This is a genomic window from Larkinella sp. C7 (assembly GCF_006149005.1).
Classification (GTDB): Bacteria; Bacteroidota; Bacteroidia; order Cytophagales; family Spirosomataceae; genus Larkinella.
On the sequence record NZ_VBSL01000013.1, the window covers coordinates 115,343 to 169,845 of the forward strand.

A 54,503-nucleotide genomic window follows, 5' to 3' on the forward strand; every position below is an offset into this window, starting at 1 on the left:
GCATACCGCGCGGGTTCCTGCTGTTTGAATTGGTTTTCGTCAATCTTCTTGCTACTCAGGTATTCTTCAAAAGTCATGGTGGAGCTGAAAGAGGTTAGAAATGAGATCTTAGACAAAACCGGGTAGACTGACAATTTGACGCACATCCGTGCTTACCCGGAATTGGTACAGGGTTTGAAAGTTGCATTTACAACTAAATTAATCCAGCCATGCAATTACAACGCATATCCGATACCGGATCAGCCTCGATCCCCGGAGACATCACCGAACAGGATGCTCCGCTGCTCGATGCCTACTCCAATACAGTGGTAAATGTAGCAAAAAAAGTAAGTCAGTCGGTGGTTCAGATCAAAGTAAGCGGTCGGGCCAAAGAAGGGTCGCAACCTGTTCGGGGACGTGGCCAAGCGGATGGTGGAACGGGTTCGGGTTTCCTCATTTCGTCGGATGGTTACGTCATTACCAATAATCACGTAGTAGCCGGGGCGTCCAAAATTGAAGTGGCCCTGCCCGATGGCCGGGATTTTGAAGCCACCCTCATCGGCCGCGACCCGGCCACCGACATTGCGGTTATCAAAATTTACGGCGAAGGTCTTAAAGCCATTCGCTTCGCCGATTCCAAACAGGTGCAGGTGGGGCAAATTGCCATTGCGGTCGGCAATCCATACGGTTTTCAGTATTCGGTTACGGCGGGCGTTGTCAGCGCGCTGGGCCGGACGCTCCGGTCGGAATCCGGTCGGTTGATCGATGACGTGATTCAGACCGACGCGGCCCTGAATCCGGGCAACTCGGGCGGTCCGCTGGTCAATTCTCAGGGCGACGTCATCGGCGTCAATACCGCCGTGATTCTGCCCGCGCAGGGCATCTGCTTTGCGGTTTCGTCCAATCTAACCGCCCTGGTGGCCGGGAAACTGATCATGCACGGGCGGGTTCGTCGCGGGTACCTCGGCATTTCCGGGCAACTCATCAACCTCACCGAACGCATCAAACAATACAACCACCTGAATGCCAAAACCGGCGTGATTGTCGTAAACACCGAAGCCGACGGCGTTTCGTACAACAGCGAATTGCAGCAGGGCGACATTATTGTTGAATTCAACCGGCAGGCCGTTACTTCCGTCGATGATCTGCATAAATTGCTCACCGAAGAAACGATCGGACAGCGCATTTCAATGGCGGTTTTGCGGGAGAACCTCCGCCAGAGCGTTACGGTGATTCCGGGCGAAATCAAGTAATGTTTCCATCAAAAAAAACGGTCCGGAAGCCCGACCAGCGACAACGCTCAACAGGCTTCCGGACCGGTTTTTTGATGATGGGCTATTTCTTTTTAAGTTGCTCGAAAACGTGAACGCCTTTTTTGTTGCCCACGGCAATGTCCGGCAATCGGTCACCGTTCATATCTTCCACGACAACGTGTAGACCCGCGCCGGAATTGTTGTCAATTTCGTGCGGAATCCAGGCGGGGTTTTTACCGGGTTTAAACTCAAACCAGTACAAAACCGCCGGTTCTTCCCGACCCGGATCACTGTCCGTTTTATTGTGGGCATAATACCGTTTTCCGGTTACCAAGTCGGGCTTTTTGTCGCCATTCATATCGACCAGGGCCAGATTATGGGTTTGGGAAATCGTTTTGTGAATCTCATGCGTCGTCCAGGTGGGGTTTCCTTCTGAATCTTTCCCCTGTTCGTGCCACCAGATGCCGTATTTGTGGGCTGAGGAACTGATGACATCGTTCAAACCGTCGCCGTTCACGTCCGTGATGTACATCTGCGCGCACTCTTCACCCAGTTTAGCGGGATGGAACGTCCAGTTGGAACGCTTCGGATCGGTCTGTCCTTCCCACCAACCGGTATGAATCACGACGTCCATTTTTTTGTCGCCATTGACGTCGCCAAAGCCCAACCCGTGGGTGTACATGTGCGTTCCGGGCGTATTTTCGCCCTTGCTGATCACAAACCGCTCCCACTCATCCGTAAAATTGTTGTCGGGTGAGCGCAGCCAGATGATTTCCTTGGCCGTCGGGTCGTTGCAAATGATGTCGGCCCGGCCATTGCCATCGACGTCTACAAACAGGGGCGACTCGTTGCCCACCGAGGAGTGGATGGGATGAACCTTCCAGAGACCGGGCTGGTTTTTCGGATTTTCGTGCCAAACGGCTGATTTACCGGGGAAATCGATTCGAATCATGTCCACCCAACCGTCCTTGTTAACATCCAGCGCGAAGTTCAGAAAGGAGTTGCTGTAGCCCGTGCTGTACGAGAATTTTTCCGGCTTGGCCAGTTCGTGGGGTGTCCAGTTGGGGGCTTCAAACCAGTAGGCACCGGCCATGACATCTTTTTTCCCATCTTTGTTGACATCTCCGATGGTGGCGCCTTCGGCAATGAAATCGCTGGTCAGCACACTTTTTTTGAACTGAAGCTCGGTTCCTTTCTGGGCGTGGCCGGTCAGAATGCCCAGCGCCAGACAACTGGTCAGAAGCCAGCCTTTCCGGGTAAACGACGCCGGGATAATCGCTAAACTCTTCATTTTATATCGCGGTTGAAATACGATGCTCTACTACCGTAGTAAACAAACAAGCGGTTTTTTGTTCAATTCTACTCGGTTTCTTCGCCTGAACGGCAAATCCTAGCCCCAAAAACCCAGCCCAAACCGGTGAAAGCTCCTGCCTACTTTTCGTTGAAAAAAATCTCCAAACCGTCTTTGCCGGCAACAACAATGTCTAAACGTCCGGTGCCGCGCAGGTCGGCGAGGGCGAAGTAAATGCCGGTTCCCTTGCCTTTGCCCGGCTGCCCGTAGGCAATGGTATGCTTTATAAATTCCTTGCCGTTCCAGGTGAAGTAATAAAGTCCCACGTCATCGTAAGCACCCGCATCCCCATCATTGTGGGCGCGGTAGCGTTTGCCGGTAATAAGTTCCGGTTTTTTATCGCCGTCGAGGTCAGCCCATTCCAGAACGTGGTATTGCGATGCTTTTTCGTCGATGCTGTGCTTTTTCCAGCCGCGTTTGCCGCCTTCCAGCGTTTGTTCGTACCAGTGCAAGCCGTAGCCGTGTGCCTGCCCCACAATCAGATCGTTGCGTTTGTCGCCGTTGACGTCGACCACCAGAATCGGAACGCTGGCCTGTTTGCCCAGGTCAAATTCGGGATGGAGCGTCCAGGGGCCTTTTTCTCGGTCGGCGGGGGCTTCGAGCCAGCCTTTGCTCACGATAAAATCGCTGCGACCGTCGCCGTTCACATCACCCAGGCCCAGGCCGTGATCCTGCGTCGGAGCCACGTCGACCTGCCTGAACGTTCCTCCTTTTTCCAGTTTGAAATATTTCAGCGGATGCTTCGGGTTGTTGGGGACGATTTCGATGACGCCATCGCCGTCGACATCCCAGGCGCGGGTGGTTTCCACATTGCCAACTTTGCCGATGTCGTGAACCGCCCACAAATCCTTTTTACCAATACCGGGGTTTTCGAGCCATTTCAGATTCTCACCAAACCAGCCGCCGGTTACAATGTCGGCATGGCCGTCGCCGTTGACATCCAGCGGAATGGTCGAAAAGTCATCATAATATTGGTCGAACCGTTTCTGGTTGCCAATCAGATAGCGCTTGCGAAAAAGTGCCTTCGGATCAGCGGAGTTCTCATACCAGAAATCTCCCGAAACCAAATCCGGGCGACCATCCTTGTTAATATCGACAACACCAACGGTTTCGTAGCTTTCGGCTGCCACAAAATAGCGGCTAAACTGAATCTCTTTGGAGTCGGTTGCCAGCGAAACCCAACCTGCCAGGGCGATGGATAGGATACTTATCTTCATGCCTGCAAGTTTATAAATAATCTTGGTTTGTTACTCAACCCACAAAACCAATCCTTTCAAATAACCGCCTTCCGGGTGAAATAAATTGACCGGATGGTCGGCGGGTTGGCTCAAGTGGTGCAAAACCCGCACCTGCCGCCCGGCTTCGATGGCAGCCGCCACCACGGTATTGTAGAACAACTCCCGGTCAATGACCTGCGAACACGAAAACGTAAAGAGAATCCCCCCTTTTGCCACCCGGCGCAACCCTTCGGCATTCAGCCGTTTGTAGCCCTGAACGGCCCGATGCCGCGCCGACAGACTCTTGGCGTAGGCGGGCGGGTCCAACACGACCACATCGTATTGATCGTCGTGGGCGTGGAGGTATTTCATCACGTCATCCGCATACGCTTCGTGCCGGTTTGCCACCTCGGTTTCGCCAAAATTCAGGTTTACGTTGCGGTTGGTCAGGTCAATGGCTTTCTGGGAAGCATCGACGGAATGCACCAGGGTTGCCCCGGCCTTTAGCGCATAGACGGAAAAACCGCCCGAATAACAAAAGGCGTTCAACACCTTTTTTCCGGCGGAATAATGCGCCACGAGTTTTCGGTTATCGCGTTGATCGAGGAAAAAACCGGTTTTTTGCCCGGTGATCCAATCGACCAGAAACCGGTGTCCATTTTCCATTACCTCATGCGGCACGTCCGCCCGGCCAAACCGGTAGGCATTCTGGATCGTGGCCGCATAGTCGTCGGGCAGCGTTTCGGCACTTTTGTCATACACGGCAAGAAGTTGATCTCCGAACACATTTTTCAGTGCTTCCGTAATCAGGTTTCGCTCGCGGTGCATCCCGATGGAGTGGGCCTGCAAAACCGCAACTCCGTTGTAGATGTCAATAATCAGACCCGTACAACCGTCACCCTCGCCGTGAACCAGCCGATAACAATTGGTATCCGGTGGCAAAATGGCCGTTCGAATGCTTCGGATGGCAGTCAGCTTGGTAGTCCAGTACGCTGCATCGGGAATAATGGGCTGAAAAGAGAAAATGCGGACCAGAATGCTGCCGTTGTGAAAATGGCCGGTTGCCAGGTAAGTCCCTTTTTTGTCCAGCACTTCCACCACGTCACCGTCCTGGGGTTCGCCTTCGGTCCTAACCACGGCTCCGGAAAACACCCAGGGATGAAACCGCCGGATGGCTTCCTCACGCCCGGGACGCAGGTATATTTTGGGTAAATTCATTTTTGTTGACTCGTTGAACGGGCGAAACTACAAAATTCACGGCCCATTGACATTACGTCCCTCCGGACTTTCGTCAGCATCGGCCCCGAATCTGGCTTACTCTTCCGGTCGGACATTCAACAGGCGTTTCCACCAGCTCTGTTTTTCTTCGGTCTCCTCCTCTGAGTCAATCGCCGATGGAGCAGTCTTTGCCAGTTTTTCCAGATCGGGTTGCCCGGCATCTACCCAGCAGGTATACCAGAAATCACCAACCATTTTAACCGATGCCCGCATCTGCCGCTCCACCTGGCCGCGCAGTCGCTCGTGGTATTTCCGGGAAAAATCGTCGGTGTATACCTTCACAGTCTGGCCATTGCGCTCTTCAAAACCGTACTTCCGGGTGTCGCCTACCTGTTCGGTAAGTTCTATTTCAAACCGCAAGACCGAGTCCAGCGCGGCATGGGCGTCGAAAACCGCCCGCCAGGCCGCTTTCTGGGGTGAGGGCACATAGGTGGCCGAACCGGTAAAAAAGTCATACTCTGTACTGAACAATTCCGGTAGTCTCGACTCCCAGAAACCGTGAATACCCTGCTGCCCCGACAGTTGGCCGTTGTAGTTGCGGGTGGTATGCAATGGCACATTCGCATCGGCAATGTAATGGCCCAGGTCGGCCGAAATTTTCAGGATGCGTTTGGCGTCACGGGCCTTAAAAGCTTCGGTTAATTGAAATTTGGCCAGTTGAATGTGCCACGGCACAATCCCATGCAGGGCGAGGGTATCTTCTCCGTAGCGTTCCGTCGCCTGTTTCCACGAACGCGGCAAGATCGCCTTCGTGGTATCGGGATACGCATCCAGGTCGATGAAATGCCGGGGGGCTTCCCCGGCGACGGCATACCGCCTTTTGTCGGGATTGACGGCATTCTCGGTCAGGTAGTCGATGTGCTTCTTATAAAAGGCCAGCATCTCCGGCGGTAAGGTAAACACCGCCAGCCGGTTAATGCGCTTGTGGGCGTAGAAGCCCCACTGCGGCTTTCCAACCGGCCGTGAATGGGCCACCATTGCGAAAAAAAACAGCAGAAAAACTTGATTCGAAATATTTATACGATACCTTTGTTCAAACATAGCACTTTAACAAGAAAAGTTTCTACTTTATTTATAAAAGACTGTGTTGTTCAGAATAATATTTGGAATAACATCAATTTCACAATCATCATGAAACGCAAATCCATTGGCTACAGCCTAATTCTTTTCTTCTTCGGAGTTTTCGGCCTTGTTATCTACGGTGCCTACTCACCTGCCAGAAAAGCCCAAAAACAGCAAATTGTCTGCTTTAAATTCAAAGAAGGCACTAAAAATGAAGCGATTGAGCAACATATGCGTGAGTTTGCCGCTTTAAAGCATGAAATTCCTCAGATCATTTCTTACACCTCCGGGAAGACCTTAAACGGGGTTAGCGGTAGTTCTTCCGAGTATGATGTGATGCACTACCTCACTTTCCAGAGCGAAGCTGACATTGAGACGTTCAACAAGAACCAAAAGCAACAGGAGTTCGTAAAAAATAATAAGGCAAGCTGGGATAAGGTATTCACCATCAATTCGGATATCCGCCAGTAAGCCTCCGGAATCACTCCCGTGATTCAACATTAATTTGCATAGTTTCTCGTAAATCCCTACTTTTGCGGATATTTCTGAGAAACTGTATACTGTACTAATAAGCAATGGCAAATCATAAGTCGGCATTGAAGCGGGTCCGGGCAAACGAAAAGAAACGTTTGTTGAACCGTTTCCAACACAAAACGACCCGTTCACTGATCAAGCGTTTGCGGCTGACAACCGACAAGGTGGCTGCAACTGAATTGTATAAAACGGTGTCATCGCTGCTGGACAAACTGGCAAAGCGGAATATTATTCACAAAAACAAAGCGTCTAACAACAAGTCGAAACTGGCGAAACTCGTCAACGGACTGGCTGTTGCTGCTTAATTCATTTCGTATTGGAAAACCGCCCGGGCGGTTTTCCAATACGCTCAAAAACGTTAGGAAAACCTTATCTGATTTCGTTCAGGTAAGGTTTTTTTTTGGCCCATCCACACCCACCCAACCATGACTTACGAAAGTTCCCGCAAAATACGGAGCTGGGCGGAAGAAGACCGCCCCCGCGAAAAACTGATGCTCAAAGGCCGGGCCGCGCTCTCCGACGCCGAACTCATTGCCATCCTCATCGGTTCCGGCACCCGCGATCTGTCCGCCGTCGACGTAGCGAAGGTAATTCTGCAAAGTGTGGGCCATAACCTCAACGATCTGGCCCGGCTGAGTGTCAAGGATTTGTCGAAGTTCAAAGGCATTGGCGAGGCCAAAGCCATCAGCATCGTTGCGGCACTCGAACTGGGCCGAAGGCGAAAAGAACAGGACCGTCCGCTTCGGCTGCGCATCACCAGTTCCCGGGATGCCTATGAAGAAATAAAACCGCATTTGCTGGACAAGCAACACGAAGAGTTCTGGATTTTACTGCTGAATCGCGCGAACGAAGTGATCCGGCCCGTTCAGATCAGCTCCGGTGGCGTATCCGGCACGGTGGCTGATCCGAAGCTGATTTTCAAACATGCGCTCGAGCAACTGGCCAGCGCCCTGATTCTGGTTCACAACCACCCGTCCGGCCAACTGGCAGCTTCACAAGCAGACAGGGATCTGACCAAAAAACTGAAAGACGCTGGGCGCTTACTCGATATTCCCATCCTCGATCATCTGATTTTTACGGATCAGTCGTATTTAAGTTTTGCCGACCAGGGAATATTATAAGGCCGCTGTGATATTAGATAGCAAAAAAAAGACCGGTACGATTTATAAAATCATACCGGTCACCGTCTAACTATTCGATCCTATCAGGTTATTTTTTCAAGTTGACCGTAATCACGGCTTCTTTGGGGGTGCCATCCGGTTTGGTTCCCGGAAATGGCTGGACCTCCGACAACGTTACTTCATAGCTTTCGGCCCCCAACTGAACCGTCATCACATCGCGGTTTTTCAACTGGGTTCCGCACTGCCCGATGCACAATTCGCCCGATTGGGACTGCGTTTCGCTTTTCAGCGTAAACTTCACCTGCGCGTTCCCGAGCCACACACAATTGGCATTATACGGGCAACGGCTGTCGGAAATACTATCGACATTCAGGGTTACATCCTGTCTAACCCGGGCCAGCTGGTTCACTTTCACCGTTACGGCCTGAGTGTCTTCGGTAGGCGTTACTTTATTCTCTTTCTCGCAACCGACTGCCAGCAAGCCCACCAGCAGGAATCCATACAAACTTTTAAATGGTGTCATTTGTTGTTATCGTTTGTCTGAATGACCCCATTCCAGGAAAGACGGTTGGAACCTTTTTGATTTTTTTACGCCTTTTTTTTACCTGCCCCAATTTTTGGAAAAACCGTGAATCTGTCGCTCTGGTCAATAAAAAAGGGCCTGATCAGGCCCTTTTTAACAATGAAATATGAATGATGCTGCCAACCGATCCCGAGACGGGTCAGGCCTGCAGCAAACGGTTGCGAACTGAGTCTTAGTACTTCCGCTCTTTGTTTTCCAGCCAGCGACCCGCAATGAATGCCGCAGTTAATAAAACAATATAAAAAACGATGGTTACGATAGTCATGAACATAGTAGTACCGGTTTATGAATTGTTGACGCAAAAATAGTAAAAACTGAACGGGAAGCGCACACGCTAAGCGATTAATCCACCACTTTATTACAAATAATCGTTTCCACCCGGTTACAGTACCCCCTTGGTGCTTGGTAGGGTATCCAGTTCTTTCAGATCGCGTTTGACGGCCATCTTGATCGATTTGGCAAAAGCTTTAAAGATCGATTCAATTTTGTGGTGCTCATTCTCCCCTTCCACTTTGATGTTCAGATTGCAGAGTGCCGCGTCGGAAAACGACTTGAAGAAATGAAAGAACATCTCCGTTGGCATTTCGCCAATTTTCTCCCTTTTGAAATCAGCTTCCCACACCAGCCACGGTCGCCCTGAGAAATCGATTCCCACCTGGGCCAGGGCTTCATCCATCGGCAGCAAAAAACCGTACCGGCTTATACCCCGCTTGTCACCCAGGGCTTTGCGATACGCTTCGCCCAACGCCAGAGCGGTGTCTTCAATCGTGTGGTGTTCGTCAATATGGAGGTCACCTTTCACCCGAATCACCAGATCGGAACCGGAGTGACGGGCCACCTGGTCGAGCATGTGATCGAAAAACCCAATACCGGTTTCGATGGTGGCCCGACCCCGCCCGTCCAGATTCAGTTCAACGTGGATTTGGGTTTCGTTGGTATGGCGGTCCACGACAGCCGTCCGGGCCGGTAACTTCAGCAATTCATAAATCAGGTCCCAGTTGTCGGTCGACAGCGCCAAGGCCTTCTGCATGTCGTCGGTCATGCCTTCCGTGGGGTCCTGCGGAGCAATCAGAATGGCTTTGGCACCCAGATTGACCGCCATTTGAATATCCGTCAGCCGGTCACCGATCACGTAGCTTTCCGGCAGGTTATAAGCCTCCGTCAGGTATTCCGTCAACATACCGATTCCGGGTTTGCGGGTCGACGCGCCTTCGTGGGGGTACGTCTTGTCAATATGAACGGCTTTGAAATGGATATTTTCCCCTTCCAGGGTTTTCATCATTTTGTTGTGGGCAGGCCAGAACGTATCTTCCGGAAAAACCGCCGTTCCCAAACCGTCCTGATTGGTAACCATCACCAAGTCGAAGTCGGTTTCTTCGGCAATTTTGCGCAGATTGGAAAGTACTTTCGGAATGTATTCCAGTTTTTCCAGCGAATCTACCTGCTGGTCGGGCTGAGGTTCGAAGATGATGGTACCATCCCGGTCGATGAACAGAACTTTCTTCATAAGGCTTTTTAGTGGAATGCAAAGGTAGCGAATGCATCAACTGGAACGGCATTTCTGTATTTTTTTACTACTATTGTACCCAAATAGACTCCCCTACCTATTTTATCTGTTAAATAAATATTAAAAATAGATACGTAACTAACACACTTACAGGTTAGTACATAAATAGAATGCACGATACTTGCAAGCCAGGTCCTGCCTTTTTATCCAGATCGTAGTTTTATATCGTTTATTTTTTCCATTCCATAAAAAAAAATGCACCCAGAAAAATCTTCCAAACTAACCCGTATTGCAGTAATTTATGATGGCAACTATTTTCTTCACGTAAGCAATTATTACAATTACTCCCACGAAAGACGGAGCCGTATCAGCATATCGGGTTTACATGAATTTATACGGGCGCAGGTTGCCCAGGAAGAAGAGACGGATTTTCGCCTGTGTCAAATCGTCGATGCCCACTATTTCCGGGGTCGTCTGAACGCCCACGAAGCCAGCCAACGCGGCAATCAGCTCTTCTATGACCGGCTGTTCGATGACATTCTGATGTCTGAAGGGGTCGTTACACACTATCTTCCGGTCAAAACCTTTCAGGGCTCGCGGCAGGAAAAAGGCATCGACGTCTGGCTTGCCCTCGAAACGTTCGAACTGACGATTTCCAAAAAATTCGACGTGGTGGTGCTCATCACGGCCGACGGCGACTATGTACCGCTGATTCGCAAACTCAACACGCTCGGAACACGCCTGATGGTGCTGAGCTGGGATTTTGAGTATTACAACGACGAGGGCGAGAAAATGGTGACCCGTACCTCCCAGGATCTGCTGGCCGAGGTTTCGTATCCCGTCGCCATGCACGAAATGATCGATACGCGGCTTCGGAAGAACGATCCGCTGATTCAGAATCTGTTCGTCAAACAATCAGCCCGGGTACTGATCGGGAACGGTGCCCCCGTACCGGCAGGCAATGGTTTTGATAGTTATTCCGACAGCGTGGACGATGATTCCGACCCCTCCGAATTTAAAATCAGCACCATTCGCAGCCTCAAAAACGGGTACGGTTTTATCAATTACCCGCCCAATAACCTGTTTTTTCACTACACGAGTTTGAATGACATCGATTTTAACGAATTGCAGGTCGACGACGAGGTAAAATTCCGGATCGGGAAGAATGCCGAAAGCAAAGACATTGCCATCGATGTGCATCTGGAAAGTAACTAATGCCACCGACTGCCGGAACCATTCGTCAGGAACGCACCATATTGCTTGAGTCAACGGGTTCACAGCCCGTTGACTTCTGGCAGAAAAAAGCCCTGTCCTGGGCCATGAGCCAGTTTGACCACGTAGTGCTGTTCAATAACAATCAGGCGTCACTTCCCAATATTACCCTTCCTTACCACGGTTTTCCGAATCGACTGGCCGCCGGGGTGTATCAACCGGTTGCATTCCTGCCCGACACGGATCCGTTCCAAACGCTGTTTCGACACCATCAGCAACACCCGGATTTTCTGATTGGCTATTTTGCCTATGATCTGAAAAACCAAATCGAACCGTTGGTCAGTCGGCATGAAAACACGCTCGGATTTCCGGAAATCTATTTTTTCCAGCCCCTCCACCTCATCGATTTTGACGACGATCACCTGACTGTTCGCTCGTGGGGAAACCCGGATGCGGTGATTGACGCGATTCTGGCCAATTCGACAAAACCGTCACCCGACATTCCGAAAAACAAATTGAGTAAACCGGTAAAAAGCCGGGTTACGCCGGACGAATACCGCCAAACCGTTCGCCAGATTCAACAGGACATTATCGACGGTACAGTTTACGAATTGAATTATTGCATCGAATTTTTCATCGAAAACACTACAATTGATCCGCTAACGGTATATGACGACTTGACGAAACGCTCACCGATGCCCTTTTCGCATTTCCAGCGAATCCGGAACCAGTACGTCATCGGCGCATCACCCGAGCGGTTTTTGAAAAAAAAAGGCATGCGGCTCATTTCCCAACCCATCAAAGGCACCATCCGGCGCGGAACGACAGCCCATGAAGATGCGCAGCTCCGGCAACAACTTTGCAGCAGTGAAAAAGAGCAGGCCGAAAACCTGATGATTGTCGATCTGGTCCGCAACGACCTGGCCCGCAGCGCCGAAACCGGCAGCGTTCAGGTGGACGAGTTGTTCGGGATTTACCCGTTTCAGCAGTTGTTTCAAATGATTTCGACGGTATCCGCCACCATCCGGAACGACTTGCCCTTTACCGAAGCCATCCGCCATGCCTTTCCGATGGGCAGCATGACGGGCGCGCCCAAAGTTCGGGCGATGGAACTGATCGATCAATACGAAGCGAGTCGGCGGGGGTTGTATTCGGGAGCCGCCGGTTTCATCACACCAGACGGCGACTTTGACTTTAACGTCATGATCCGGAGTATTTTCTACAACGCCGACACCGGTACGGTTTCTTTTTCCGTTGGAAGTGCCATTACCTACGATGCTGATCCTCAGCAGGAATATGAAGAGTGTTTGCTGAAAGCAGAAGCGATGAGGGCGGTTTTCTAGGATCGGTTTCGTAAAATAATACAATTAAGTACAGACCAGACTTGTATTTATCAAAAATTTGCCTTACTTTTGCAACAGTTTTCAAGCGGACATCCGTCCGATCTCTGTAAAAGATACTCTTCATGGGATTTTTTCTATTACCACAGAGCTGCACGGATGTCAACCGGTTAGGGGTTTAACATTCGTTGGGCGCATCTGTTGGGGCAATTGCATTGGTGAATCAAGTTTCACTTTGGGCTAAGCTGGGCATTTTCGGGGGTTCCTTCACGTTTGTATCTCAAATTTTCACGTATCGTACGCCGATTTTTCGCAATCGGACCTGCATGGCCGTGCAGCACGAGCACTTCTGCCGATAAACGCTTGTATTAGTTTCATTATTAAAAACTCTTACAAGTTATGACTCCTGAAATCATTGAACAGGAAATTATTGTTACGCCGGGAATTCCACAGCGGACATTCGCCGATCTGAACCTTTCAGATGAAATTTTACAAGCGGTTACTGAAATGGGGTTTGTACATCCCTCTCCCATTCAGGCCGAAGCCATCCCTCCCATTCTTGCCGGTCGCGACGTGATTGGTCAGGCCCAGACGGGAACCGGAAAAACCGCAGCCTTTGGTATTCCAGCCATCAACATGATTGATGTGGCCGAACGCCATCCGCAGGTGCTGATTCTGTGTCCGACCCGCGAACTGGCCGTTCAGGTTTCGGAAGAGATCCGGAAATTATCGAAATTTAAAAGAGGAATCCGCATCGAAGCCATCTACGGTGGCGATTCAATCGATCGCCAGATCAAGTCGCTGAAGACCGGTGTTCATATCGTGATCGGTACGCCGGGTCGCGTCATGGACCACATGGAGCGCCGGACCCTGAAACTGGACAACGTCCGGATGATGATTCTGGATGAAGCGGACGAAATGCTCGACATGGGTTTCCGTGACGACATCGAAAGCATTCTGGAAGACATGCCGGAAGAACGTCAGACGATTTTGTTCTCGGCCACGATGTCGAAACCGATCATGACGATTACCCAGCGTTTCCAGAAAGAACCCGTTCTGGTGAAAGTGGTTCGGAACGAACTGACCGCCCAGAACATCGAGCAGGTTTTCTTCGAAGTGAAACCAAAAGCCAAAGTGGAAGTAATGTGCCGTCTGATCGACATGCACAACCTGAACCTGCTGCTGGTATTCTGTAACCAGAAGAAACGCGTCGACGAAATCGTTGAAGACCTGCAAGTCCGTGGGTATCAGGCCGAAGGCTTGCATGGTGACCTGCGTCAGGCACAACGGAATAACGTGATGTCGAAATTCCGGTCGGGTGTTACCAACATCCTGGTCGCCACCGACGTAGCCGCCCGCGGTATCGACGTTGACAATGTAGACGCCGTTATTAACTACGACATTCCCCTCGACGAAGAGTATTATGTACACCGGATTGGCCGGACCGGCCGCGCCGGAAAGTCGGGTAAAGCCTTCTCCCTGGTGGGGAAAGACGAAAAATACCGTCTGCGCGAAATCCAGAACTATACCAAAGTTCGGATCGAAAAAGGGGTTATTCCATCCTTTGAAGACATTGTTGGACTGCGCAAGGCCCGTTTTATCGAGCAGGTAAAACAAAGTATCGAAACCAGCACCGATCTGAATCTGTATGACGATCTGCTGACGGCCCTGCATCACTCCGGTTTTACCACCGAACAAATCGTTTCGGCCCTGGTGAAACGCGGAATGGGGATCGAGAAAAACGAGTTTTCTGACCAGAACCTGGGTCACGACAATGACGACCGTCGGGAACGGAAAGAAGGCGGATCACGCTTTGGTGATCGCGGTGGACGGGGCGAAAGCACCGGACGCTTCGGTGATCGGAGTCGCGGAGAAAGCGGTTCCCGTTTCGGTGATCGCGGTGGTCGCAGCGAAGGCCCCGGCCGGTTCAGCGAACGCGGCACCCGCGGTGAAAGCCGCTTCGGTGACCGGGAACGTCCCCCCCGTTTCGGCGGCCGGGAAGAAGGTCGTAAATTTGAACGCGATGATAGCCGCGCACCCCGCGAGCAGGAAGCGAACATGACCCGGTTGTTTGTCAGCGTCGGTCGTCGTGATTTCATCCGTCCGGGCGACATCGTTGGTGCCATCGCCGGCGAAGCCAACATTCCCGGCAGCAGCATCGGTCACATCGACATTTTCGACAAACATACCTACGTTGACGTTCCCCGCGATGTAGCCAATCGGGTGGTGGATGTCATGGAAGGAAATACGATCAAAGGCAAACGCGTTCAGATTGAAGTCGCACGCTAAGCTGTCTGATTAAGACCATAAAAAAAGCCGCTCTGGATTCAGAGCGGCTTTTTTTATGGTCGAGAAAAGAATGCAGAATAGAGAAAAAAATGAAAAACTCTTTCTTCTCTATTCTGTATTCTTTATTCTCAAATAAACTAATCTTCCAGATAATACCCGAAAATAATCCCCATTTCATCCTCGCTCGTCAACCCGAAGCTGACGTCTTTGGCCGTGGTATTATTGTAGGTAATTTCAGAAACAAGCCCTTCTCCCTTGGCCAGTAATATGGGAGTCGTAAAGGTTTTAATTTCCGGGTGTTCCCAGTTTGTGGACGTATAAATTACTTCGCCATCCCGCGCTCCTCCCTTGATTTTAATCACAAATTTTTCAGCCAGTTTGTGCGTGTGTGAGGTCAGAACCAGCACTTTGACTGGTTTGGTCATGAGAAAGATCTTGGAAAGCGTGACGCGTTTGTTAGCCGGAATGGACAAATCATTATTGGTGAAATCCATTGTCTTCACCACGTTTTTCACCTTGGCTTTATCGGTCGTATATAAGTTTACAAACACCTCGCCGGTGATGGAAGTGCTGGATTTATTAACGTAGTGTGAGTTAAAATCCATCGTCGTATTGGCCGGTATCAACAAAGCCGTCCCTTCCGGAAAAGCATAGTCGATATAAGGTGCCTGAATACCGATAAAATAGACGTGATTCTGCATCGAGAGCGCCGTCAGCAGGTTGTACGAATTGTCCGGATTTCGAAGATCCCGAATCTGATTCAGGGCCGGAAGGTTCTGGTTATTCCGGAAATTGTACATCACAAAATGGTGGCTGTTGTTCCGCATCTTCACCTCGAACCGGTTTACATAGACATCCTGGGTATTGCCAATCGACTTCCGGATAAACAACTCCCGCTCAAAATTCGGAATGATGGTAAACGGATCCAGTTTGAGCTGAAATCCCTCACTGGCCGCAGGCACCTTCAAGCCATCGAAACTTTCCGTAACCGGCGTACTGGGCGTCTTGTCATCCAGCAAAGTGGAATCGACGACGCTTCCTTCCTGTGGCGCACCGGCTTCGATCCAGCGACGCACAAACTCGATCTGCCCCACCGTCAGCAATTCTTTGCCCAACGGCATGGGATTGCCATAATTGGCTCCGCTGTGGTGACTCGCGGCCGCATTGATTTTATGGTAGAGCAGACTCTCCAGGGCCGCGAACGGTTTTACGCGCAGCAGTCCGTTGGCTTTGGCCGTTGCATTGGTCGACGCGACGCCAACCAGATTTTTGTAGGCGACATTGGCCGCCAGCACCAGTTTATGCTGCGCAAATGTCGGGTCGGTTTCCGAGGAATGACAGCCGGAAACCGCACAGGTGGGCGTCAGAATCCGCCGTTGCAGTTGGTCAAAACTCGTCACCACCGGTGCCGGATCGTCAGCGGGATTATCACCGGATTTTTCGCAGGAAGCAATCAGCAAACTGAGGCCAACTGCGCCGAGTAAACTCAGTTTGAAGGGATGGAAACGGTGTTGCATACAGAGTTAAAACTTCAGAACAAAATCCTGTTTGGGCTGCTGGCTTCGGAAAAAGACCAACCCCACATAAAAAAGATCGATGGAAATGGTCACCGCCGGATGCGCCTTGATCGTCTCCCAGGCCTGTTCCATTTCTTCCGACCAGTGAATATCGTCAAAAATAAAACAGGAATCGTTATGTGCCTTCGCAAGACAGGTTTCAAAATACCGAACGGTCGGTTCAAACCGGTGGTTGGCGTCGAAAAAGGCGAAGTCGATGGTAGAAACCGTCTTTAATCGTTCCGGCAAGGTTGTGTCGATGTTACCGGTAATAATTTCGATAGTCGGTCGGTTCAACTGCTGAAAATTTCGTCGGGCCACGGCAGCGGTTTGCGGACACCCTTCAAAAGTCAGGATTTGCGCTGTGGGGGCTGCTACGGCCTCATACAGTGTCGTGATGCCGAGCGATGTTCCCAGATCAACAATCGTCTGTGAATGGAACCGTTGAATCAGCCGGTACATCAACCGCCCAAAACGGGCCGGTTTCTGCGAATTTTTAGCAATGTCCCGAATGGCCCGTTCGCGCGACGCATTGATGCGGGAACCCGCCCCAAAATCCGTGATCTGAATTTTAACGGTATCCTTCAACAACTGCTGCTGCAACGCCCGGATGGGGGCAAATTGCGGCTCATCAGGGTTGTCGCGACGAATGAGGGTGGAATACAGATCAAAAACAAACGGCGAATGCAGGGAATGCGCATCGCCGGCCTTCAGGAGAAATTTCAGATAAGCACGAATCAAGAAACAAAAACCGCTACCACGGATTTAAAAACAGACGATAATTAATTCAACCGATACGGAACCACCATCGTAAATTCGGGAATATTGACCCGAAACTGCTTTCCGTCAATAATCCGTTCCATCAGATAGGTTCCTCCCATTTTGCCAAGGCTCGACCGCAGATTGCAGCCCGAAACATACTCATGCGTCTCGCCCGGCTCCAGAATGGGCTGCTGGCCAACCACGCCCTCGCCTTCTACCTCCCGCGCCATGCCGTGGGCGTCGTAAATAATCCAGTGACGTCGCAATAGCTGCACGGTCGATGGCCCTTCGTTTTCGATGGTAATTCGGTACGTAAAGACATAATGCGCCTGGGACGGACTGGAATATTCCGGTTGGTATTCGGTCATCACACTGACCTTGACGCCGTCGGTAACTGCCGATATCATTTTAGTTACGTGTTGGTAAATACCCTTAAAACGAAAATTAAATTTAAGAGTTTATAATTCCAATAAGCGCATCGATTATTTTCGGTTTCGCCTACTTTTGTCAGCCTAACGAAAAAAACGTTCCGAGCGTATCCATCTTTTACCGGATCGAATTGACCCGAATCTCAAACACCATTTATATGAAGGTTGTCATTGAACCCTCCTGGCAGCAGCGTTTGCAAGCTGAATTTGAAAAACCGTATTTCCCTCAGTTGGCCGAATTCGTCCGCCTGGAATACACCACGCACCGTTGCTATCCGCCGGGCAAACTGATTTTCAATGCTTTTGATAAATGTCCGTTCGATCAGACCAAGGTCGTTATATTAGGGCAGGACCCGTATCACGGCGAAGGCCAGGCCAACGGGTTGTCGTTTTCGGTCAACGACGGCATCACCAAACCACCCTCTCTGGTCAATATTTTTAAAGAAATCAAAGACGATCTGGGTACGGAGATTCCGAAATCCGGCAATCTGGAACGCTGGGCAGTTCAGGGGGTTTTGCTGCTCAACGCTACCCTGACGGTGCGGGCCAATCAGGCCGGTTCTCATCAGAACAAAGGCTGGGAAACGTTTACCGATGCCGCCATCCAGCACCTTTCCGACGAAAAAGAAAACCTGGTTTTTATGCTGTGGGGTGCCTATGCCCAAAAGAAGGGAGCCATTATTGACGGGAACAAACACCTGGTTCTGAAAGCCAAACATCCATCGCCGATGGCAGCCAATTATGGCGGCTGGTTTGGCACCCGGCATTTTAGCCAGGCCAATGCTTACTTACAAAGCAAAGGAATCGAAGCAATTGAGTGGTAGAATGTTAAATAATAAATGATGAATTTTAAATGTAAAAGTAATAACCATGCCAATACTTTTACATTTAAAATTCATCATTTATTATTTAACATTCCTTTGAGTGAAACCCGCTTCGGTTAGTCAATAATGCGGAACAGGCGGTTCCAGCGAATTTTATTCAGAACGCTTTCCGGATTGGGATCGATCGACATCCAGATGAAAACCGCCTTACCCACAATGTGATCGGCCGGTACAAAGCCCCAATAGCGTGAGTCGGCAGAGTTGTGGCGGTTATCGCCCATCATAAAGTAGTAGTCCTGCTTGAAGGTGTAGGACGTGATGGCTTTGCCGTCGATTTTAATGGAATTTTCGGCCAGTTCTACCTTCTCGTTGCCCTCGTATTTCTGGATCACCGGCCCGTACAAGGCGATGTTTTTTGGGTCCAGCTGAATCGTCGCACCTTCTTTCGGGATCGTAATCGGGCCGTAATTATCGACATTCCAGGGAAACAGGGACGACTGCGGATACACCGGCTGGAAGGGGTTGACCGATCCTTTTGGCGAACTCAGGGCTTCGATTCCCTGCACAAAATCCTGTTGCTTCAACAGAGCTGCGGTTTCCGGGGTGGTATGAATCCGGTAGCCGGAGGCATCGTTCGCGGCAATCGTATCATTAAACGTTTCCGTACTTTGCTCAAAATCCGTAATGTCGTACCGCTTGAACACTTTGGCGCTGATCACCGAATTCGTCTTCAGAAAATACTCCGTTTCGGACTTCACCGGATCGGGAAACGCCTGTCCATTCACGAAAACCTTGCGGTCGCGCACTTCAAGCACATCGCCCGCAACGCCGATGCAGCGTTTGATATAATTGGTTTTGAGATCGGTCGGATAGTCTTCGGGCGGGTAGTTAAACACCACGACGTCACCCTGCTTGACGGATGAAAAACCGGGCAGACGGTATTGGGGCAGTTGAATCCAGTCGAGGTACGACGGTATTTCGGTTCCCCAGATTTTCTGGTGCGTCAACGGAACCTGCAAAGGGGTTTTCGGGGTCCGGGTTCCGTAATGCAGTTTACTGACAAACAAAAAATCGCCCACCAGCAGACTTTTCTCCATCGAAGGCGTCGGAATCGTGAATGCTTCCATGAACAGCCAGCGAATCAGCGTAGCCGCAACCACCGCAAAGACAATGGAATCAATCCACTCACGGAACGGCGATTTATTCTTGACAGAGCGCCGGGTGGCGGTTTCCTGGTTTTTAACGACAGACATGATAAATGAATTTCAAATAGTAAATGATGACGGGGCCGCCCGCGCGGTGTCAAATGTAAAAGTTACAGAATCCAATAACTTTTACATTTGACATTCATCATTCAACATTTATTATTAAACATTACTAATTTCTCCCAACAGATCTTCCATTCCAAAAACGCCTTCTTTTCCGACCAGCCACTCGCCGGCGGTGAGGGCACCGAGGGCAAAGCCCTGGCGACTATAGGCCACGTGTTTGATTTCGATGGTGTCCACATCTGAGTCGTACCGAACCACGTGGGTTCCCGGCACCGTGCCTTCCCGAAGCGATTCAATGACTACCGCATCCGGCTGACTATCAGCGTCATTGACCCAACGTTTTTTGGTCGGGATCTGTTCAATGATGCCTTCCGCCAACGTAATGGCCGTTCCGCTCGGGGCATCCTTTTTCTCGGTATGATGCACTTCGGTCATCGAAACGTGGTACGACGGATAGCCCTTCATAAACCGGGCCAGCATCTTGTTGAGCCGGAAAAACAGGTTAACCCCAATGCTGTAGTTCGATGCGTAAAAAAATGCCCCGTGTTGCTGACGACACAGTTCTTCAATTTCCGTCCGGTGTTCCAGCCAGCCGGTTGTGCCGCAAACCACCGGCCAACCGCGTTTCAAACAATCGCGCACGTTATCCAGCGCGGCTTCCGGCGAACTGAATTCAATGGCGACATCGACGTCTTCCTTCCCTAAAGCATCCAGATCGGCGCGGTTATTGACATCAATCCGACCCGCAATTTCGTGCCCCCGGTTCAGCGCAATCTGCTCGATGGTTTTACCCATTTTGCCGTATCCGAGTAATAAAATCTTCATTCAGGTAAATCGTTCTGGATTCAATTTTTAAACTGGAAAGCCACCCGGATTCCCGGGACCGGCATTACGCCAATGACGGGCATCAGCAAACCGGGTTTCACTTTCATGGTCAGATCTTCCGAAATATCGAATGTTTTCAAGTGGGCCGTCACGTTGGCTTCAATGACATTTACCCCCCACAGCAATCCGATTCCCAGGTAATTATAATCCCGATACCGTGCAACAGCGCGGGCCGCCCGTTCCAGTTCAGCCACGGTTATTTTTCGTGAGTAGCCCGGCACCTCGATCTCTTGACCCGTGGCATAATTGGCCTTGATGCCGTAGTCCCGATAAAAGCGATACTCATCGCTATAGTATTGAGAAAAATACAGCAGGGTCCCAAAACCGGCGTAAATGATCGGTACTTTCCACCAGTGTCCGTTGTGAATCTGGCCGAGCCCCGGCAAAATGGCCGAGCGGATGGTAGCCGTTCTTGGTACGATTTTCCGAATTTTGGCGTTCTGTTTCGGCGTCAGCGAAATCGTATCAGCCGTGGCCAGCCTGCGAACGGAATCCACCAAAACCGGCTGCGGTTGCACGTTGGGAACCGCACCAGCCGGGGTTTGCCCGCGTGCCGCTGTACCCAGCAGGATCAACATGCCCACCCAAACGTATTTTTTCCACTCCATTCGTAACCGTACCGGGTATCCTGTTTCCATCTTCCAAGTGTTATCAGTGCAGATTGTCGGTATACTAACGTAGTACGCATCCGACCCGCCACCGGATTTCAGGAAATTAACATTTTTTATGCCTTGTAATTCAGCACTTCCAGAATCCGGTTCATTTCGTCCTGGGAAGTAAACGGAATTTTGATCTCACCTTTGTGCTTGTCATCGGCCTTGATGGACACTTTGGTTCCGAACATGGACGAGAGTTTGAACTGCAACCCCCGAATCTCCTGTTTGTAGGGCGTCGACCGGCGTTCGGGTTCGTTTTCAGGCGCTGTTGAAAGGCCGCGTACGGCTTCCTCCACCCGGCGAACCGACCAGTCTTCCTCAATCAGCCGGTTGAAAAGTTTAATCTGAATATCCGGATTATCGACATTGATAATGGCGCGGGCGTGTCCCATCTGAATTTTGGTGTCGCGCAAAGCGGCCTGAATCACCGGCGGTAATTTCAGCAACCGGATGTAGTTGTTCACCGTCGTCCGGTTTTTGCCAACCCGGGCGCCCAGTTCTTCCTGTTTCAGGTTACATTCCGTAATGAGCCGTTGGTAGCTCAGGGCAATTTCGATCGAATTCAGGTTTTCACGCTGAATGTTTTCGATCAGGGCCATTTCCAGCATCTGCTGGTCGTTGGCCTGCCGAACGTAGGCCGGCACGTGCGTCAGCCCGATCAGGCGCGATGCCTGCAACCGCCGTTCACCGGCAATCAACTGGTACTGGTCGCGACCCAATTGCCGAACCGTAATGGGCTGGATAATCCCCTGGACCCGGATCGACTCCGCCAATTCCATCAAGGCCTCCTCATCGAACCGGGTTCGGGGCTGAAAGGGATTGGTTTCAACGTGGTTGACGCTGATTTCCGTCATCGTTGAGATCGACTCATACGGCGACGGTTTGCTGGGACGATTTACCTGGTCACTGTCATGCAATAAGGCTCCTAACCCACGCCCCAGACCTATCATTTTCTTCGGATTACTTTTTGCGTTCGTATTATCCATGGCTGCTAAATTCGGGTTGGATATTATACGGTCTGATCCTGCGGCAACCGGCCATTTTTAATCAGAATTTCGCGGGCGAGATTCAGATAGCTGATGGCTCCTTTGCTGTCGGCATCCTGCGCCAGAACCGGTAATCCGAAGCTGGGTGATTCACTCAGCCGAATGTTGCGCGGGATAATGGTGTTGAACACCATTTGCTGGAAGTGGGCCGTAACTTCGCCAACCACTTGGTTGGACAGGCGAACCCGCAAATCGTACATGGTAAGCAGAATGCCTTCGATGGCCAGCGACGTGTTGAGCCGCGACTGAATAATCTTGATGGTATTCAGCAATTTGCCGAGACCTTCCAGGGCAAAATATTCGCACTGAACCGGAATAATGACGGAGTCGGCGGCTGTCAGGCTGTTGATGGTAATCAGACCCAGGGATGGCGAGCAGTCGATGATGACAAAATCATACTCATCTTTCACATCATACAAAGCCTCCTTCATTTTCTCCTCCCGGTTTTTGAGATTGATCATCTCAATTTCTGCCCCGACTAAATCGATGTGCGACGGCAGCAGGTCCAGATTCGGAAAATCGGTTTGAATAATGGCATCCCGGGTGCGAATATCTTCAATCATGCACTCGTAGATGCTGTTCTCAATTTCTTTCGGATTATAACCAAGACCCGACGTGGAATTGGCCTGTGGGTCGGCATCGACAATCAGGGTTCGAAACTCGAGAGCCGCCAGACTGGCTGCCAGATTGATCGTGGTGGTGGTTTTTCCGACGCCCCCCTTTTGGTTGGCAATAGCAATAACTTTACCCATGGGTTTGTTCGTTACAGACCCAAATATCTATAGATGGTTATTCTAAAGCAAGGAACGTTTCACGGATTTTTTGAAAATGTTTCACGGATGAAAAAATGACGGGCAGACAAACCGGATCAATCCAGATGCTAATCGTCTGACTGTCTAGACCCTTACCCGTTCCGGTTTCCGGTCGTATTATTTTATTGTGATCAAGCCCAGACCTGGGTCCCTTCCGTGCAATTCTTACACATTTCAATGCCGGAGCGCGACTGGATGAGCGTCTGCCGGAATTGCCGGTACGGTTCGCTACTCCACAATTGCGTAAACGTCTGTTCCTTCAGGTCACCCAGCCGGTAATGGGCGTCTTTGTCGAAACAGCAGGGCACCACCAGGCCATCCCAGGTAATGACGCAGGAGTGCCACATTTTCCAGCAATGCCCGTCCAGCGCGTTTTTGATGGCATAGGTCCCATCGTTCGTTTTTTCGTACCGGGAATACTTATCGATGGTCGGCATCAGGTCGGAGCCGTGTTCGAAATCGTAAATCTGGGCGGTTTTCAGCCCCACTTCGTCTACGCCCAGTTCTTTCGCCAGTTGATACACTTCCCCAATCTGGTGTTCATTCGGCTTGACGACCAGAAACTGAAAAATCACGTGGGGCGTTTTCGATTTCAGTTCCTTTTTCCACTTGATGATGTTCTTCGTACCTTCGATCACCTTGTGCAGCTTCCCTCCCACCCGGTATTGCTGGTACGTTTCCTGCGTGGTACCGTCGATCGAAATAATCAGCCGGTCCAGGCCGGATTCGACGGTTTTTTTGGCGTTGGCATCCGTCAGGTAATGGGCATTGGTCGAGGTTCCGGTATAAATTCCTTTTTGGGATGCGTAGCCCACCAGTTTCAGGAAATCAGGATGCAGGTACGGTTCGCCCTGAAAATAGAACGTCAGATACAACAGCGTATCCGCAATTTCGTCAATGGTTTGTTTGAAAAGGTCAGCCGGTAACATACCTGTCGGCCTTGTAAACGACCGCAAACCGCTCGGACACTCGGGGCAGCGCAGGTTACACGAGGTAGTGGGTTCAAACGAAATGGCAATCGGCGAACCCCGGTGAACCGCTTTGCCGGTCCACTTCGATTCGTAATAACTCGACAAGACTTTCAGTGCGTTCCAGGCACGTTTGGGGGTTACTTTCGAGAAAAAATTTAAGCCGTCGGAAATATTACGATTCATGCGGATCAATCAAGATGTGGAACAAAGGTAGGCTATCGGCCCCGATGGTTACTACTTTATAGAATATGAAAACAAATTTATTTAGAATTGTTTCAAATAAACTTGACACGTCTGCAATCCAATTGTACTTTTACGGAGTCAAACGCATAGCAATCTGTTTTTCACCGAACTCTTTTTGTATCATCCGTGTCGAATACCCTTCCATTAACTGAATTGTTTGCCAGCTCAAAAGGCGCAACCTATCAATGCGATACAACCAATCGGATCATTATTCAGTTCGGTGAAGCGCGCGTTTCGCTCCGGATTTCCGATTTTTTGACATTCAAGAAGCGGGTTGATTCGGTGGATATTCACACGATGATCTTCAATACCGACGATGCCTACGACGTCGAAATCATCGATGCGCCCCGCACCGGCCATCTCTTTGTGCTGAGTCTCTGCGACCTTATTGCACTCCGCGACCTGCTGGCCGGCACCCGTTTCGTCCTCGACCTCAACACCCTTCTGAACGAACGCATTTACAGCTCGCTGGTCTATTGACCGACCATCACCGGATTGGTTTGCCGGACATCCATTCCATTTTACGACGTTTTCCTTCCTAAAGGGCTCAATCACTGCAATTAGACTGTTTCCAAATTTTGTAGACTCAAAACTTTTTCCGGTTGAAATCAGTATTCTTGTAACAGAAAAGGCAAATCCATCCATCTGGTCAAGAACCAAAAACTGATACAACAATGAAAGATTTAGTGAGAATGAGAACGTCGCTGAAAGAAGAAATTGAGCGCATTCTCAACGAACAGATAAAAATGGAAGCACACTCTTCGGCCATTTATTTGTCAATGGCGGCCTGGTGTGATCGCAACGGTTTTGACTTTAGCGCCGGTTATTTTTATAAGCAATCCAACGAAGAACGGAACCATATGCTGAAGCTTTTCAACTATGTTTCTGATATGGGCGGTCACGCCATTTCCCCCGAAGTAACCAATGTTCCGCAGGAATTCGACGGTTTCCGGGATGTGTTCGAACTGGCTCTGCAACAGGAAATTGCGGTTAGCAACTCGATCAACCGCATCGTGGGTCAGGCCCGGCAGTTTAACGATTTCGCAACCGATCAATTCATGCAGTGGTTCGTGAAAGAACAAATTGAAGAAGAATACGTAGCGCGTCGGGCAGTCGAATTATTCGATGTCATTGGTGAGGAAGGCGTGGGTCGTTATATGATCGATAAGGCCATTCCGAAAATTACCTACGGCGACGTTGAAGCGCAATAAATTGAACACATTGCTTTCTTCCTATAGCTTCTTACTGAATTGTATAAACCCGGATTTAAACCATCCGGGTTTTCTTTTTATTCTGTTTTATAAACCGGTATTTAGCGCGAGCAACCTATCTTGATTTCCCATTTCGGTTCTGCTTATTGGGCCACTTCGATTTGCTATCTTTACCATTTCCAATCAACACCCAATCGCATACGAACCGGCCTGAAGCATGGATGTCATCATTATCGGAGGTGGGCTGGCTGGATTGGTCAGCGGGCTGGAACTGGCCCGGGCGGGCTATCAGGTTGCGATTGTCGAGCGAAAAACGTACCCTTTCCACAAGGTTTGTGGCGAATACGTCTCCAACGAAGTCCGGCCCTATATCGAGTCGCTGGGCGTCGATTTGAAGGGCCTGGGGGCCACCCACATCGACCGGTTCCAGTTCAGCTCTCCCTCGGGCCGTTTGCTGGAAACGACGCTGGATTTGGGCGGTTTTGGCGTGAGTCGCTACGCGCTCGACCATTCCCTGTTTGCACTGGGACAAACGGCTGGCATCCGGTTTTTACTGGGCAAACAGGTTGAAAATGTCACCTTTGCCTCCAATCAGTTTACAGTTGAAATAAACGACGGACAGGTCTTATCCAGCCGGTTGGTGATTGGTGCGTATGGCAAACGAACCAAAATCGACCGGCAAATGCAGCGGCCCTTCATGCAAAAACCGTCGCCGTATCTCGGCGTGAAATATCATATTCGGACCGACTTTCCACTTGATACCATTGCGCTCCATAATTTCCAGGACGGGTATTGCGGTTTGTCGGCCATTGAAGACGGGAAGTTTTGCCTTTGCTACCTGACGACGCGCGAGAATCTCCGCCCTTTCGGCAACATTCCGGCGATGGAACGGGCGGTTTTATTTCAGAATCCCCATTTGAAACGGATTTATGAAACCTCCGAGTTTTTGTATGAGAGGCCGGAAGTCATCAACGAATTCTCGTTTGCCCCCAAACGCGCCGTCGAACAGCATATCCTGATGGCAGGTGACTCGGCAGGACTGATTACGCCCCTCTGCGGCAACGGCATGGCACTGGCCATTCACAGCGGCAAGCTGGTCAGTGCCTTGTCGTCAACCTATTTGAACGGGCAGCTTACACGCGACGAACTGGAACGGCGGTATCAATCGGAATGGTCGGACCGGTTTGCCCGGCGGCTGTGGGTGGGCCGAACCGTACAGCGGCTTTTCGGCGATCGGTGGTTATCGGAAGCAGCGGTTTCGGTTTTCGGTACGTTCAAGCCGTTGTTGCGCGGAGTGATTCGGCAGACGCATGGGGAGGTGATTGCCATCCATGACTAATCATACCGGAATCACCGTCGTATTTTTCACCTCCGACATCACGAAAATGCTGCTGATGTTCAAAATGCCGGGAATGACCGAAAGCCGTTCCTGGTAAAACCGGTTGTAGGTCTCCATGTCGTGAACCACCACTTTCAATAGGTAGTCGAAGGTTCCCGACACCAGATTGCATTCCATGATTTCCGGGAGTTGGGCAATGGCCAGATTAAACTCCACGAACGTGTCGCGGGTTTGCTTGTCGAGCGTGACGTGGCAGAAAACCACCAGCAGATGACCCAGTTTTTTCTTGTTTAGAAGCGTTACGTATTTCTCAATAATTCCTTCACGCTCAAGCCGTTTAATGCGTTCGTGAACGGGCGATTTCGAGAGGTTGATCCGCTGGCCGATCTCCTGAATCGTGAGTTGTGCATTATCTTGTAGAAGGGACAATATCTGCCGGTCAATCTTGTCTACCTGCGTCATGACGGAATTTTTTCTTTACAAAGCCGTTCGAGAGGCTCGTCACCAAATTATTTCCTTCTATACTACGAAAAGTAAACAGTATTTCCCAAAAAGAGTTATAGAATCAGAAATCTGTTTGGCAATTCATACCTTTGTGCATCCAATCAATACCAACCACAACCGCAGAATACGATGGTAATCGGTGTTCCTAAAGAAATAAAAAACAATGAAAACCGGGTGGCGCTGACCCCCGCAGGTGTTGCTGAGTTTCGTCGATTTGGCCATACCGTTTATGTGCAGGTCAATGCGGGGGTGGAAAGCGGTTTTGAGGACGAAGAATACATTGACGCCGGGGCCGTTATGCTGCCCACCATCGAGGATGTCTACGGCATTTCCGAGATGATCATGAAGGTGAAAGAACCGATTGCGTCGGAATATAACCTGATTAAAGAAGACCAATTGCTTTTCACCTATTTCCACTTTGCATCGTCGGAAGAACTGACGCACGCCATGATCGAACGCAAAGCCGTTTGTCTGGCCTATGAAACCGTGGAAAAAACCGATCGCAGCCTGCCGTTGCTGATTCCGATGTCGGAAGTCGCCGGACGGATGGCGGTTCAGGAAGGTGCTAAATATCTGGAAAAACCGCAAAAAGGCCGGGGAATCCTGCTGGGCGGTGTTCCGGGGGTAAAACCGGCTCATGTGCTGATTCTGGGCGGTGGAATCGTAGGAACGCAGGCGGCCAAAATGGCGGCTGGTCTGGGTGCTCACGTCACCATCATGGACATCAGTCTGCCGCGTCTGCGGTATCTGTCGGACATCATGCCCGAAAACGTCGATACGCTGATGTCGAACGAATACAGCATTCGGGAAGCCGTCAAACATTCTGATCTCATTATTGGCGCGGTATTGATACCGGGAGCGAAAGCCCCCCACCTCATCACCCGCGAGATGCTGAAACTGATGCGTCCCGGAACGGTTCTGGTCGATGTCGCCGTCGATCAGGGTGGTTGTATCGAAACCTGTACACCGACTACGCACGAAAATCCGACGTATGTCATCGACAATGTCGTTCACTACTGTGTTGCCAACATGCCGGGTGCCGTTCCTTACACCTCGACCGTGGCCCTGACCAATGCTACGCTCACTTACGCCCTGCAACTGGCCAACAAAGGCTGGCAAAAAGCGTGTCGCGACAATGAAGAACTGAAGCGTGGGCTGAATGTCGTTAACGGCAAAATCGTCTACAAAGGCGTAGCCGATGCGTTTGGTTTGCCGCTGAATGATGTGAACGAATTGCTGCAGCGCGAAGAAGAAGAAATCGACTATTAAAGCAAGACCGTATATATTCCAACCTGGTTAAGATTACACTTCATCGACGAATAATTAGTCCAACTTCATCAACTTTTTTTTAAGGGTTTAGGAATAGAAATAACAAAGACACGACCACCATGAGTCGTGTCTTTTTTTATGGAATCGATACTGTCAATTCCGTTACGACCGGCACATTGTATGCGTTTTTTCCAGTTATGTACAGCTTTTGGCCATGTACGTCGTCAAGTAAAAGTGGACAAATAGGGTGGAAATGGGAAGAGACAATTCAGTAAATTGTTTCATCTAAATCCCCTAGCAATGTCCAATTCAGCAAAGACATCCAAAGGCAAACGTTCAGCCTCGCCAGCCCCCACATCTTCCGAGCGTAAGGCTCCTTTATCGATTATCAAAGACATCCAGCGGCAAACCCGGCGGCAGTACACCGCTGAAGAAAAAATCCGTATTGTCCTGGAAGGCCTACAAGGCGTGCAGTCAGTAGCCGAGATATGTCGGCGAAAAGGCCTCAACATTAATATCTATTACCGCTAGAATAAGGAGTTCCTAGAGGCCGGTAAAAAGCGATTAGCGGGTGATACGCCATTGGTATCCTGATTTCAATCGACAAAGAATGGCTTCAACCACTTCATCAGGAGGGCCTTTGCTTTCAAACCCAGGTTTTACCGCGCCCAGATACGGCAAAATCCACGTCTGGATAATATATTTACTTAAGCTTCCCACTGATTTGCTATTTTATGATTCAACACCACAAAATTCAAACTCTGTTGGGAATCTTTTCCATGCGTCTAAACAGCTTCCCTATTATAAAAACGGCTTTCAAAATTGTTTTTATTTTGGCCAATGTTTCACTCTGTCTTGTACATATACAGGTAGCAGGACAGGCGATCAGAAACATTTCCAGCAAGGATGGACTGCCGCAATCTTTCGTGTCCGGTTTGGAGCAGGACAAAGCAGGATTTGTGTGGGTTGGCTCTAGAAACGGACTTGCGCGGTATGACGGGATAAATTTTAAAGTTTTCCAGCATAGTAACCAGGATACCAGCTCGCTTGTCTCTAATTTGATTATCAATATCAAGGGATTCAATAAAGGAATATGGATCGAGCACGAGTCGGGTGAAATAGACGAACTGGACCCGGTTTCCGAAAAGATTAAACATCACCATACTCCGCTACTTACCAGTGGCACTTTTTTCCGACGCGCTTGGATAGTAGATTCAAACGGAACAATTTGGCGTATTATAGACGGAAAGGGTTTGGCTCGGTTTGGCCCGACACCAAAGCTCTACACCAAAACTTCAGGTGGCTTTGACAGTGATACGCTATGGGGCATTTGTGAAGGTGTTGACAACCGGATATGGGTATTAACCCGCTTTGGGCTTAGTAGTTTAGACCAGCAGTCAGGAAAAATTAGTAATTATAGCTCCCCACAGGTGCTTGACTATCACGATTACCGGAATGCGGTCCGCTTTGCCATAGGGCTACACCAACGCAGGAATGGCGAGTTGATGTGGGCTGACAGAAACTATTTGTATATCTTCTCGGTATCCCAGAAAAAGTTCCTAAAAAAAATCCCGTTTGGCTCTCATAGTGACCGCGGGGTTACCTGGATACGCACAGGGCCTGACGGCAGCGAGTATTTAGAAAGAGGCATCGCAATTTACCGGTACGATGAGCTTACCGGTCTTAAATTAATTTATGGTCAGACAAAAGTCGATAAGAACCCCATTCAATCGTTTCTAGTCGATAAGTCTGGCTTGATTTGGCTGGGAACCAATGCCTATGGGATTACTCAGGTCGATCTTACAACCCCTTTTTTCCCTTCTTTTCCACTTAAAGATGGATTCGCAGGGGATGTCCTGGAAGCGGAATTTCATCAATCGTTGTCTTCACTTTTTGACTGGGGCCCTAAAGACCAGCGATTTGCTGCCCCCGGCTATCATCTGCGTTCTGCCTATGACAAAAGTGGAACGCTTTGGATCGGTTTAAAAGATCATGTTGTCCGCTACCAAAGTGCAACCAAATCGTTTATCTCACTCCCTAAAATAACACAAATATCAAATGCAGCCGAAACCGGAATCGGAATCAAAGGCCTGACCATCAGCCCGCAGGGTTTGCCAGTTGTGATCGGGTATAACCGTAATGTATTAATCTATAATCCACCAAAGAATACCTGGGACTGGCTGATACCAGCTGGGCAGATAAGCCGCCAACTTGGCACAGACATTACGCCCCAGGATATTTCAATGGATACAGACCGGATCTGGATTACCACTGAGCGGGACGGATTAATTTTGATTGATCGGAAAACCGGGAAAATCAATCAACTTAAACAGGGCCCCGGCTCCGCTGCTTTTCCCACCAATCATCTACTTGGTTTGAGGCCTGACCCATCCAGGCCGAGCTTGCTTTGGATTGGAAGTCGTGATGGGTTGATTTGCCTCAATAAAAAAACGCTGAAAACCGAGATTTTCAACACCAGTACGGGTTTGCCCGATAATACAATCTACACGTTACTGGCAGATCATTATGGCAAACTATGGTTTGGTACCAACAAAGGGCTTTGCAGTTTCAGTCCTATCACACACAAAGTGAGGCTTTTTCAAACCAGGCATGGTTTATTGGAGGACGAGTTCAACCGGTTTCATCAGTTGATGCTGCCCGATGGCCGCCTGGCATTTGGTGGAACCCAGGGATGGACACTCTTTGATCCAAATAAAATAAAAGATGATGCCTATCAACCTGCGATCGCACTTACTGCGCTTAAAATCAATAATGAAACCGTAACTCCAACTACTGATGGGTTACTTACTCAACCAGTTAATGCGATTGGGGAACTGATACTGCCGTATGATCAGAATACGGTGACCTTCTTCTTTGCAGGCTTGCAGTTCAACCAGCCGCTGGACTTAAACTACCGGTATCAATTGGAAGGCTACGACAGTGACTGGATTGGATCAGGTCAGATACCGTTTGCCATCTATACCAAAATCCCGCCCGGCAGCTACAAGTTTTTGGTCAATGCCAGCAACACAACCGGGCAGTGGAGCAAAGACATAAAAAAACTAACTATAAGGGTCCGTCCACCCTGGTGGCAGACCTGGTGGGCCTATATGGCTTATGCACTTGTTATTGGTGGCAGTATATGGTATTGGATGCGCCTGCAAGTAATCCGTATGGAGCTTAGCAAATCAATAGAACTTAAAAAACAGGAAGCGCAGCAGCTTCACGTTCTGGCTGAAATGAAAGAACGGTTTTTCACAAACGTAACCCATGACTTCCGGACGCCACTAACGCTGATCCTTTCGCCACTGACATCGTTAATCGAAAAGTTTACAGGCACTAATGAAGAAAAAACACTGCTCTTGATAAAAAGGAATGCCGAACAGTTACTGGCATTGATCAACCAACTGCTCGACTTCTCAAAACTCGACGCAAACATGCTGACTATAGAAGAGTCGATAGGTGACCCTGGCCTAGTTACGGAGAATACACTTCACTTATTTAGGGAAGAAGCAGCAAGAAAAGGTGTTACAATCAGTTTCACCAATCAGCTTCACGGGCAATTCTGGTTTGACGCACCAAAGCTGGAAAGGGTGTTGGGTAACCTGATTGGAAATGCCTTAAAGTTTACTCCTTCTGGTGGACTCATTCGTGTAACGGTGCGCAATGAAAATGATCATGTCTTGTTTTCAGTGTCAGATACGGGAATCGGAATTCCAGAAGATCAAACTGCGTATATATTTAAACGTTACTTTCAAATTGGCCATCATAAAGATCAAGCTGTAAAAGGGACGGGTATAGGTTTGTCGTTGGTCAAAGAAATGGTCCAGCTCCAGGAAGGCCGTATTGAGCTTGAAAGTAAGCTTGGCCAGGGTAGTACCTTCCGAATTTTGTTACCTTACCGTCCGGCCACACCATCTGCTATACCCAGCTTGAACACGGGTGTTACAGAAAAGTGGGATGTACCTGTTATTCAAAACGAAACTATTCGGATTCTGCTGATTGAAGATAATCCTGAACTGTCGGATTTTATTGCGGGTAGCTTACCCGAACGCTACATCGTTGAGAGGGCAACCAACGGAGCAGATGGACTAAAAATTGCCCTGGAGACTTTGCCGGACCTGATAATCAGTGATGTAATGATGCCAGTCATGGACGGGTTTGAGCTCTGTAAGGCAGTAAAGCAGCATGAACATACCAGTCACATTCCCGTTATCCTGCTGACCGCAAAAACGGCTGTTGAAAGCCGCATGCAGGGGCTAGTTACGGGAGCCGACGACTATTTGACCAAGCCGTTTCGTGTGCCGGAGCTAAACCTGCGGGTTTATAATTTGCTTGATCGCCAGCGCAGGTTGCGCACACATCTACAAAGTCAAATTAGCTCGCCCCCTTCAGAACAAGGAAATGAGCGAGAACTAGATCCTTTTTTAGTTCGGTTTTATGGGGTAATTGAGCAGGATCTGGATAACTCTTCCGTAGGAGTAGAAGAGCTGGCCGCTTGTATGAATATGAGCCGCTCCCAACTGCACCGTAAGCTGCGGGCAATAGCAGGCTTGCCCGTCAGTGATGTAGTTAGAAATTATAGACTTACAAAGGTCGCGGCATTTCTTAAAGAAGGTGTCAGTAGTTCAGAATGTGCTTACAAGGTAGGCTTTGACAGCCCCGCATACTTTACTAAATGTTTCCGTGAATTTTATGGGTTAACGCCATCAGAGTTCCAAAAAAGATAATGTTTCATTAAATAATATAATTTTTATACGACGCAACGTCATTTATAGTATTTGCAACGTGGCTTATAGTCGAAAAGCTGACCAACTTTCAATTTTGTCACAGAAAATTATCTGTCAAAATTGTAAATATGAAAGCCAAATCTAGTCCCCTTCCCCTTCTTTTTTTGCTAATACTGACTTCTTGCATGCTGGTTTCTTCATGCCAAAAAGATCATAATATTCAGCACTATATCATTGACGAATCTGCCTCGGCTATGGAATGGAAAGGCTACCTAAAAGACGGCAGTGGCAATAACGGAACAATCAAAATAACAGGACAACTGTTGGTAGCAGAGCCATATGAGATTATCGGTGGACAAATCAGTTTGCCGCTTTCTTCACTTGTCAATATTAATCTGCCCACTGATGAGCTCAAACAACAGCTTATTCACCACCTGCAAAGCCAGGATTTTTTCGACATGGCCGCCTATCCTGAAATCGGCTATAAGATTACTTCCCTGATCCCTGATAAAAATATAGCCCACACGTATCAGGCATCCGGTGACCTTACGCTATTAGGAAAAACCAAGCCGGTAAATTTCCCTGTACAAATAAAATTGCAAGAGAATCAACTGATTGTCACAGGTGAAACAAGCATAGATCGTACCATTTGGGGCATGGACTACGCGAGTGATGAAAATGCAGCTAACGGCATGTATATAAGGCCCGGTATCGATGTGCAGTTCAAGCTGGTTGCACTAAAGAAATAAACCCTAAGTTGCCCTCCAAGCTCGACTCTATCTGAAAGCTACGCAGCGGCTTTTGGTGAGCGAACCGCCTTGAAAAATCAACTGTCGTCCTTTAAAGGACCACTACGAATCAATCATTTTCTCAAACCATTTAACACTAATCAATCATGTTTTTACAATCGAATTTGACGAATCGCCGAAAGTTTCTCCAACGCTCAGTGCTGGGAGCCGGGAGTATCTTTCTCTCCTCATCGCTCCTGCAAAGCTGTACTTTACAGGACCACAACATTCCTCCGATTAAACCGCCATTAGGCGCAGATGCGGCAGATTGGAATGAATTAGCCAAAGATGCCATCACAGATGCGATTAGCGCTGCAGTCCCCGAAGGCGGGGAAATCCTGAGTGGTGTGATTGACGTCCTTTGGCCCAACTCAGGATCCGGCCCGTGGGACCAGGTTAAAGCCCAGGTGCAAGCATTAGTCGACCAAAAATTCGATGACTTTACGTATACGCAGGCAAAAGGCGCACTGGATTCCCTGAATTTACTGATAGGAGATTATTTAAATGCCATCAAAGACAACGGTGATGTAAGTGATAGATGGATCAGTGTACACGAAGTGTTTGTTGGTTCTCGATATCTTTTCACGACCGCTGGTTACGAGGTGTTGCTGTTGCCCTTATATGCCCAGTATACCAACATGTTCCTGGCTCTGTTACGCGATGCGGTACTGCATGGGAATACTTGGGCGATGAAACCGGGAGACGTGCAGCAAGCCCAGACCGACCTGACCAGTTTTATCGCCGAAGCGGTCAATTATGTCTCTGGCTGGTATACGAGCAGCCGAGCTAATGTGGTCGGAAAAACGAAGCGAGATGATGTGACATGCGAGCCTTTTAGAACCGTTAACACCTTTGACCGCCAGATGACCATGCTGGTTCTTGACTATATGGATTCATGGCCCTACTATGATGTTAGCATCTTCCCCAATGGTCCGAAAAAACCGGATAATACGCCGATCTACTTATTTACCCGCGAGATTTACTCGGATCCGTTTGGTAACATCCTAAATGTCGATAACTACGCTAACAACCCCCTCATTGAATTACCGACACCGGCAACCCAGTTTCCGACTTATATAACCGTATGGGGTGGCCATCGAATTGATGCGGTTCAGCTAACCTATCCAGCCGGTGGCGGACCGGGTGGGGTTGACTATACGGTCCGAATGGGCGATAAAATTGGGGGTACGAATGCGTTCCCACTGGGCGGTATATTTAACGTATCACCCGACGCGCCGTTTGTCCGGGTGCTGGTAACCTATGGCATTCCTATAAGTGGTACCATGGCTATCTACACGCTTCAATTCATAGATGCTAACGGCACCTATACCCAGCAGATGGGCGGACAAAAGGGAGTTGGAGGATATACAGGGGAAGCCGGGTATGATAATTATGCGCTGTCCAGTATTTACATTCACGGCATCAATCTCACTATACAAAACAGTGCCGATTGCATCGTCTTTGGTTTTATGCGCTGGCCGCGAAAGTAAACGGCATTCGCGCCCGCCATGTAAAAAGCCTCACAGCACATTCGGTGGCTGCTTATGCCAACGCTTTCCCGAACCTGGGCATGTTGGGAGGTCTGATCATCGACGAAGGGCGGTCCGCCAGGTGTTCTGGGATCGGGTTAAAACACTCAGCTGATGTTTTCAACTCGTTGGTATCAGCTGCGCTAAGAGGCCGATTGAATCGCCCTGGCATACTGCCAGGGCGATTCCAGAATGGTGATTCGAATCCAGTTGATCGGCTCTAGTACAATAAATGGCCTATAACAAGGCTTAGTCAGCGACTACACAAAGGAACATGTAGCGCTAACGAACCGCTTCAAATCCTGCTCCTCCATGAAAAAAATAGTGAATACACACATCGCTCAACTAGCTCTTTTTAGTGCGCTTTTCTGGGTAACCCTAAGCTGTACCAACAAAGACCATGCTATTGGTCAACAACCGGGCAAAAGGACGCTGACTGATTTGGGTGAAATTCCGGTACAGATTGTGGGACGTCCCGAATATGCTTTAAATGAATTTCAAATGGCCGCCTACCATAACAATTTTGTCTTTGTGGCCACGTCAGATGGGTTATGGAAAAACAACCTGCTGACAAAAGAATGGTCCCGAAGCGGATTTGCGGGCCAGAAAGTCGCTTGTATCTTCAGGCATCCTACGGTTGAAAACAAGCTTTTTGCCGGCATTGTACCTGCCGAAAATACCGGTGAAAAATCCCTGTATATCTCCAATGACGGCGGAGAAACCTGGACGGCAGCTGAATCACCAGTGCACGATGATTTTAATAATCGGTATGAAACGTATGTGAGTATGGCCGTTCGCCCCGCTCATCCCGATCAGATCTATGCCAATCTGGAAGGGGGCACCATGATCGCTGTATCGACCGATGGGGGTATGACCTGGCAGCGAATGAATTACGAGAAGAATTCCAATTTGGGTTACCGGAGTACGATTGTCTTTTTACCCGATAATCCCGACCAGCTCTTCCAGGGCAGTGAAAATCCGTTCGATGATGCCTGGCTGGGCCGCTACGACATCGATGCGGCTGATCCGGTCAAGCTGACCCATTTTATCAAAGTGGTGGATCGGACGGTGTTCGGCAACAGACGACCCATAGAACTTCAGACCCACGCCTTCACCGGCAACAGCATTTATGTGGGTCAGGAAGGGGCACTGGCCAAAGTAAGCGGGACAACCACCCAATTTATCTTTAAATCGGAGGAAGACAATCCGACCTTTCCGTATGCGTATATCTATGGCATCTGGGTCGATCCCAGCGATTCCCATCATCTGCTGTTTGGCGGCAGCGTCAATGGTCCTCAAACCGCTCTAAGCTTATTTGAAACCGTTGACGAGGGAAAAACAATTCGTCAGGTAACGGCGAACCCTACCTTAGCCACCGCCCAGGTTTGTAAGATCATTGCTACCAATACGGATCCGGCCATCCTTATGTACGATCCCACCACGGAAAGGGTTAGGCTTTTTCAGTATAAATTAAACTGAAAATGTAGCCTGATGTGCCTTTACCTGGGCATATAGTCTTGTTTTTGGCGCTGGTCTGGTGCAGGCTGCCGACCTGGCCAGGCAGAGTACTTGACCCCAGGTTAATGTTTTTACTTCCTAGCAAACTATGGTCCACGCCATTTGCAGCCCCTCCGAGTGGATCACCACCCTGGATTTGCACCAGGGATTGGTGCTGCTCGGGCAATTGATCGCTCAGGCGTATGGGCAACTGGGCACCGATCAACAGGATAAGCTCCTGCCAATGGACATTCACTTCACCGACCTGCCGGTTCAATTTTTCCTTCAGTTGTTGGTGAATGGTCAATTCGATCGGCTGGGTAGCTTTTTGTTCGGATTGAGTTTTTATCGATGCGGACAACAAGCCCGACTGGATAGTCCCAACAAGCTGGTACTGAATGTCCACCAAATCGGCCAACGGTTATTGATCGGATTGCTGGGCATTGGTCTTACCCTGAGTCTGCTGCATCGGTCAGTAGATCTGCTGGCTCAGTATGCATTACTTGGTTTCACGCTGCTTTATGTTCGTAACCAGTCGGTTAGGAGCTTGCTTACCGGGATCGTGGGTTTGGCCCTGTTGGCTATTCTGTTACCCAGTTGTCTAGCCCTGCTTCATCCCGCCGGGGTTATACCTCATGGCCTTTTCGGTTGGCAGCCCTTACGAGAGTGGGTACTGCCTGCTTACCGATTGAGCGGGGTTTTGTCGATCACACTATCCTACGAGCTGCTGCTGGCGGGCCTACTCGTAGGTAAGCTAAGGCTATCACCTCCAGATCTCAGGCTGAGAGTGCGATTATCGTTGCTCCAAGTGGGGGGGGCGATGGCTTTTCTCTTAAAAGGGGTGTGGGTGGTCATAGCACTTGGCCTGGTGACACTGCCCCCGAACTTCGTGGCGTATCAGCCTGTAATCCTGGCACTGAGTGGTTTTTTGGGTCCCTTGGGGCCACTCGAATGGGTTTGTCGCAAATGGATGGACGACAAATGGGATCAATCGAATTCCATCATCAGGACAAAGCATTAGCGGATAGCCGTTTAGAGGTTACCAAGCTTAGCTGGGCGACCGAAGTGCTATCGTTTTTATCCTATAACCACGTTGAGTCAAAATTATGAAAAAGAACTATCAGTTTGTTGTCCTAATTCTTCTGGGCGTCCTCACCCTGGCGGCCTGTAATGACCACCTGTTGCCGGTCATTGGTGAAAGTAAATCGCCAACCGATACCCACAAACGCATTGCCCTGCTGGCTATGCTTGCCGATATCAACTATGATGTGGTAGCCACATCAGAAGAAGAGCTACAACAGAATACCTTGAAGATTAATGCGCTTTTGCAAACCAACGCCGACGTTCGTGCCTATCTGGGTACCGACTGGCAAGTCGTTTGGGGCCCCGCCATTGCCAATAGCCGAAAGAAATCCAGCACCAGCAAAGTCGACAGCTTCGTCACCGACAATACCATGTATGTGGCCCGAGGAACCGACCTGGCCACGGGTAAGCCCATCCATGTGGTAGCCATCGCCGGTACCAATGCGGTATCGCGAAAAGGTGCGCTACTAGAAGATTTCAATGTATTCAACCAAAAGCAATGGGGCGGGGAAACCGACTGGGGCACACCGGGTAGTGGTAAAATCACCGCAGGCAGCGCGGTGGGCTTCAACATCCTGGGCTCGATGAGAGATCCATCCACCGGAAAAACGCTGCTCCAGTTTCTGAGTACGCTGGGTGGTGCCGGTCCTAACGAGGTGGCCTTCACAGGCCATAGCCTGGGCGGAGCGCTCTGTCCCCTGATGGCTCTCCAATGCATGGAGTGGCAAGAGCAGATGGGCTATACCAACCTGCATGTGAGCGTCTACCCCATTGCCGGACCTACGCCCGGCAATAAGGAATTTGCCGAGTATGCCGCCCAGAAATTTGGCGATAACTACTACTCAGTCATCAACACCAATGACATCGTTCCCCATGCCTGGCAGAAAGATCTGTTCGCCCAAATTCCGTCGCTCTACAAAAACGCTCCGCCTTTCAACCCTGGTGGAAAAAAAGGGTTTGGGTTATCCTTCGACGATCAGGCTGCATTCGATGTAATCAAATTGCTGATCGATCTGAAAAGCTACCAGCGCATTGCACCCGAGCGGGAATTTGCGTTCAACGGCAGATCAAATGTATACCCCGATGGGTCTGGTAGCTTTTTTCAGGAGGCTAAGTATCAGCATACAATTGCGTATTACAAGGAGGCCTTCGGTTTTCCCCAATCGATAATAAATATGCTTGCCAATTAATCCAATCTGGAAACGGGGCCTCCTTCGTCAAAAGCGAACCAAATTCCCCGGATACTCAGGGCTTGAGATCAGGGGCATTTCTGCCCACTACCTTTGGCGGATTTATTGGGTTACAAAACAATGGAAATAAACTAACTCATACGTATTCGATCATGAAATCAACTTCATTTATCCTGAGCATACTCCTTAGCTTGGGAATCTATGCCAGCCAATCTGTCCTGAAGTCATTGGTGAAAGCGCCAACCCAGCTGGCTACCCAGGAATCTATAACGGATTCGATCGTTCGGGACACCGTTATCAATCGCCAAGGCGTTAAACTGTCGATGCTTTACAACAACGCCAGACATCGCGCAACGTTTGTGCTACATGGAGAAACAATTAACCTAACACAGGACACGGTAGCTTCGGGCATTATCTACCGGAACGCTGAGTACAAGTACACGGAGCATCAGGGGAACATAACACTTAAAAAAGGCGACAAAATCCTCTTCAGTTATCCGTAAAGCTCATTACCCGATCAGTTGGTCGCATCGTTAACAGATGTACCATGTATTCTACTGCTCAATTTTACGTATTGCTAAATTGGTTTCGGTAGGTGCTATCGGCATCCTATCGTTCCTGATGGTGCAGGGCAACATCACCGCTAATTATACGAATTATCGATTGAAATTTAGTACTGAACGAAGGATTTAAAACCGGTTGGTACAACGGACTTTTACTCCAATTTTATTCAGTTGGGGCTTTGTAAAAAACCTTATCAATTGAATAAAAATGGCCTTTGTAAGCGGAAGTTTGATTCCACCATCCAAAGTGGAATTTAACCAACGACGACGTTTAATATGAAGAAAAACCCGTTTATCACGGATGGGGAAGTCTTGAATGGTAATTTCAGGTAAGAAACATTTCGATAAAAGAAATTCTTTAGCGGGATCGGACTCCGGTTAGTTCTTCTCTTCCAGATCAACATGAAGCAGATCCGAAGACTGCTCGACACGGGTCGACTCATAATACGCGACAATAAAATCAGGTAACAGGTATTCGACTAAAGGCAGGAAACTCTCCAAGACGGTCAGGTTTGATTAAAAACACAAACCTGAAAAAATCCTACGCCCTCCACAACTTTTGCTCTTGATGCCAACTTTCCCGACTGATCCCCCTTTACTCTGAATCCGGAGCTGGCCAGAAACAAAAAGAGGTTACGACTTTCGTCATAACCTCTTAATTTTGAAGAGCCCCCAGTCGGGATCGAACCAACGACCTACTGATTACAAGTCAGTTGCTCATAACTTACTGATGCTTCTTAGTAGTTCCTGTTTACGAAGTAATATTACTAAAAATCAGTAGCTTAACCGAAATGAATTACTAACGTTTACTTGTTTTACTCTGAATATTTACTAATTTCGTGTATCAAACTGTGTAGCAAGGTTTGATACGCCCAATGAAAATAGCAGCTCCAACAATTGCAGTCATTCTGGATACTCGGCGGATTAAGGCCGATAACACCTATCCGCTAAAACTTCGACTAACTTATCAGCGCGACCGCAAGTATTACAGTATCGGTATAGACCTAACCCCTGCATTGTGGGCCGATGTTGAAGATAAAACGAAAACGCGCCGGGAGCTTCGGGAAATAAGGAACCGTATCAATGATTTTGAAGGGCGGGCGGCCCAGGTTATGAAAGGAATGGAGTCTTTCTCCTTTTTAGCTTTTGAAGAAATGTACTTCCGGAGTGAAAAGGCCGACTCCCGAGAGATTGCCCTACGCAATGACCTGGCGTATACCTTTGAGAAAATAATTCAGCAGATGCAGGAAGAAGGCAGGGTAGGAACTGCAATCTCATACGGCAATGCGCTTGCCTCACTGACAGCATACCGAAAGAATTCTAAGATTACAGACGTCACCCCTGACTACCTGAAAGGCTACGAAAAAAAGATGATCCTGGCCGGCAGGTCTGCTACCACGGTGGGGATGTACCTTCGGGCGCTTCGAGCCGTTATCAACCAAGCAATTCTTGATGGTGTCCTAACTCAGAAAGATTACCCGTTTGGCAAAAACCGTTATGTTATCCCCAGTGGGGTAAATATAAAGAAGTCATTAACACTGGCTGAGGTTGAGCGGATCTACCATTATTCCGCAATTCCCGGCAGTCAGGAAGAGAAAGCAAAAGATCTGTGGTTGTTCTCCTACCTCTGCAATGGAGTAAATATAAAAGACGTCTGCTTGCTGAAGTGGAAAAATATCGACGGCGATAAGATCAAGTTCATTCGCGCAAAAACAGCCCGTACAACAAAGTCAAAACTTCGGCCGATAATTGCCGTACTTACAGATACGACAAACGAGATAATTACCAGGTGGTGCAACCAAGACCGTAGCCCTGAAGCTTATGTTTTCCCTTTCATACCCCAATCAGCTACACCTCAGCGCGAACTCGAATTGATTCACTACCTGATCAAGCTTGTCAATAAGTATATGAAACGGATAGCTGAAAAATTAAAGATCGATAAAGACGTTACTACCTACTTCGCCCGCCACAGCTTCGCCACAGTATTAAAACGCTCTGGTGCGCCGATTGAATTTATTTCTGAAAGTCTGGGGCATACAGATTTAAGAACGACTGAGAACTACCTCGACAGCTTCGAGGATGATGTGAAACGGGAATATGCAAAAGCATTGTTAAATTTTTCTAAAAATTCGGTGAAATAAATATGCATGCCATTAACAGTTACTGCCCAATCTTGGACTATATCGACGAACGTGCACAAACATGGTCTGAAAAAATATGTAAGTTTGAGTATGGACTTAGAATAAGTGAAAACTCAGTTGAACTTCCTGAAATGTGGCTTTACGATTTTGAACATTGTTTTTTTAAATTAGGGAATAATTATTACGATGATTTTCTAAATCTAATTGATGATCCGATATTCAATGACCCATCTATTTTAGTTAGGGAAATTGAAAATTTATTATTTTCTATCCAATCTGAACGTCAGGATGAAATTTATAAGAAAAAATTGAATAGAGTTAATTTTTGCCTTAATATACTTTATGACTCTTTGGAATACACAATCAAGATCGGCAGACTGCATATAAAAACTATAGAACTTGAAAGTGTATGCCCGACAGATGAACAACTCAGAATTAAAGTAGAAAAAGGAGCCGAAATGCTGACTCAGATAAACCCGACAATGATTGTAAATGAGGAATGGATTAATTCTAGAATTATTTTTTATAAGACATTTTATAAAAATTGCAGATTTGCATTAAAATATTTAGAAAAGGATGGAATTAAATTTGCAAGGGTACTATATTCCTTAAAAAGAATAAATTTTACAAACTATTTAGGCTCAAATTCTCAAGATGAAGATAAGGATGAGAAAATTGAGGATGTCAATGCAGCGGACAATACGATAAATAATGAATTAATACTTTCGGAACCTCTGACACAAAAAAAGGCTCCCTTACAACGCGATAGCACCAAACGTAAATATGCTCGAATCAAAAAAATTTACGAAAGCGCATATGAAAAACTGGAAAAAGATGTTCAGAGGGCAATTGCATTTACTGTGAAGGAAACAGGCGAATCAATGTCTACAGTCGAGCGGGCGGTTGGGTTTAAAAAATAACTCCAAGCCAAATTGGATTTGGACTTGGGCCAAAATGGAATTGGACCTCTAAATCCTTACTTTTTCGGTAATTATTCGTATTTATTTGCACTGTTCTTTTACATTTTAACAAAGACAGCGCATGGTTACCGAAGACATTTCACTAAAAAACTTTCTGGCATCATTCATAACGCCGATTGTACAAAGTGCTGTTCGAGAAGAATTAAGGCACTTACCCCGCACAGACAGCCCTCCTCATCCACAAAACCGCATAGGTGGAATCGAACTGGCCAAGGAAATTACCGGTAAAGCTGAAAGCACTATCTATAATTTAGTCAGTGCTGGCAAAATACCCCACAGCAAACAATCCGGTAAACTCTACTTTTCCGAATCGGAATTAGTGAACTGGATTCGGCAAGGGAAACGCAAAAACGCTGATGAGGTAAATGCTGAAGTAGACAGCTTTTTGGGTCGTAGAGGAGGGCGTAAACAGGTAGCATGAGCCCTGAATTAACACTCTCCCAAGCTGAAGTATTTCATCTACATAAGAGACTTTCCGAAATAAAAACTGAAACAGGCAATCCTTCGATTTTGGATGACGTTTTTGAAAAATTGGAAACTTTTGTAAAATCATATATACCGGCACCAACTTCCGATTCTGCTATAATCTTCAGTTCAATTCCTGTTTACCAAAACGAAAGTGATGAAATTCCGGAAAAGGGTATTCCAGGAGTCCATATATTATCAATAGCCAGGCGGTTTCCAAAATGGGTTGATCATTTTATAACCTGGGGACTGGATACCGCCGGTTTGCCTTCAGGATTTGTAGCGTTACCATTTCAATATTCTGGAGATGTTGATGGGGCTTTAAGGGATGGAAACTCCTATTCCGCAATCCGGCAGGAATCTCTATTCGTCCTAATCATACGAACGAGTGGTATTCGGGATGCAGAACATTTTAGAACTGCCTACGACCAGATTTGTGAGTACTACCGTCAACGCTACAAACTTGTTCCGGCTCTCGATGCTTCGGATATCAATACCCGGCTCCGTGTAGGACATGATCCTTCGATCAAGCAAGATTTTACCCGTCCAATAATCCCATTTGAGGATCTGAAATTTCCACTTGATTCAGTGATTCAGCCGAACGAAATGAGTAATGACATCCTGATTCTCAAGGTCAATGCGTTGATTCAGGAAGGTAAAAGCCAACGGAAAATTGGACAGGAGCTCGGTATTCCACAGCCCAGAATTTCGCGGCTGATTGCAAAAAGCAAAGAGTGAATCGGGTTCGCGTATAATACCACACGTTAGTTAAAAACTAATCAGAAAACATGTTTTCTACACGATCTGTACAATCGGCCAAACCGCCGGTTCCAGTCTTTCTATTTGATGTTGCCAGGGAAATTCGAACACATGGTAAAATCTGGATGATTGACAAATTCGATTTTGGAACGGTCTTCAGAATAACTGTAAATGGGGTATGCTGTCGTGTCGTCGTCCTATACCCTTTTGATATGGGCCGGGAAATTACCATTCCAGCGGAAAATGGTAGCGAGTTACACGTAGTGCAGAATCTGGAGGAGCTTACAACCTGGCTTACTAACCTAAAGCAGGGTATATAATCGATCTCCCATTCTTTAAAATCGTTTCATTTCACATCATTGCTATGAACATAAACAACCTAACAGCCGAGCAATGGTGGCTGATGCAGTCCGCTCAAATTATGGGACGAGATACCCCAAAAAAGAAAGGAGGTTTGCATGAGTGAGTTCGGCAACACCCAACAAACCACCTCCGAAATCATTGAAAATCAGGAGCAATTTACAAATTTGGCGCAATCAAAGCAAGACAGGATTGGTGATTTTAACGATCATATAGACGGCCTTACCGACTTACTGCCAGATATAGTTAATGTAGAACCAGTATCAGCTTTTAATATCCCCGATGGACGGCAAAAAAATTGGGAAGACCTACTCAACCATGCCGAAATACGGCCCGGCGATTTCATCGAAAGGCCTCCTATTTGCATCTCTCATGAGATAACCAAATTGGGCGGGAAACTGCTACGATCCGTTATCGGCACCATCGGCAATTTTCTGGTGATCACCGGTAAGGCAAAGTCCCGAAAGACTTTTGTGGTCAGTGTTTTTGTTGCGGCTCTACTGTGCGATAAATTAATCCTAAAGTGTATTCGCGGCTACCTGCCTGATGACAAAAGGGTTGTCCTGTATTTTGATACCGAGCAGGGCAAATGGCATGTACAGCGGGTTCTTAAAAGGATCTGTCAGTTGTGCGGTGACGATGATCCGGCGAACCTTAAAATGTACTCACTTCGCTCGTATGCCACCTACGACCGTCTGGAGGTGATTCGATGGGCCATCAAAAATACTCCCAACCTCGGCATTGTGGTTATTGATGGGGTTCGGGATACCGTTTTCGATATTAACGATGCCGAGGAGGCTACCAACCGCGCCACCGACCTACTCCAGTGGACCGACGAAAGACAAATCCACCTCATCACAGTTCTGCACGAAAATAAAAACGACCGCAACGCCCGGGGCCACCTCGGCACCGAGCTTGGCAACAAGTGCGAAACACTGCTTTCGGTACAGCGCGACCAGAAGGATAAGGAGGTTTCAATCATTACGCCGGAAATGTGCCGGGATCGCGAATTTCCAGTGATCCAGTTTTCCATTGACGAGGAAGGCAATCCGTTTTTGATCGACGATACCAATATCGGCAACTTCCCGGGGTTGTCTAATGAAGGCAAAGGCAAAAAGACAAAAACAACGCCTACCATTCTGGATCGTGAGACGCACGAACTGATTCTTAAAAGGATTTTTGCCGATACACCCCGAATGGGGTACAAAAACCTCTTAAGCCAGGCGCAGGTTGTTCCTCTCTATTTCGGAGTCGAACTATCCAAGGATCGGGCGGTGAACTTCATCACCTGGTGGAGAAATGAAGGGTACATCAAGACATTCAAACCAGAGGGTGAAAAATATCCCGTCAACGAAATTCAGAACGGTCGGTTTGAAAGTCAATCGTTCTGAATCAATCGTTCTGAAGCCCTATATATATAGGGGCTTCTAGAACGATCAGAACGATGCGAACGATTGATCATTCTACTGTTCTAACTAATCGTTCCAGAACGATCAGAACGATTAAAATAGCAAGCCAATGACGACCACAGATTACAGATACGGCTTACACTCCAAATACGGCAAAGGCTACTGCCCCTCCTGCGGGCGTAAGTCCTACGTACCCTACATTGATAAGCGCACCAATGAACTAGCGCCGGAAGAGTTCGGCCGCTGCGATCACCAGACAAGCTGCGGTCACATCCTTTCACCATACACCAAAGGCCAAGGCAGACAAAGCTACGCCGATGAGGTTTACGATCAGGAGCGCCAGCAGTGGCAGCAAGACAACCGCTATCCCATTGATGGACCAAACCGTCAGCGATCAACCGGACCCCGCACGCCGGTTGCTCCACCCGAGCCGCGACCAGTGATTTTGCAGACCATGCCGCAGGATGTGTTTACGCGATCGTTGTCCGGTTATGAGTCGAACAACTTTGCCAAGCTCCTGATGTCGCACTTTGGCTCGGAGGTAGCAACCTCCCTGATTGACCGGTTTAAACTGGGCACTTACAAAGCAGACTACGAACTCGCTTACTGGACCGATAAACGATATATAACGCAATCGTTCGGTAAGGGCGGCGCCATCTTTTGGATGCTCGATGCCAATGGCCAGGTATACGGAGGGCAGGGGGTATTGTTTGATGAGAACGGAGCCACAGTAAAGTTCAAAACGCCAACCGGCGATAGTGATCGCTGCAACCGGCCCATTTCCTACCTGGCCAAACGGTATCTAAAAGATCGGAAAATGCCAATTCCGGACTGGTTGACCCGGTACGAAACGACGGAAAACAAGTTCCCCTATCCGTTCGGGTTGCAGCAACTCGCCACCGCGCCCAAAGGCCAATCTATCGCAATAACGGAGAGTCCCAAAACGGCGATGCTGGCGGCTGGCTACTTTCCGCAACTCTGCTGGATGGCGATATGGTCGCTCAGCTATCTCAACAAAGACCGTTTAGAACCACTCCGACATCGCACCATTGCTCTATTCCCGGATTGCAGCAAGGACGGCAAAGCTTTCGACGTTTGGAAGCAGAAGGCTGATGAACTGAATGCTAATGGATTCCGAATAGTAGTCTCAGATTATCTCGAGAAAAATACCTCCGACGAGCAGAAAGCAAAGGGCTATGATTTGGCTGACTTCATTTTAGGTGAGTGGAAAGGATACCCACCTTCGTGGGACCGGAAACCTGGACAAATACCAAACTGTCGACTCATTCCCAGTCTCAACCGGTTTTACTACGCCAAAATCACCGGCATTTCGCCAGATCGGGTTTATTCGCTGGCCCCAATTTGTGAATTAAACAATTAACATTTTATAACTCCAACAATCATGCGAACAGATGCAATCGTACATGTCTTTTTGAAAATCGAAGTAGGTGATCACCAGCGGGGTTGGTTAGACTTCAAACTCCATTATTATCCAGCCTACGTAGTCGGCCAGGAATTGCTCGTGGCGTCTGATGTGGCTGGCGGAATAACGCTTTTGGAGACCTTTCGAATTAAAGAGATCACGCATAGTGCCGGTCCTATCGATCACCGAGACAGCACCTGTACCCCTTCAGTTAATCTGTTGGTCGACGTAATTGACCGGAAAGAGGTCGATGATCATTATAGCCGGGAACAGACAGAGGCTTTCATGCTGAGTGCCGATGAAAAGGAGCAGCTTTTCGAGCTTGAAACCTTCGTATAAGGAAGATACAATTTAAATGGTGGGTAGTAATGAAAGGGTGCTGGATATTCTGGCACCTTTTCTTCTCATTGCATTCGGCTGCGCCCAACAAATGTTAACCTTGTTCAAATCCCAACAGAAAAGTCAGGAGTAAAGTATGTGGTCGTGACTTTCCAATCGAACGTTAAATCAAAACGCCCGACAGCCGAAGTCCTAAACATCCATTTCCATTCCGGTTCCTACATACACCCAATTGGAGTAAGCCGGATTAGACAAATAAAAATCAAAACATAGGCCGGTACAACAGGTTATATCCAAATAGGATTGATAGCCAGACCAACCATGAATATATTTTCTCTATTGACCATTTTAAGTTTTTGCCTAAACGGTTCAGGAAGCGAAGTTCAACGTAAAGATGCTCCTATTTCAGCACCTTCCAAATCCGTCACGGTTGCCCAGGGTGAAGTCGGTCGTTGGGCAGGAAACTGTCTTCGGTGTAGCTTTGAGAAACGCGTTTGGCCCGCTGTCATGGGCACTTGCTATTATCCGGTAGACATGGACATGAAGTCCGGTAGTTATACCATCTCCCGGCGAACTACTGGAGGGAAATTAGAAACGGCACAGATCATTGTCACAGAAACGCCTTGCCGACAGGAGGATCTCAAAAACTTTCCCAAAAAAGAATTTGTCGATGTATCGGCAGTGAACCAGGCCCGGGCGGCCAAAGAAGCCGCGGTGATTGGTCCCCTGATTGGATATAAACCGTCGGTGCGGCCTGCGGTTTTTGATCTGCCAGTTGGGAAGCCCGTTAAGAATTTACCGAAAGGCGAAGGCAATTTTGGCGCTTGTAGGACCTTAGATGGGCAGCCCCGGGACCGGCACACCGGACAGGATTATCCAGTAAGTGTGGGGGAGCCAGTATTGAGTGTTGGCAATGGTCGGGTCGTACTGGCAGCTTCACATTTTTACAGCGGCAATGCCGTCTACATCGATCATGGAAATGGCTTGATTAGCGAATACTTTCATTTGAAGGGCTTTTCAGTCAAGGCTGACCAAACGGTGACCAAAGGGCAGAGAATCGGTGTGGTGGGAGAAACGGGCCGGGTAACAGGGCCTCACCTGCACTTGGGAGTGCGGTGGCACGGCGCCTGTATCAACCCGGGCTTTTTACTGGTTGATCCTTCTGATTTGCCAGAGGTGAAGTAAATTTCAAATAATGGGTTGACAGAAAGGTCAAACTCAAAACGGTTGATTTAAAAGTGAATCATCTTTAAAATGTCAATGGCAAATCTTACAAGCCCGGTATCCCATCCATTTGGCATCTGACAAGGAAATTCGACTAATTTTGTGACTGCACCGTTTCAATCCCCGACATTCGTACGAATGGTAAGCGTAGGCACTTCGACTCTCACAGATCGATACTTTGGACTCTACATGGTAGGAAAGTGTAGTGGCCGAAATCAGCAAGATTGAGAGAAGCTGCTTCATGGTTCAAATTTCCAGTTGTTGTGAACGACGGGCTAATTTGATCAACTTTATTTACTTTGGCAACTTATGCAGATCACTAGTATAAAGCGCGTTATGAATGTACTACTTTCTTTGATGGTGGGATATTTTTCTGCTTTAATCGACTGCCGGGCCCAGGAACAGTTTTTGGGGAAGACCCTCAAAGAGGTCCAGATCCAGTTGAGTAAGGGCCAAATCCGGTATGAGGAACATATGTCTCCAACGGGGGATGCGACTACCCTTTCCTATAGCCCATCCGAACCTAATCGTAAGCGATTTGATCTGTACACAGCCCATTTTTTGAGGTTTCGCCAAGACAACAAAAACGTCTGTGATCTCATCATGAGTTATCCAATATTGCAGCAAAACTGGTTGGCCGATACGCTGAAAAACAGGCTAATTCTATCCGGATTCAAAAAGGTCGACGATTCAATATTCTGGAATGAAACCCGGAATTGTTTAGCCCAACTGGAATACGTAAATGATTTGAACCCGTATACGCAGCAGCCGACGAAAGTCAAAATGCTCCGCGTTACGTTTACGCCAGGTTCAAACAAGCCGAGTAGGCAAACCCAGAATGACAATTGATTGAAAACCTTGCTATGAATTACTCATCATCAATGTCATCTGCTGGTGACAAAGGAGTAGCCGAAAATATCGCGGATGGTAAAGTCACCGTTCCTTCTGCCCTCTGGAAGGTGATCGTCATCTTACCGGTAGGAAGTGATGACCTCAACCGGATCAGCGCCCAGACGCGGGTTATTGCCGTGTTTATACCGAATACCAACGCATTCGGCGAAAAGCCCTGGAGCAGCTACCGGGTCAGCGTTGATGAGATCGAGAGCCGGACCGGATATGATTTATTGGCTAATGTTCCGGATGCCGTCGAGTTAGTGATCGATTTAAATGAAAAGTAGGAATACAATTAATTTTGTTATACATAAATATAGAATAATTATAAATTACTTCACAATACTATTTTTAATGCTAAAAATTACTCTACCACTATTGTATATCAGTATATTGTCATTTAGCTTTGAATTTCAAAGTACTTCCAAATGAAAGGTCATCAGGATTACATTCGAGATATAGTTGAAATACGCTCAATGATGGAGCGCACCTCTAAATTCCTGTCTCTTTCCGGATGGGCTGGTATTATGGGAGGCCTCTATGCAATTGTAGGAGCTTACATTGCCTATGAAGTGTTTGATTTCAATCCTGATGTAATAGAATATAGTTACCCAAAATCTGAGAGCTTTTCTTCCAATTTGCTGAAGGTATTTTTTTTAGCCCTTATTGTCCTGATACTGACTATAAGTACAGCTATTTTTCTCTCCTACAAGAAAGCTATTAAAAGGGGTGAAAAGCTTTGGAACACTACCGCTAAGGGACTATTAATTAATATGACTGTTCCACTTATTGCGGGGGTGCTTCTGATCCTCATTTTGATCTCAAAAGGATTGATCGGGTTTATTGCTCCATTAACTTTATTATTTTATGGATTGGCACTCTTTAACGCTAGTAACTTTACCTATGAAGAAGTGAAAAGTATTGGACTTATTGAGATTGGGTTGGGATTGATTAGCATCTACTTTGTTGAATATGGGTTATTATGCTGGGCCGTAGGATTTGGCGTAGTCCACATTATATATGGCATTTATTTGCATTACCGGTACGAAAGGTGAAAATATCAATTGATGGTTTACATAAAGCATTTGAAAGCAGAATCAGGCTGGGCATCATGTCTGCACTGGCTGTTAACGCTAAGCTTGATTTCAATTCGCTGAAAGACTACCTCGATGTGACCGATGGGAATCTGGCGAGCCATTTAACGGGACTAGAAAAAGAAGAATTTATTGGCGTTGAAAAGTCGTTCGTAGGCAGAAAACCAAATACTAAATACTTCATGACAAAAGAAGGTAGAAAAGCGTTCGATGATCATCTTAAAGTACTGGAAAAGCTAATAAAGGGGGTTATTGAATAAGGTATTATGTATTGAAATAAAAGATTTGAAGTTTGCAATTAATAAAGTGTACACGAACATCTATTTTCATTTATTAATCATGTATGGTACAAACCTGCTAAAAACCAATTTATTATAAGCCTCTTTTTTTTAGTGCTAGCTTTGAATTTCAAAGTTCTTTTAAATAAATTTTGAAGGACATAAAACCATATAAATGATAGAAAAAATAGGAACCGGTAGTGAGTGTTTTGAAAGATTTGCAGTCAGTACCCAAATACTGAACAAATACGTCGGCATTTATTCAATTACTTGAGATCCTATAAAATCTATGATCACCAGAGACGGCACGACGCTAAACGTGCAGCCACTCGGCCAATCCGCTGTACCGCTCGAAACTACGGCGCAGAATAAGTTTAGGATCGAAAGTGAGTGGATTGTTTTTGTAATCAATGCTACATAAAACCAGATAATTGTCGTATGAAACAGCCAGTGACGGGTTTAAATGTAAGAAAAATAACATTAATAAAAATAGGCAACTAAGGTATGGAATTGCAAATAAGTAATATCTCCAAAACTTATCCCAACGGCGTTCAAGCGCTGAAGAACGTGACCCTTACTATCCCCAACGGCATGTATGGCCTTCTTGGACCGAACGGTGCCGGTAAGTCTACACTTATGCGAATCCTGGCCACCTTACAAGAGCCAGACGCTGGAAGGATCAGTTTGGGGAACATCGATGTGGTGAATCAGAAGGACGAAGTGCGCAAGACCTTGGGCTATCTCCCCCAGGAGTTTGGCGTCTACCCGAAGGTAAGCGCCGAAAGTCTGTTGGATCATTTTGCCATTCTGAAAGGCATCACAACCCGCAGGTCCCGACAGGAGGTCGTCGAGGCACTCCTGCGGCAAACCAATCTCTGGGAGGTTCGCAAACAGAAACTCGGTGGCTATTCGGGGGGGATGCGCCAACGCTTCGGTGTCGCCGTAGCGCTGCTGGGCAATCCGAAGTTGATGATCGTGGACGAACCGACCGCCGGTCTGGATCCGGCCGAACGCGTACGCTTTCTGAATTTATTGAGTGAACTGGGCGAAAACAGCGTGGTGCTTCTCTCCACGCACATTGTGGAAGACGTGAGTGAGTTGTGCACCCGCATGGCCATCATCAACAGGGGCGAAATCGTACACGAGGCCGAACCGCTGAAGGCCATAGAAGGACTCAAAGGGAAGATCTGGCGGAAAATTGTCGAAAAAAGTCTCTTGCCGCAGGTGGAGCTGGAGCATAAAATCATTTCCACCAAACTCCTGGGCGGACGCACGGTCGTCCACGTGTACAGCGGGGAAGAGCTGACTGGTTTTGAGTCGGTGCCGCCTGATCTGGAAGATGTTTACTTCAGCGCCATGGCGGGTCATTACCCGCAACGAACTGGCCACCAACCGAAATAAGACTATCCATAATCATGAAGTTCCGGGAAATCTTTCGCTTTGAGTTCGCCTACCAGGTCCGCCGACCCTATTTCTGGCTCTTCTTTATTGTTCTGGTCTATTTGAATTTCCTGATGACCAGAGACCGGGCCGTCTCCGAGGCTCTTTTCGAGGAATTTTTTATCAACTCACCATTTCTCATCGCAAATACCGCGGTATTTGGCGGCCTGATCTGGCTGATGATGGCCGCGGCCGTAGCCGGCGATGCGGCCGCACGGGATGCCGGGAGCCGAATGTATCCACTGATCTATACCACTTCCATCACCAGGGCCCAATATCTCGGCGGGCGTTTTTTGGCGGCATTCGTTCTCAATTCCCTGCTCCTGCTGGCCGTACAGGCGGGGATCCTGCTGGGCATCTACTTGCCGGGCGTGGATCCTGAGTTGATTGGCCCCTTCCGACCGGCTGCTTTTCTGACCGCTTACGCCTTTCTATCATTGCCGAACGCGTTCGTGGCGACGGCATTTCAATTCGGGCTTGCCATCCAAAGCGGAAGGGCCATGGTCAGTTACTTCGGCAGTTTCATTCTCTTCTTCATGGGCTTTTTCGTGGCGTCTTTCCTACTTTATAAGCAGGGTCTTGGGGCACTATTGGACCCGATTGGAATTCGGTTCATCGTCGAAGACATTGCGCATTTGTGGACAACCGTTGAAAAGAAGGAGCGACTGCTTAACCTGGAGGGTATTGTCCTGACGAACCGTCTCCTGTGGCTTGGCGTTGGTCTGGTCACGGTCGCCGTTACCTATCTGGGTTTTCAATTCACTCATCGTTTGGGGAGCACGTCGCGGTGGACACGCCTGAGCCTTCCTTTCCGTAGCCTTAAGGCGGTCGGAAAGAATAGGAATACTATGTATTTGCCGGGGATCAGGGCCAGCACGTCAATCTGGGTTCCGAACAGCCCACGGACATTCGGCCTCGGCATGCACACCCGTCAGACGCTCACCCTGGCGTGGACGTCGTTCCAAACGATCGCGACGAGCTGGGCCGGACTTGCCCTGCTGACGGTTATCCCACTTCTGACCATTCCGGTGGTGGTCGATCAAATGGAATCCAACGGCGTTCCCCTGGTTCCCACGACCACGCGGGTCATCAGCGAGTTGACGGCTCCGCTGTCTGCCGAACTGAGCCGTTGGGTGATCATCCCGGCGCTCCTCATTTTCTTTGCCGGTGAACTGATCTGGCGGGAACGGGAAGCCGGGCTCGGCGAGATCACCGACGCAATGCCGGGGTCTGAATGGGCACCGTTCCTGGGCAAATTCCTGGGGCTCGGACTTCTGCTCGTCGCCTTCACCACGCTGCAGATGTCCGCGGGCCTGTTCGCTCAAGCGATACTGGGTTACAATACGTTTGACGTAGCGTTATACCTGAAAATTCTCTTCGGACTTCAGCTTCCCGAATACCTCCTTTTCGCGCTGCTCATCCTGGTGATCCATGTGCTGGTGAACCAGAAGTACGTCGGTCACCTGGTGGCGACGATCACTTACGTTTTCATCACCCTCTCCTCCCTCTTTGGAGTCGATCATGATTTATTCGTCTACGGAGCTGGTCCGGGGTGGTCATATACGGAGATGCGCGGCTTCGGCCCTTCGATGGGTCCCTGGCTCTGGTTCAAGCTCTACTGGGCGGCCTGGGCGGGGCTTCTGGCCGTCGTGGCGAGACTCCTCTGGGTACGCGGCAGGGAGGAGGCTCTCCGGTTTCGGCTCAAGGTGGCGAGGCGCCGTTTCGTCGGTTCAACGCCCTGGATGGCCGGAACGGCGGTGGTGCTCATCGTCGCACTCGGCGGATTCATTTTCTACAACACCAATGTCCTGAACCAG

51 protein-coding genes and 1 pseudogene (1 of these 52 cut by a window edge) are annotated in these 54,503 nt (G+C 48.5%); 34 read left to right on the plus strand and 18 right to left on the minus strand.

Annotation, left to right across the window (positions count from 1 at the left end; genetic code table 11):
• Positions 1-77, minus strand: the 5' portion of a protein-coding gene (locus FH871_RS33290; RefSeq protein WP_171062945.1) for a hypothetical protein. 100 nt of this gene lie to the left of the window's left edge; 77 of the gene's 177 nt are visible here — the first part of the coding sequence; it begins with the start codon at positions 75-77; the stop codon falls past the left edge of the window.
• A gap of 132 nt (positions 78-209) precedes the next feature.
• Between FH871_RS33290 and FH871_RS24970 the strand changes: the two genes are divergently transcribed.
• Positions 210-1,232, plus strand: a complete 1,023-nt coding sequence (locus tag FH871_RS24970) for a S1C family serine protease (protein ID WP_138994148.1) — start codon at positions 210-212, stop codon at positions 1,230-1,232.
• Positions 1,233-1,314: 82 nt separating this feature from the next.
• Here FH871_RS24970 and FH871_RS24975 read toward each other — a convergent pair whose 3' ends face one another.
• The 4 genes from FH871_RS24975 to FH871_RS24990 form a co-directional block, all read right to left on the minus strand.
• Entirely contained in the window at positions 1,315-2,523 is a 1,209-nt protein-coding gene (locus tag FH871_RS24975; RefSeq protein ID WP_138994149.1) for a VCBS repeat-containing protein, read from the minus strand.
• 140 nt (positions 2,524-2,663) lie between these two features.
• Positions 2,664-3,800 (minus strand): VCBS repeat-containing protein, encoded by a 1,137-nt coding sequence (locus tag FH871_RS24980; RefSeq protein WP_138994150.1) that lies wholly within the window; start codon positions 3,798-3,800, stop codon positions 2,664-2,666.
• A 30-nt stretch (positions 3,801-3,830) separates the two neighbouring features.
• A complete protein-coding gene (locus FH871_RS24985; protein WP_138994151.1) occupies positions 3,831-5,018 on the minus strand; it encodes a class I SAM-dependent rRNA methyltransferase in 1,188 nt (395 codons plus the stop codon).
• Between the two features lie 96 nt (positions 5,019-5,114).
• Positions 5,115-6,056: a zinc dependent phospholipase C family protein gene (locus FH871_RS24990; RefSeq protein ID WP_229317556.1), complete on the minus strand. Its 942-nt coding sequence runs from the start codon at positions 6,054-6,056 to the stop codon at positions 5,115-5,117.
• Between the two features lie 153 nt (positions 6,057-6,209).
• On the opposite strand from FH871_RS24990, the gene FH871_RS24995 reads away from it, so the two are divergent.
• From FH871_RS24995 to radC, 3 genes are all read left to right on the plus strand, one after another.
• Complete coding sequence (locus FH871_RS24995) at positions 6,210-6,611, plus strand: Dabb family protein (protein WP_138994152.1); 402 nt, start codon at positions 6,210-6,212, stop codon at positions 6,609-6,611.
• 104 nt (positions 6,612-6,715) lie between these two features.
• Positions 6,716-6,979 carry a 30S ribosomal protein S20 gene (gene rpsT, locus FH871_RS25000; RefSeq protein WP_114409604.1) on the plus strand — a complete coding sequence of 88 codons (264 nt, stop codon included), beginning with the start codon at positions 6,716-6,718 and terminating at the stop codon, positions 6,977-6,979.
• 120 nt (positions 6,980-7,099) lie between these two features.
• Positions 7,100-7,795, plus strand: coding sequence for a DNA repair protein RadC (gene radC, locus FH871_RS25005; protein WP_138994153.1), 696 nt, complete (start codon positions 7,100-7,102; stop codon positions 7,793-7,795).
• 88 nt (positions 7,796-7,883) lie between these two features.
• On the opposite strand, the gene FH871_RS25010 is transcribed toward radC, so the two are convergent.
• Both FH871_RS25010 and hisB read right to left on the minus strand, forming a co-directional pair.
• On the minus strand, positions 7,884-8,318 hold the full coding sequence (locus FH871_RS25010) for a hypothetical protein (RefSeq protein WP_138994154.1): 435 nt from the start codon (positions 8,316-8,318) through the stop codon (positions 7,884-7,886).
• Positions 8,319-8,760: 442 nt separating this feature from the next.
• Positions 8,761-9,885: a bifunctional histidinol-phosphatase/imidazoleglycerol-phosphate dehydratase HisB gene (hisB, locus tag FH871_RS25015; protein ID WP_138994155.1), complete on the minus strand. Its 1,125-nt coding sequence runs from the start codon at positions 9,883-9,885 to the stop codon at positions 8,761-8,763.
• Positions 9,886-10,140: 255 nt separating this feature from the next.
• On the opposite strand from hisB, the gene FH871_RS25020 reads away from it, so the two are divergent.
• The 3 genes from FH871_RS25020 to FH871_RS25030 all read left to right on the plus strand — a co-directional run bounded on the left by FH871_RS25020 (position 10,141) and on the right by FH871_RS25030 (position 14,726).
• A complete protein-coding gene (locus FH871_RS25020; protein ID WP_138994156.1) occupies positions 10,141-11,100 on the plus strand; it encodes an NYN domain-containing protein in 960 nt (319 codons plus the stop codon).
• A complete protein-coding gene (locus tag FH871_RS25025; protein WP_138994157.1) occupies positions 11,100-12,440 on the plus strand; it encodes an anthranilate synthase component I family protein in 1,341 nt (446 codons plus the stop codon). Before FH871_RS25020 ends, FH871_RS25025 begins: the two co-directional genes overlap by 1 nt.
• Before the next feature lie 396 nt (positions 12,441-12,836).
• A complete protein-coding gene (locus tag FH871_RS25030; RefSeq protein WP_138994158.1) occupies positions 12,837-14,726 on the plus strand; it encodes a DEAD/DEAH box helicase in 1,890 nt (629 codons plus the stop codon).
• A 137-nt stretch (positions 14,727-14,863) separates the two neighbouring features.
• Here FH871_RS25030 and FH871_RS25035 read toward each other — a convergent pair whose 3' ends face one another.
• Genes FH871_RS25035 through apaG form a run of 3 tightly spaced genes read right to left on the minus strand, consistent with a single transcriptional unit; the run spans position 14,864 to position 17,451 of the window.
• A complete protein-coding gene (locus FH871_RS25035) occupies positions 14,864-16,243 on the minus strand; it encodes a hypothetical protein (protein WP_138994159.1) in 1,380 nt (459 codons plus the stop codon).
• 6 nt (positions 16,244-16,249) lie between these two features.
• A complete protein-coding gene (locus FH871_RS25040; RefSeq protein WP_138994160.1) occupies positions 16,250-17,023 on the minus strand; it encodes an O-methyltransferase in 774 nt (257 codons plus the stop codon).
• 41 nt (positions 17,024-17,064) lie between these two features.
• Positions 17,065-17,451, minus strand: a complete 387-nt coding sequence (gene apaG / locus FH871_RS25045; protein ID WP_114409612.1) for a Co2+/Mg2+ efflux protein ApaG — start codon at positions 17,449-17,451, stop codon at positions 17,065-17,067.
• Between the two features lie 179 nt (positions 17,452-17,630).
• On the opposite strand from apaG, the gene ung reads away from it, so the two are divergent.
• Positions 17,631-18,296, plus strand: coding sequence for a uracil-DNA glycosylase (ung, locus tag FH871_RS25050; RefSeq protein ID WP_138994161.1), 666 nt, complete (start codon positions 17,631-17,633; stop codon positions 18,294-18,296).
• 116 nt (positions 18,297-18,412) lie between these two features.
• On the opposite strand, the gene lepB is transcribed toward ung, so the two are convergent.
• From lepB to FH871_RS25080, 6 genes are all read right to left on the minus strand, one after another.
• The gene (gene lepB, locus FH871_RS25055) at positions 18,413-19,549 is read right to left on the minus strand and encodes a signal peptidase I (RefSeq protein ID WP_138994162.1); all 1,137 of its coding nucleotides are present in this window, start codon (positions 19,547-19,549) and stop codon (positions 18,413-18,415) included.
• Between the two features lie 114 nt (positions 19,550-19,663).
• The gene (gene dapB / locus FH871_RS25060; RefSeq protein WP_138994163.1) at positions 19,664-20,392 is read right to left on the minus strand and encodes a 4-hydroxy-tetrahydrodipicolinate reductase; all 729 of its coding nucleotides are present in this window, start codon (positions 20,390-20,392) and stop codon (positions 19,664-19,666) included.
• A 20-nt stretch (positions 20,393-20,412) separates the two neighbouring features.
• Complete coding sequence (locus tag FH871_RS25065) at positions 20,413-21,060, minus strand: DUF5683 domain-containing protein (RefSeq protein ID WP_138994164.1); 648 nt, start codon at positions 21,058-21,060, stop codon at positions 20,413-20,415.
• Between the two features lie 116 nt (positions 21,061-21,176).
• Complete coding sequence (locus FH871_RS25070) at positions 21,177-22,094, minus strand: ParB/RepB/Spo0J family partition protein (RefSeq protein ID WP_138994165.1); 918 nt, start codon at positions 22,092-22,094, stop codon at positions 21,177-21,179.
• A gap of 23 nt (positions 22,095-22,117) precedes the next feature.
• Complete coding sequence (locus FH871_RS25075) at positions 22,118-22,906, minus strand: ParA family protein (protein WP_114409618.1); 789 nt, start codon at positions 22,904-22,906, stop codon at positions 22,118-22,120.
• 191 nt (positions 22,907-23,097) lie between these two features.
• The gene (locus tag FH871_RS25080) at positions 23,098-24,120 is read right to left on the minus strand and encodes an SPASM domain-containing protein (protein WP_138994166.1); all 1,023 of its coding nucleotides are present in this window, start codon (positions 24,118-24,120) and stop codon (positions 23,098-23,100) included.
• Between the two features lie 213 nt (positions 24,121-24,333).
• On the opposite strand from FH871_RS25080, the gene FH871_RS25085 reads away from it, so the two are divergent.
• The 3 genes from FH871_RS25085 (at position 24,334) to FH871_RS25095 (ending at position 26,730) form a co-directional block, all read left to right on the plus strand.
• Positions 24,334-24,660 (plus strand): hypothetical protein, encoded by a 327-nt coding sequence (locus tag FH871_RS25085; protein ID WP_229312351.1) that lies wholly within the window; start codon positions 24,334-24,336, stop codon positions 24,658-24,660.
• Between the two features lie 194 nt (positions 24,661-24,854).
• Positions 24,855-25,391 carry a ferritin gene (locus FH871_RS25090; protein ID WP_138994167.1) on the plus strand — a complete coding sequence of 179 codons (537 nt, stop codon included), beginning with the start codon at positions 24,855-24,857 and terminating at the stop codon, positions 25,389-25,391.
• A 217-nt stretch (positions 25,392-25,608) separates the two neighbouring features.
• Positions 25,609-26,730: an NAD(P)/FAD-dependent oxidoreductase gene (locus tag FH871_RS25095; protein WP_138994168.1), complete on the plus strand. Its 1,122-nt coding sequence runs from the start codon at positions 25,609-25,611 to the stop codon at positions 26,728-26,730.
• Here FH871_RS25095 and FH871_RS25100 read toward each other — a convergent pair whose 3' ends face one another.
• A complete protein-coding gene (locus FH871_RS25100; protein ID WP_138994169.1) occupies positions 26,731-27,192 on the minus strand; it encodes an Lrp/AsnC family transcriptional regulator in 462 nt (153 codons plus the stop codon). It lies immediately after the preceding gene.
• Between the two features lie 171 nt (positions 27,193-27,363).
• On the opposite strand from FH871_RS25100, the gene ald reads away from it, so the two are divergent.
• From ald to FH871_RS25145, 9 genes and pseudogenes are all read left to right on the plus strand, one after another.
• Entirely contained in the window at positions 27,364-28,503 is a 1,140-nt protein-coding gene (gene ald, locus FH871_RS25105) for an alanine dehydrogenase (RefSeq protein WP_138994170.1), read from the plus strand.
• 384 nt (positions 28,504-28,887) lie between these two features.
• Positions 28,888-29,031 (plus strand): annotated as a pseudogene (locus FH871_RS33815) (transposase); the annotation flags it as partial.
• Positions 29,032-29,237: 206 nt separating this feature from the next.
• Positions 29,238-33,233 carry a hybrid sensor histidine kinase/response regulator transcription factor gene (locus FH871_RS25115; protein WP_138994172.1) on the plus strand — a complete coding sequence of 1,332 codons (3,996 nt, stop codon included), beginning with the start codon at positions 29,238-29,240 and terminating at the stop codon, positions 33,231-33,233.
• A 128-nt stretch (positions 33,234-33,361) separates the two neighbouring features.
• On the plus strand, positions 33,362-33,982 hold the full coding sequence (locus FH871_RS25120; RefSeq protein ID WP_138994173.1) for a YceI family protein: 621 nt from the start codon (positions 33,362-33,364) through the stop codon (positions 33,980-33,982).
• A 146-nt stretch (positions 33,983-34,128) separates the two neighbouring features.
• Complete coding sequence (locus FH871_RS25125; protein WP_138994174.1) at positions 34,129-35,511, plus strand: insecticidal delta-endotoxin Cry8Ea1 family protein; 1,383 nt, start codon at positions 34,129-34,131, stop codon at positions 35,509-35,511.
• Between the two features lie 351 nt (positions 35,512-35,862).
• Complete coding sequence (locus FH871_RS25130; protein ID WP_138994175.1) at positions 35,863-37,029, plus strand: hypothetical protein; 1,167 nt, start codon at positions 35,863-35,865, stop codon at positions 37,027-37,029.
• 127 nt (positions 37,030-37,156) lie between these two features.
• Entirely contained in the window at positions 37,157-38,068 is a 912-nt protein-coding gene (locus tag FH871_RS25135; protein ID WP_138994176.1) for a hypothetical protein, read from the plus strand.
• Positions 38,069-38,153: 85 nt separating this feature from the next.
• Entirely contained in the window at positions 38,154-39,320 is a 1,167-nt protein-coding gene (locus tag FH871_RS25140) for a lipase family protein (RefSeq protein ID WP_138994177.1), read from the plus strand.
• Positions 39,321-39,472: 152 nt separating this feature from the next.
• Complete coding sequence (locus tag FH871_RS25145; RefSeq protein WP_138994178.1) at positions 39,473-39,823, plus strand: MliC family protein; 351 nt, start codon at positions 39,473-39,475, stop codon at positions 39,821-39,823.
• A 438-nt stretch (positions 39,824-40,261) separates the two neighbouring features.
• Here the strand turns inward: FH871_RS25145 and FH871_RS34015 are convergent, their stop codons facing one another.
• Positions 40,262-40,384, minus strand: a complete 123-nt coding sequence (locus FH871_RS34015; protein ID WP_255516967.1) for a hypothetical protein — start codon at positions 40,382-40,384, stop codon at positions 40,262-40,264.
• 374 nt (positions 40,385-40,758) lie between these two features.
• On the opposite strand from FH871_RS34015, the gene FH871_RS25155 reads away from it, so the two are divergent.
• The 14 genes from FH871_RS25155 to FH871_RS25220 form a co-directional block, all read left to right on the plus strand.
• The gene (locus FH871_RS25155; protein WP_138994179.1) at positions 40,759-42,024 is read left to right on the plus strand and encodes a site-specific integrase; all 1,266 of its coding nucleotides are present in this window, start codon (positions 40,759-40,761) and stop codon (positions 42,022-42,024) included.
• A gap of 32 nt (positions 42,025-42,056) precedes the next feature.
• Positions 42,057-42,944 (plus strand): hypothetical protein, encoded by an 888-nt coding sequence (locus FH871_RS25160; RefSeq protein ID WP_138994180.1) that lies wholly within the window; start codon positions 42,057-42,059, stop codon positions 42,942-42,944.
• A gap of 121 nt (positions 42,945-43,065) precedes the next feature.
• Positions 43,066-43,425, plus strand: a complete 360-nt coding sequence (locus FH871_RS25165; RefSeq protein ID WP_138994181.1) for a helix-turn-helix domain-containing protein — start codon at positions 43,066-43,068, stop codon at positions 43,423-43,425.
• The gene (locus tag FH871_RS25170) at positions 43,422-44,207 is read left to right on the plus strand and encodes a hypothetical protein (protein ID WP_138994182.1); all 786 of its coding nucleotides are present in this window, start codon (positions 43,422-43,424) and stop codon (positions 44,205-44,207) included. Before FH871_RS25165 ends, FH871_RS25170 begins: the two co-directional genes overlap by 4 nt.
• Positions 44,208-44,686: 479 nt before the next feature.
• Positions 44,687-45,979: an AAA family ATPase gene (locus FH871_RS25175; RefSeq protein ID WP_138994183.1), complete on the plus strand. Its 1,293-nt coding sequence runs from the start codon at positions 44,687-44,689 to the stop codon at positions 45,977-45,979.
• Positions 45,980-46,106: 127 nt separating this feature from the next.
• Complete coding sequence (locus FH871_RS25180) at positions 46,107-47,378, plus strand: DUF6371 domain-containing protein (RefSeq protein WP_138994184.1); 1,272 nt, start codon at positions 46,107-46,109, stop codon at positions 47,376-47,378.
• Positions 47,379-47,399: 21 nt separating this feature from the next.
• A complete protein-coding gene (locus FH871_RS25185) occupies positions 47,400-47,759 on the plus strand; it encodes a hypothetical protein (RefSeq protein ID WP_138994185.1) in 360 nt (119 codons plus the stop codon).
• A gap of 321 nt (positions 47,760-48,080) precedes the next feature.
• Positions 48,081-48,944: a M23 family metallopeptidase gene (locus tag FH871_RS25190; protein WP_138994186.1), complete on the plus strand. Its 864-nt coding sequence runs from the start codon at positions 48,081-48,083 to the stop codon at positions 48,942-48,944.
• A 375-nt stretch (positions 48,945-49,319) separates the two neighbouring features.
• Positions 49,320-49,832, plus strand: a complete 513-nt coding sequence (locus FH871_RS25195) for a hypothetical protein (protein ID WP_138994187.1) — start codon at positions 49,320-49,322, stop codon at positions 49,830-49,832.
• Positions 49,829-50,161, plus strand: a complete 333-nt coding sequence (locus tag FH871_RS25200; RefSeq protein ID WP_225309362.1) for a DNA/RNA non-specific endonuclease — start codon at positions 49,829-49,831, stop codon at positions 50,159-50,161. The genes FH871_RS25195 and FH871_RS25200 overlap by 4 nt, the downstream gene beginning before the upstream one ends.
• A gap of 141 nt (positions 50,162-50,302) precedes the next feature.
• Positions 50,303-50,929 (plus strand): hypothetical protein, encoded by a 627-nt coding sequence (locus tag FH871_RS25205; RefSeq protein WP_138994188.1) that lies wholly within the window; start codon positions 50,303-50,305, stop codon positions 50,927-50,929.
• A complete protein-coding gene (locus tag FH871_RS25210) occupies positions 50,926-51,228 on the plus strand; it encodes a transcriptional regulator (protein WP_255471895.1) in 303 nt (100 codons plus the stop codon). The genes FH871_RS25205 and FH871_RS25210 overlap by 4 nt, the downstream gene beginning before the upstream one ends.
• Before the next feature lie 522 nt (positions 51,229-51,750).
• Positions 51,751-52,647: an ABC transporter ATP-binding protein gene (locus FH871_RS25215; protein ID WP_138994189.1), complete on the plus strand. Its 897-nt coding sequence runs from the start codon at positions 51,751-51,753 to the stop codon at positions 52,645-52,647.
• Between the two features lie 14 nt (positions 52,648-52,661).
• A partial coding sequence (locus FH871_RS25220) for an ABC transporter permease (protein WP_369008807.1) occupies positions 52,662-54,503 on the plus strand: 1,842 nt, incomplete at its 3' end.

What these genes read in the sequence shown, in the direction of transcription:
- FH871_RS25145 (WP_138994178.1), top strand. Translation starts at nt 39,473, where the DNA reads ATGAAATCAACTTCATTTATCCTGAGCATACTCCTTAGCTTGGGAATC.
- FH871_RS25185 (WP_138994185.1), top strand. Translation starts at nt 47,400, where the DNA reads ATGCGAACAGATGCAATCGTACATGTCTTTTTGAAAATCGAAGTAGGT.
- FH871_RS24975 (WP_138994149.1), bottom strand. Translation starts at nt 2,523, where the DNA reads ATGAAGAGTTTAGCGATTATCCCGGCGTCGTTTACCCGGAAAGGCTGG.
- FH871_RS25205 (WP_138994188.1), top strand. Translation starts at nt 50,303, where the DNA reads ATGAAAGGTCATCAGGATTACATTCGAGATATAGTTGAAATACGCTCA.
- FH871_RS25140 (WP_138994177.1), top strand. Translation starts at nt 38,154, where the DNA reads ATGAAAAAGAACTATCAGTTTGTTGTCCTAATTCTTCTGGGCGTCCTC.
- FH871_RS25190 (WP_138994186.1), top strand. Translation starts at nt 48,081, where the DNA reads ATGAATATATTTTCTCTATTGACCATTTTAAGTTTTTGCCTAAACGGT.
- ung (WP_138994161.1), top strand. Translation starts at nt 17,631, where the DNA reads ATGAAGGTTGTCATTGAACCCTCCTGGCAGCAGCGTTTGCAAGCTGAA.
- FH871_RS25170 (WP_138994182.1), top strand. Translation starts at nt 43,422, where the DNA reads ATGAGCCCTGAATTAACACTCTCCCAAGCTGAAGTATTTCATCTACAT.
- FH871_RS25135 (WP_138994176.1), top strand. Translation starts at nt 37,157, where the DNA reads ATGGTCCACGCCATTTGCAGCCCCTCCGAGTGGATCACCACCCTGGAT.
- dapB (WP_138994163.1), bottom strand. Translation starts at nt 20,392, where the DNA reads ATGAAGATTTTATTACTCGGATACGGCAAAATGGGTAAAACCATCGAG.
- FH871_RS25025 (WP_138994157.1), top strand. Translation starts at nt 11,100, where the DNA reads ATGCCACCGACTGCCGGAACCATTCGTCAGGAACGCACCATATTGCTT.
- FH871_RS25215 (WP_138994189.1), top strand. Translation starts at nt 51,751, where the DNA reads ATGGAATTGCAAATAAGTAATATCTCCAAAACTTATCCCAACGGCGTT.
- FH871_RS25195 (WP_138994187.1), top strand. Translation starts at nt 49,320, where the DNA reads ATGAATGTACTACTTTCTTTGATGGTGGGATATTTTTCTGCTTTAATC.
- FH871_RS25130 (WP_138994175.1), top strand. Translation starts at nt 35,863, where the DNA reads ATGAAAAAAATAGTGAATACACACATCGCTCAACTAGCTCTTTTTAGT.
- FH871_RS25090 (WP_138994167.1), top strand. Translation starts at nt 24,855, where the DNA reads ATGAAAGATTTAGTGAGAATGAGAACGTCGCTGAAAGAAGAAATTGAG.
- FH871_RS25165 (WP_138994181.1), top strand. Translation starts at nt 43,066, where the DNA reads ATGGTTACCGAAGACATTTCACTAAAAAACTTTCTGGCATCATTCATA.
- FH871_RS25115 (WP_138994172.1), top strand. Translation starts at nt 29,238, where the DNA reads ATGATTCAACACCACAAAATTCAAACTCTGTTGGGAATCTTTTCCATG.
- FH871_RS25065 (WP_138994164.1), bottom strand. Translation starts at nt 21,060, where the DNA reads ATGGAGTGGAAAAAATACGTTTGGGTGGGCATGTTGATCCTGCTGGGT.
- FH871_RS25075 (WP_114409618.1), bottom strand. Translation starts at nt 22,906, where the DNA reads ATGGGTAAAGTTATTGCTATTGCCAACCAAAAGGGGGGCGTCGGAAAA.
- FH871_RS25070 (WP_138994165.1), bottom strand. Translation starts at nt 22,094, where the DNA reads ATGGATAATACGAACGCAAAAAGTAATCCGAAGAAAATGATAGGTCTG.
- FH871_RS24980 (WP_138994150.1), bottom strand. Translation starts at nt 3,800, where the DNA reads ATGAAGATAAGTATCCTATCCATCGCCCTGGCAGGTTGGGTTTCGCTG.
- hisB (WP_138994155.1), bottom strand. Translation starts at nt 9,885, where the DNA reads ATGAAGAAAGTTCTGTTCATCGACCGGGATGGTACCATCATCTTCGAA.
- FH871_RS25100 (WP_138994169.1), bottom strand. Translation starts at nt 27,192, where the DNA reads ATGACGCAGGTAGACAAGATTGACCGGCAGATATTGTCCCTTCTACAA.
- FH871_RS24990 (WP_229317556.1), bottom strand. Translation starts at nt 6,056, where the DNA reads ATGGTGGCCCATTCACGGCCGGTTGGAAAGCCGCAGTGGGGCTTCTAC.
- FH871_RS25020 (WP_138994156.1), top strand. Translation starts at nt 10,141, where the DNA reads ATGCACCCAGAAAAATCTTCCAAACTAACCCGTATTGCAGTAATTTAT.
- apaG (WP_114409612.1), bottom strand. Translation starts at nt 17,451, where the DNA reads ATGATATCGGCAGTTACCGACGGCGTCAAGGTCAGTGTGATGACCGAA.
- rpsT (WP_114409604.1), top strand. Translation starts at nt 6,716, where the DNA reads ATGGCAAATCATAAGTCGGCATTGAAGCGGGTCCGGGCAAACGAAAAG.
- FH871_RS25175 (WP_138994183.1), top strand. Translation starts at nt 44,687, where the DNA reads ATGAGTGAGTTCGGCAACACCCAACAAACCACCTCCGAAATCATTGAA.
- FH871_RS25010 (WP_138994154.1), bottom strand. Translation starts at nt 8,318, where the DNA reads ATGACACCATTTAAAAGTTTGTATGGATTCCTGCTGGTGGGCTTGCTG.
- FH871_RS25030 (WP_138994158.1), top strand. Translation starts at nt 12,837, where the DNA reads ATGACTCCTGAAATCATTGAACAGGAAATTATTGTTACGCCGGGAATT.
- FH871_RS25155 (WP_138994179.1), top strand. Translation starts at nt 40,759, where the DNA reads ATGAAAATAGCAGCTCCAACAATTGCAGTCATTCTGGATACTCGGCGG.
- FH871_RS25120 (WP_138994173.1), top strand. Translation starts at nt 33,362, where the DNA reads ATGAAAGCCAAATCTAGTCCCCTTCCCCTTCTTTTTTTGCTAATACTG.
- FH871_RS24970 (WP_138994148.1), top strand. Translation starts at nt 210, where the DNA reads ATGCAATTACAACGCATATCCGATACCGGATCAGCCTCGATCCCCGGA.
- lepB (WP_138994162.1), bottom strand. Translation starts at nt 19,549, where the DNA reads ATGTCTGTCGTTAAAAACCAGGAAACCGCCACCCGGCGCTCTGTCAAG.
- ald (WP_138994170.1), top strand. Translation starts at nt 27,364, where the DNA reads ATGGTAATCGGTGTTCCTAAAGAAATAAAAAACAATGAAAACCGGGTG.
- FH871_RS24995 (WP_138994152.1), top strand. Translation starts at nt 6,210, where the DNA reads ATGAAACGCAAATCCATTGGCTACAGCCTAATTCTTTTCTTCTTCGGA.
- FH871_RS25080 (WP_138994166.1), bottom strand. Translation starts at nt 24,120, where the DNA reads ATGAATCGTAATATTTCCGACGGCTTAAATTTTTTCTCGAAAGTAACC.
- FH871_RS25035 (WP_138994159.1), bottom strand. Translation starts at nt 16,243, where the DNA reads ATGCAACACCGTTTCCATCCCTTCAAACTGAGTTTACTCGGCGCAGTT.
- FH871_RS25095 (WP_138994168.1), top strand. Translation starts at nt 25,609, where the DNA reads ATGGATGTCATCATTATCGGAGGTGGGCTGGCTGGATTGGTCAGCGGG.
- FH871_RS25180 (WP_138994184.1), top strand. Translation starts at nt 46,107, where the DNA reads ATGACGACCACAGATTACAGATACGGCTTACACTCCAAATACGGCAAA.
- FH871_RS24985 (WP_138994151.1), bottom strand. Translation starts at nt 5,018, where the DNA reads ATGAATTTACCCAAAATATACCTGCGTCCCGGGCGTGAGGAAGCCATC.
- FH871_RS25125 (WP_138994174.1), top strand. Translation starts at nt 34,129, where the DNA reads ATGTTTTTACAATCGAATTTGACGAATCGCCGAAAGTTTCTCCAACGC.
- radC (WP_138994153.1), top strand. Translation starts at nt 7,100, where the DNA reads ATGACTTACGAAAGTTCCCGCAAAATACGGAGCTGGGCGGAAGAAGAC.